The following is a 57671-nucleotide window of genomic DNA, read 5'->3' as shown; positions in this document are numbered from 1 at the left end:
CCTTGCCTTCGCCGGCGTTGTAGGCGGCCAGCGCGAGCGGCCAGGTGCCGAAGAGGTCGTAGAGGTCGCGCAGGTAGCGGGCGGCGGCGACGGTGGATTTGATGGGGTCGCGCCGCTCGTCCACGTAGTCGTCCACCCGCAGGCCGTAGAGGCGGGCCGTGCCCTTCATGAACTGCCAGGGGCCGGTCGCCTTGGCGCGCGAGTAGGCGTGGGGGTTGAAGCCGCTCTCCACGAGCGAAAGATAGACGAGGTCGCTCGGCAGGTCGAACTCCCGGAAGATGCTCTCGACGTGGGGCCAGTAGCTGCCGAGCCGCTCGAGCCACTTCTCGAACCGGTCGCGGATCGCGACGTTGAAGAACCGGATGTGGGGCTCGACCTTCTCGTTCCGGACGATGGGGACGTGGAAGGGCCCCGGTGCCGCCGGGACGGCGGCCGCGCCCGCGACGGCGCCTTCGGCCGGCTGCGCCCTCGTCGAGAGGGGGGAGGCTGCGCCGATCTCGGTGGCGCCGGGTGAGGCGGTGGTCTGGGCCTCCGGAACGGCGGGGCGCATCTCCAGCCCCGGCTCGGGGGACGGCTCCCCCGCCGGCGGAGCCGCCGAGTCGGTGACGATGGCCGCCTGTCCGTCCGCCGGGGGGGCCTCCGCCCATGCCGTCACCGGCAGCCAGCCGCAGAGGACGGCCGCCGGGACGAGCCACGGGAGGCGTGCCGCCGTGGCCGCGCGGCGGGAGCTCACCGGTCCTCCTGTGGGGGGGGCTGAACCATGGGCGACTGCGGAGCTTATCCGCACTTCGCCCTATTGTCAACACAAAGCTGCCTCGCTCGGTCCCGGTCTCGCGCTCACGGAGGGCCGGGGCGCCGATCGAGCCTTGCCCGCGACCGGCTGGCCGGCGGAATCGCGGGCGCTCCTCGCGCCGCGGTCGCCTTGACAGGGCGTGGGCCCTAGTGGTAGCGTGCCGGCTTTCCACGCCGCGCACGACGACCCATCCCGTCGGTCTGCCGACGATCAGAACTTCTTGTAAGGAGAGCGGAACGATGATCAAGCGGTACCTGTTGGCCCCGGGTCCGACGCCCGTGCCGCCGGAGGTCCTCCTGGCCATGGCGCAGCCGGTGATCCACCACCGGGCCCCCGAGTTCGCGCAACTCTTCGGCGAGGTGCGCGAGGAGTTGAAGTGGCTCTTCCAGACCGCCAACGACGTGCTGATTCTCGCCGCCTCCGGCACCGGCGGGATGGAGGGCGCGGTGTCCAACTTCCTCTCGCCGGGGGACAGGGCCCTCGTCGTCAACGGCGGGAAGTTCGGCGAGCGCTGGGGCAAGCTCTGCAAGACCTTCGGCGTGCAGGTCACGGAGATCAAGGTCGAGTGGGGTCAGGCGGTGGACCCGCAGCAGGTGGCCGACGCGCTGAAGAAGGACCCGACGATCAAGGCCGTCTATGTCCAGGCGAGCGAGACTTCGACCGGCGTCGCCCACGACGTGCGGGCCCTGGCGGAGGTGGTCCGGCCGTTGGAGGGGACGATCCTCGTCGTGGACGCGATCACGGCCCTGGGGGTCTTCGACCTGCAGACCGACGCCTGGGGGCTCGACGTGGTGGTGACCGGCTCGCAGAAGGCCCTGATGCTGCCGCCCGGCCTCGCCTTCGTCAGCGTGAGCGAGAAGGCCTGGACGCTCGCCGACAAGGCCAGGAACGCCGCCTTCTATTTCAATTTCAAGAAGGAGCGGGAGTCGCAGGTCAAGAACCAGACCGCCTACACGCCGGCCGTGTCCCTGATCCTGGGGCTGCGGGCAGTGTTGAAGATGCTCAAGGCGGAGGGGCTGGCCGAGGTGTTCGGCCGGCAGGCCCGGCTCGCCCACGCGATGCGGGAGGGCGTCAAGGCCGCGGGGCTCGCCCTCTTCCCGAAGCAGTCGCCCAGCGACGCGCTGACGGCGGTCTGCGCGCCCGAGGGCGTGGACGGCCAGGCCATCTACAAGAACCTCCGGGTGCAGTACGGCATCACGGCCGCGGGCGGCCAGGACCATCTCAAGGGCAAAATCTTCCGCATCTCCCACATGGGCTACGCGGACACCTTCGACATCATCACGGCGATGGCGGCGATCGAGATGGTGCTGAAGGGACTGGGGTATCCGGTCACGCTCGGCCGCGGCGTGGCCAAGGCGCAGGAACTGTTGATGGTCAAGGGCTGAGCGCGGTCCCCCCGACGGCGCGAGCGGTGAGCGTACACCCCCGATGAACATTCTCGTCAGCGACAGCCTGTCGAAGCAGGGCGTCGAGATCCTTGAGCGGGCGGGCTTCACGGTGGACGTGAAGACCAAGATGCCGAAGGAGGAGCTGCTCAAGGAGATCAAGCACTACGACGGCCTGATCGTGCGGTCCGGCACGAAGGTCACGGCCGAGGTGATCGCGGCGGCCGAACGGCTGAAGGTCATCGGCCGGGCCGGCTCGGGCCTCGACAACGTGGACTCCCAGGCGGCGACCAAGCGCGGCATCGTGGTCATGAACACGCCGGGCGGGAACACCGTCACGACCGCCGAGCACACGATGGCGATGATCTTCGCGATGAGCCGGCGGATTCCCCAGGCGACGGCGTCGGTCAAGGCCGGCAAGTGGGAAAAGGACAAGTTCATGGGCGTCGAGCTGTACAACAAGACGCTCGGCGTCGTGGGCATCGGCCAGATCGGCGGCTACCTCGCCAAGCTGGCGCAGGGCGCCGCGATGAACGTCATCGCCTACGATCCCTACCTGGCGCCGGAGCGGGCGGAGAAGATGGGCGTCGAGCTGGTGGAGCTGCCGGAGCTGTTCCGGCGGGCCGACATCGTCTCCGTGCACACGCCGCTGACGGCCGAGACGAAGGGCCTGATCAACGCCACGGTTATCGCGACGATGAAGCCGGGCGTGATGATCGTCAACTGCGCGCGCGGCGGCATCGTCAACGAGGCGGACCTGGCCGAGGCGCTGCGATCGAAGAAGGTCGCGGCCGCGGCGTTCGACGTGTTCGAGGAGGAGCCGGTCAAGCCGGACAATCCGCTGCTGGCGCTGGACAACTTCATCTGCACGCCGCATATCGGCGCCCAGACCGGCGAGGCGCAGGAGAACGTCGCGATCGGGATCGCCGAGCAGATCGTGGACTATTTCACGAAGGGCATCGCGCGCGGGGCGGTCAACATCCCCTCCGTGCCGCCGGAGGTGCTGCCGCGCCTTCAGCCCTACCTGAGCCTGGCGGAGAAGCTGGGCCTGCTGCAGGCCCAGCTCTGCGAGGGCGGGATCGAGCGCGTCACGGTCGAGTACTACGGCGAGGTGTCGGGGTTCTCGGCGGCGCCGCTGACGATCGCGGTGCTGAAGGGGCTGCTGGCGCCGATCCTGGAAGACGTCGTCAACTACGTGAACGCGCCCGTGATCGCCAAGGAGCGGGGCATCGAGGTCAAGGAGGTCAAGAGCACCGACGCCGGCGACTACGCCAGCGTCGTCCGCGTCCGCGTCGAGGCGGGGAAGGCGACGCATCGCATCGCCGGCACGCTCTACCACCGCAAGCATCCCCGCGTCATCGAGATCGACGATTTCCAGGTGGAGGTGGTTCCGGAGGGCCACATGATCCTCATCCTCAACGCGGACAAGCCCGGCGTGATCGGGTCGGTGGGCCAAGCCCTCGGCGCCCACCAGGTCAACATCGCCCGCATGCAGTGCTCGCGCGAGGAGCGGGGCGGCACCGCCTTGCTGATCATCGGCCTGGATGCGCCCTTGCCGGCCGGCGTGTTCGAGACGCTGCGTTCGCTCCCGCACATCCTCTCGGTGAAGTTGGCCGACCTGGCCCGCGGGCTGTAGCCCCGCCATCCGTATGCCGCGCCGCGTTCCTGCCAGCGGTTCCCGCCGGCCGCCCCGCCCCGGGGCGCCGCCCGCGTCGTCGTCGGCCCGCTCGCTCGTCCCGGCCGGCATGGCCACGATCCTGCCCCGCACGGCCCAGCGCCTGCGCCGCCTCGAAGACGGCCTCATGGCCTGTCTGGGCCGGTGGGGCTATGAGGAGGTCATCCCGCCCACCTTCGAGTACCTGGACGTCCTCGCCGCGAGCCTCGACTCCGAGCTGATCGAGAAGTGCTACAAGATCGCCGACCGGACGACCGGCCGCATTCTGCTGCTCCGCCCCGACGCCACCGCGCAGATCGCCCGCATCGTCGCGATGGGCATGGCGGGGGCGGAGGTGCCGCTGCGCCTGTGCTACCGCACGACCGTCTTCCGCTACGAGCCGGAGCACGCGGGCCGGGAACGCGAGATCTTCCAGGTGGGCGCCGAGCTGATCGGGCTCGACACGGTCGCGATGGACGGGGAGATCATCGCGCTGATGGCCGACTGCCTCGGCCGGCTCGGCCTGGCGGGCTACACGATCTCGCTCGGACACGTCGGGTTCTTCAAGGGACTGCTGGCGCAGGCGGGCCTGTCGGCCGACGGCCGAAAACGGGCGGAGCACGCCGCGGCGCGCAAGGACCTGCCGCGGCTCGAGGAGATTCTCCGCGGGGAGCGCGTGTCGCCGCGCGCCGCGCGGACGCTGCTGGACGCCACCCGCCTCTTCGGGGGCGAGGAGGTGCTGGAGCGGGGGAAGGCCCTGGCGGGGCGGAGCCGCCCGCTGCGGGCGGCGCTGGACCGGCTCGTCGCCGTCTACCGGCTGCTGGACGCGGCCGGGCTCAAGGGGCGCCTGCTCGTGGACCTGGGCGAGCTGCGCGGTTTCGACTATTACGACGGCGTGGTCTTCGAGGTCTTCGCGGACGGGTTGGGCTGCGAGTTGGGCGGCGGCGGCCGCTACGACCACCTGATCGGCCGATTCGGCCGGGACCTGCCGTCCACCGGCTTCGCGCTCGACGTGGAGCGTCTGTTCCGGGCGGTGGAGCGGGGCGGCAACGGTCCCGCGCGGGCCCGTGCGGATCTGCTCGTCGCGGCGACGGCGCGGGCGGGCGAGCGCCTGTTCCAGGCCGCGCAGCGGCTCCGGGCGGCGGGGCTGCGGGTGATCCAGGCCACGACGGCCGGCGTGACGCCGGGCCGGCTGCGACCGGCACTGGAGGAGGCGCGGCGCGCGGGCGCCGAAGCGGTCGCCGTGCTCGGCGCGCCCCGGCTCAAGGCGGACGAGGCGCTGTGGCTGGACGTCGGCCGGCCCGGGGCGCGGCGCGTCGTCAAGCTCAAGGACCTGCCCCAGTCGGTGCGGGGAGGCGACGCATGAGTCCGGAGCCCGCACGCCTGCGCGACCTGTCGGAGCCGCGGCTCCCGCCCCAGAACCTCGAGGCGGAGCAGTCGGTCCTGGGCGCCGTCCTGCTCGACAACGCGGCGCTGGCCAAGGCCATGGAGATCCTCGGCGAGGCCGACTTCTACCGGACCGCGCATCAGAAGATCTTCCGCGCGATGCTGGAGCTCTCCGAGCAGGGCGAGGTCATCGACACCATCACGCTCGGCGAGCACCTCCGGACGGCGGGCGAGCTGGAGGCGGTCGGCGGGACCGCCTACCTGGCCGAGCTGGTCCAGATCGTCCCCTCCGCCGCCAACGTCCGCTACCACTCGCGGATCGTCCGCGACAAGGCGCTGCTGCGCGGGTTGATCGGCGCCTCGACGGAGGTCATCGCCAAGGGCTACGAGGACGCGAGCCCGGTCCAGGACCTGCTGGAATTCGCCCAGCAGTCGATCTTCGGCCTGGCCCAGGGCAAGTACGACCGGTCCTTCGCCGAGATGCGCTCCCTGATCCTGGACAGCATCGAGCTGGTCGATCAGCTCTACAAGAAGAAGGAGCAGATCACCGGCATCCCCACCGGCTTCATCGAGATCGACGGGATCACCGCGGGGCTCCAGCCGTCGGACCTGGTGATCGTCGCCGGCCGGCCGAGCATGGGCAAGACCAGCCTGGCGCTGGGCATGGTCCAGACCGCGGCCGTCGAGTACCGGAAGGCGGTGGGCGTGTTCAGCCTGGAGATGTCCGGCGTGCAACTCGTGCTGCGCATGCTGAGCTCGGAAGCGCTGGTGGACTCCCATCTGCTGCGCACCGGCAAACTCTCGCCCGGCGACTGGACGCGGCTGACCGCCGCGGCCGACAAGCTGTCGCAGGCCAAGATCTTCATCGACGATTCCGGGGCGCTGACCGTCCAGCAGATGCGGGGCAAGGCGCGCCAGCTCAAGATGCAGCACGGGCTCGATCTCCTGGTCGTGGACTACCTGCAGCTCATGCAGGGCCGGGCCGATGCGGAGTCGCGCCAGCAGGAGATTTCCGACATCTCCCGCTCCCTCAAGGCCCTGGCCAAGGAGCTGAACATCCCCATCGTGGCCCTCTCCCAGCTCAGCCGCGCGGTCGAAACCCGGGCGGACAAGCGGCCCGTGCTCGCCGACCTGCGGGAATCCGGCGCGATCGAGCAGGACGCGGACGTCGTGATGTTCATCTACCGGGACGAGCACTACAACCCCGAGTCCACGCAGAAGCCGGGCATCGCCGACATCCTCATCCGCAAGCACCGCAACGGCCCGACCGGCGACATCGAGCTCACCTTCCTGGACAAGTTCGCCAAGTTCGCGAACAAGTCGGACCGGGACGTTTGACACCCTTTGAAGCCGCTGCGTATAATCCGCGGAGCCGAGCCCTCGCGGAGCTCGGCGGAAGCGAGGGGTCCCATGATGACCGGTAGCGTCACGCGGCGGACGGCGTCTCTGCGGCGCGGCCTGCCGGGGTGCCTCGCCGCCCTGGCCGTTCCCCTGGTCGTCGGGGCCTGCGCGACGGTGCCGTCCGCCGGGATTTCAGGCGGCGAGCCGGGTCCGGCGGCGTCGGCCCCCCAGCCCCCCAAGCCCCCGGCTCCCTCCGACCCCTTCGCCTACTACCACTTCCTCCTGGGACACCAGGCCGAGCTGAGCCAGGACCATGATCGCGCCATCGCCGAGTACTTGTCGGCCATGCGGGCCGATCCCTCGTCCGTCTTCATCAAGGCGCGCCTCGCGAGCCTCTACCTGTCGAAGGGCGACTCCGCCGCCGCGCTGCGGTTCGCCGACCGCGTGGCCGAGTCCGACACCAAGGAGCCGGCCATCCTGATGGCCGTCGCCGGCGTCTATGCCGCCTCCGCCCGCGCGGACCAGGCCTTGGCCCTGTACGACCGCGCCATCGCAGCGGACGGGGAAGGGGGCGATCCCTACTTCGCCAAGGGGATTCTCCTCATGAACCTGAAGCGGTACGAGGAGGCGCGGCAGGCCTTCGAGGCGGGGGTCCGGAAGGCCGGAGGCTCCCCGATGGGCTTCTATTACCTGGGCCGTATCGGGCTGGAGCTGAAGCAGTACGACGCGGCCGTCGACGCCTTCGAGCGGGCCATCGCCGTCAACCCGGGCTTCGAGCCCGCCTACATCGCCCTGGCCAGCGTCCATGAAGCCCGCCAGGACGGCCAGCGCGCGGCGGAGGTCTACCGGCGGTACCTCCAAGCGGTGAACCCCAACAGCAAGGAAGTCCGCCAGCACCTGGTCCGCCTCTTCCTGCACGACAAGCGGTACCAGGAGGCGCTGGCCGAGCTGGAGCACATTCTGGCTCAGGATCCCGACGACCTCGACGCCCAGTTGCGCGTGGGGCTCGTCTACGGCGAAACGAAGGAGTATGCCAAGGCCATCGCCCAGCTCAATCGGGTGCTGGCCGCGCGGCCCGGCGAACTGCGCGTGCGCGACTACCTCGGGATGATCTACGAAGAGCAGAAGGAGTTCGAGAAGGCGATTCAGGCCTACCAGGAGAACCTGCGCATCCAGCCGACCTACGCGGACGGCCACATGCACATGGGGTTCCTGCTTTACAAGCTGAAGCGGTACCCCGAGGCGATCGGCCACCTGACGCAGGTCCTGACGCTGGAGGGCCGGCACGCGGACGCCTACCTGCTCCTGGGACTGACCTACCTCCAGACCGAGGACTACGCGAAGGCCACCGAAACCTTCGAGGCCGGGATCCGTGAAAATCCCGATAATCCAGACCTCCACTTCAACCTCGGGACGGCCTACGACAAGCAGAACCGCTTCGACGACCTCGTCCGCGCCATGGAGGCCGCCCTGCGCATCGACCCCAAGCACGCGGACGCGCTGAACTACCTCGGCTACACCTACGCGGAGCGGGGCATCCGGATCGAGGAGGCCGTGTCCCTCACCCAACGGGCCGTCGCGCTGAAGCCGAACAACGGCTACTACGTGGACAGCCTCGGCTGGGCCTTCTACAAGATGGGTAAGCTGAACGAGGCGCTGGCGGAGATCAAGCGCGCCGCGGCGCTCGTCCAGGACGATCCGGTGATCTTCGAGCACCTCGGCGAGATCTATCTCAAGCAGAACCTGGTGCAGGAAGCCAGGGAAGCCTGGCTGCGCTCGCTCTCCCTCGACCCCTCCAACAGCAAGCTGGTGGAGCGCTACCGCGCCCAGGGCTGGGGCGACCCCCTGCTCGATGAGCGGGTGCGACAGGCCCAGCGTCGCGTCTCTCAGAACAGTCCGGCCTCTAAATCCACCACCCACTGATCCCCCCGCGTCATCCCCCAGCACGGAGGGGGACACGGTCGTTTCCACCGCAACAGGGTGGAGGCGTGTATCGCCAACCACCAATATGTTGATCGCGCTGGCCGTTGCTCGGCCAAAAATTGGTTTCACGTGACGGAAAAGGGTCCTGACTCCGGGCGCCGCCCCGTCTTTCCGCCTCAAGCGGGCGGTCTAAGGAGTTGAAAGCCCTGTGGTTTCTTTTTTTCTACGGGAGCGACCCAGGGGCACGGAATCTGCTTTTCCTTGCTACCTGCTGCCGCAACGGGAGGGCCTGAAGTGGGGGATTGGAGCCAAGGCCTCCCGGTGTCGGGTGAGGCAACCAACAACCGGGAGGATGGATATGCAGACCTCAATCGGGCGGGAACAGGGCTTCACGCTCATCGAGCTGATGATCGTGGTGGCCATCATCGGGATCCTCGCGGCCATCGCCATTCCGAACTTCCTCAGCTTCCAGGCCAAGGCCAAGCAGTCGGAGGCGAAGTCCAACCTCGGCGCCATCCACACCTCGGAAGTGGCGTATTTCGGCGAGAACAACTCCTACAGCAACGACTTCTCGGCCATCGGCTTCACGATCAGCGGCGCGAGCCCCAAGTATAACTATTCCCTCGGCGGCACCGCCATCGGCGCGGCGCTCGGCACCTGCACCCAGGCCTCGACGGTCGGCACCTCTGCCACCGGCTTCACGGCGGGCGCGACGGGGAACATCGACTCCGACGCCACCTGCGACCAGTGGATCATCAACGACGCCAAGAATCTCAACCAAACCGGCTTGACCAACGACGTCACGAGCTGATGACGGCCGGTCCGATCCGGCCGGGCGGAGGGGAACCGCCGATCGCGGTTCCCCTCCTTATTCCCTTCCCCTTCGGTTCCACGAACGCCGGCGTGACGTAACGATTCCATGGAGGCTCAGCCCGGCACCCGCGCTTCTCGTCCGCTGCCCGGCTCGCCGATCGGCTCGGCGGGGCTGATCCTGCTCGGCGCCCTGCTCCTGTTCTCCCCCCTGCTGGAGGGCGGCACCACCCATCAGGCGGCCATGGTCATCCGGCTCGCGATCCTGATGCTGGCCGGCTTCTGGCTGGCGACGCTGGTCCGGAGCGGCGTGCTGCTCTGCCCGCCGATGGCGGTCGGTCCGGCCGTCGCCGCCTATCTCGGGCTTGCCGCCCTCTCCGTCGCCGGCTCCGCCTATCCCAACCAGAGCCGACAGTGGCTGCTCGTGCTCCTGGGCTACGGCGCGCTCCTCTACCTGCTCCGTCTGGCCCTCGGGACCTGGCCGCGCCTCCGAGGCTTGGTTCTCGTGCTGGTCGCGGCGGGGACGGCGGAGGCGGGCCTGGCGCTCTGTCAATGGTGGGCCGGCGCGGCGAGGCCGACCGGCACCTTCTTCAACCCGAATTTCCTCGCCGGCTACCTCGCGGTCGTCGCCTGCCTTATCCTCGGCCACCTCTGCTACGCCCGCTGGACGACCGTCGGGGGGCGTCCGGGGCGTGTCCGTCTCGCGGCGGCGGTCACCGTGTTGATCCTGCTGCTCGCCGCGCTCATCGGCACCGGCTCGCGCGGCGGGGCCCTGGCTCTGACGATCGGAGCGGGGCTCGTCCTCCTGCTGCGGTTCGGACGCGCGGGCCTGACCGCAGTGGCGCTGATCGTGGCGGTCGGCGCGCTCGTGCCGAACCCGGTGCGGGACCGGGTCGCGGCCGAGCACCGGGCGAACCCGGAAGCCTATACCCGCTGGGCGCTGTGGAGAGCGTCGCTTGCGGAGATGCGCGACCACCCCCTCGGGATCGGCCTCGGGCTTTACCAGTACGCCTATCCCCGCTACGCCGTGCCGGTGGAGGGCGAAGTGGCGCGATACGGGAAAGCGGCGGCCACCGCCCACAACGAATATCTCCAGATGGGAGTCGAGCTCGGGCCGATGAGCCTGCTCCTCTTCGGCTGGGGCGTCCTGCTGGTGGCGGGGGATGCGAGGGCGAGCTGGCGGGCCCGACTCCGACGGGAGGAGCGAGGGCTTTTGGGGGGGCTCGTCGGCGGCGCGACGGCGGCGCTCGCCCATGCGGCGGTGGATTCCCCGCTCCACGAGCCGGCGATCGCGATCGCGCTGACGCTCTGCGTCGCGGGAACCCTCGCGATCGGCGGCCTGCGGCGCGGGGCTCTCCCGGCCCGCGTCGTGCCGGTCCGTTCGCGCGCGGCCTGGGGCGTCGTCGGCGCGGCGGCGCTCGCCGTGGCGGCCGTGGAGGTGATCCGGATCGGCGTCGGGTGGTCGGCCTACGAGGAGGGCCGGCGGGCGTCGGGCGGCCCGGACCTTCCCGCCGCGATCGCCCACTTCGAGCGGGCGGCCGCCTGGGACCCCGGGAAGGCGCTCTACCGGAGCGCGCTCGGCGGCGCGGCCTTTCAGCTCTACGAGCGGACGGGGCGTTCGGAGGCGGCGGCGGCGGCCGTGGCGGCGCTCGAGACGGCCGCGGCGCTGAACCCGTTGGACGGACGGCTGCCGGCCCTGCTCGGGCGCGTGCAGGCGGCGCTGGCGGCGCGCGGGGGACATCGAGGCGCCGAGCACCTGCGTGCGGCCCTGGCCGCCTACGGGCGAGCGGTCGAGCTAGAGCCCTTCGCGCCGCACTATCTCTTCGAGTTGGGTCGGCTGCACGCCGCGCTCGGCGACGGGGACGCGGCCGAGGCGGCGGTCCGGCGGGCGGTCGAGATCGAACCGAACTTCCTGCCGGCTCGGGAGTGGCTTGCCTGGCGGTACCTGGACAGCGGCCGCCTCGGGGCGGCGAGCCGCGAGTACCGCGAGATCGTCGAGCGCCAGCAGCGGTTCGCGGACCGCACGAAGACGCCGCTGGAGGAGCGGTTCCTGTCGGCCAACGCGCGCGCGCTCGGGGCGGAGCTCGACCGGGCAGGAGCACGGACATGAGCACGGACATGAGGGTGAAGGGGCCGGCTATCGGCAGGGGCCCGCGGGGGGCGGCGGTCCTGCTCCTGGCCGGCGCCGCCGCCGCGGTCGGGGTGCAGGTATCGCTGGACCGACACCGCCCTCCGGCGGTCCGGCTGGCCGAATTTTCCCTCCTGCCGCGGGGGGAGTACCTGCGCGTCATGGTCTTGGGCTATCGCGAGCTGGTCGCCGACCTGATCTGGCTCAAGGTCGTGCAGCAGCTCGGCGACCGGGAGCAGACCGTCGAAGGGTACCGCGCCGCCGCCCGCGCCGTGGATGTCCTGACGGACCTCGACCCCAAGTTCGCCTTCGCCTACCAGGCGACCGGGGCCATCCTGACGGTGTGGGCGAAGCTCCCTCAGGAGAGTGTCGCCCTGCTGGCCAAGGGCATGGCCGAGAACCCCGACGTCTGGCAGCTCCCCTTCTACCTCGGTTACAACTACTACTTCGAGCTCCATGATCCCGCGCGGGCGGCGCTGTACTTCCGCAAGGCTGCGCTCCTGCCCGGTGCGCCGGCCTACCTGCCGAAGCTCGCGGCCCGGATGACCGTGGAGGCGGGCGAGCCGGCGGCGGCCATCGAGTTCCTCCGGCGGCTGCTCCAGCAGACCCAGGATGAGCGGCTGAAGGAGGGGCTCATGGAGCGGTTGCGCGAGGTCGTGGCGGAGCGCGACATCCGGCTGCTCGAGCGGGCGGTCCGCGACTATCGCGACCGACGCGGGGCGATGCCGGAGCGGCTCGACGACCTCGTGTCGGCGGGGTTGCTCCGGCGGCTGCCCACGGAGCCGTGGGGCGGGGAGTATCGCCTGAACCGGGCCGACGGCAGCGTGCAGAGCAGCGGGCTGGGCCGGCGGCTGCGCGTGCACCGGCCCGAGCCCTGACCCCGGGGTGTCGACCATGGAGGTGCTGCTCGTGGAGGGATTGACGAAGGAGTTCGCGTCCGGCTGGCCGGGCCGGCCCCCCGTGCGGGCGCTGGATGGAGTGTCCTTCTCCGTCCGCCGCGGCGAAATCTACGGCTTCCTCGGGCCGAACGGCGCGGGCAAGACCACGACGCTGAAGATCCTCCTGGGCCTGACCAGGCCGACGAGCGGCACGGCCGAGGTCCTCGGCCTCCCGGCGGGCGACGTGCCGACCCGCGCGCGCGTCGGGTTCCTGCCGGAGGCGCCCTATTTCTACGATTACCTGACGGCGGAGGAGTTCCTGGGCTTCTACGGCCGGCTGGCCGGGCTGGATCGCGTCGAGCTGGGGCGGCGCGTGGCGGAGCTGCTTAAGCAGGTCGGCCTGGCCGAGGCCCGCCGGCGCCAGCTCAGGAAGTTTTCCAAGGGCATGCTGCAGCGGGTCGGGCTCGCCCAGGCGCTGATCCACGACCCGGAGCTGGTGATCCTCGACGAGCCGATGTCGGGCCTGGACCCCATCGGGCGCAAGCAGGTGCGCGACCTGATCCTGGGCCTGCGGGACCGGGGCAAGACCGTCTTCTTCAGCACGCACATCATCCCCGACGTGGAATTGCTCTGCGACCGCGTGGGCGTGCTGGTGCGGGGACGGCTGCGGGCCGAGGGGCGGATCGACGAGCTGACCGGCCGCGGGCGCGCCCGGTCGGTGGAGGTGGTCTGCGAGGGGCTGGACGACGCGGGAAGCGGAGCGCTCGCGGCGCTCGCCGCGCGGGTGCTCCATCGCGGGCGCCGGTCGCTGCTCGTGCTTCCCGGCCCGGAACGGCTGGAGGAGGTCCTGGCGGCGATCCGGGCGCGCGGCGGACGGCTGGTGTCCGTGACGCCGGAGAAGGGGTCCCTGGAGGAGCTGTTCGAGGAGTCGGCCGGCGGGCCGCCGGCCGAGCGGGCCTGAGCCATGCGGCGGATCGGGGTGATCGCCCTCAATACGTTCCGCGAGAACGTACGGGACCGCATCCTGTACAGTCTGCTCCTCTTCGCGCTGCTGCTCATCGGCGCCTCGGTCGTGCTGGGCGGGCTGACCATCGCCGAGCGGGAGAAGATCGTGACGGACATGGGGCTCGCGGCCATCAACGTCGTCGGCGTCGTCATCGCCGTGTTCGTCGGGATCGGGCTCGTGAGCAAGGAGATCGAGCGGCGGACGATCTACACGATCATGGCGAGGCCGATCAGCCGGAGCGAGTTCATCCTGGGCAAGTACGCGGGGCTGGCCCTGACGCTGCTCGTGACCATCGCGGTCATGCTCGCCGTCTTCCTGGCCGTGCTCCGAATGGTCCAGGCGCCGGTGCGGTGGGCGCTCGTCCAGGCCGTGGCGTTGATGGGCGTCGAGGCCCTGCTCGTGACCGCGCTGGCGCTGTTCTTCTCGACCTTCACGACGGCGACGCTGAGCGCCATCATGACGCTCGGCCTCTACGTGATCGGCCACCTGACGGGCGACCTCAAGGGGCTGGCGGAGAAGAGCCAGAGCGAGGCGGTCCAGGCGGTGACCACCGCCCTGTACTACCTGATCCCCAACCTGGAATTGTTCAACGTGAAGGGGCCCGCGGCCCACGGCCAGCCCATCGGCCTGGCCTACCTGGCGCTCGGCACGGCCTACGGCGCGGCCTACCTCACCCTGCTCCTCGCCGCGGCCTGTTTGGTCTTCCAGCGGCGGGACTTCTGAGGCGGTGATGGCGAAGGGCCTGCCGACAGCCGCATCCTCCCCCGATCCGGCCGCCGCCGACGCGGGGCCCCTCTGGCCCTCCCGGCTCGGCTCCTGGGGCGGCCCCGGCGTGTCCGGCGAGCACCTGCGGGACCTGTTCCTCGTGCTGACCGCGAAGGAACTGAAGGTCCGCTACAAGGGGAGCTGGCTGGGCTACCTCTGGTCGGTGGCCAATCCCCTGGCCTTCGCGCTCATCTACGTCCTGGCCTTCGGGGTCGTGATGCGGGTGGACATTCCGCGCTATCCGCTCTTCTTGATCGCCGGCCTCTTCCCCTGGCACTGGCTGGCCCATACGCTCAGCGCGGCGCCGACGATCTTCCTCGCCAACGCGCCGCTGGTGAAGAAGGTGCGGTTTCCCCGCCAGATGCTCGTCGCGGCGACGGTGCTCAACGGCGGCCTGCACCTGCTGCTGTCCGTGCCCGTGATCGCGGCGTGCCTGCTATGGTCTGGGCTCGGCCTCTCCTGGACCTGGCTCGTCGGGCTGCCGCTCCTGCTGGGGGCGCAGTTCCTCCTGGTCTACGGGGCGGCGCTGGCGGTGGCGTCGGTCAATCTGTTCTTCCGCGACCTCGACCGGCTCACGGGCCTGCTGGTGACGTTCCTGTTCTTCCTGACGCCGATCGCCTACTCGATCGACATGGTGCCGGAGCCCTATCGCGGGCTGGTCCCCCTGAACCCGGTCGCGCCGCTGATGCTGGCGTGGCAGGAACTGTTCCTGCGCGGGGTCCTCGCCTGGCCGCTCGTCGGCCTGAGCGTCGCCTACGGACTTGCGGTCTGCGGGCTCGGCTCGCTGGCCTACCGCCGGCTCGCGCCGCGATTCGCCGAGGTCCTATGACGGTCGTCCGGTTCGACCATGTCTCCAAGCGCTACCCGCGGTACGAGCAGGTGCTGGGCGGGATCAAGGCCGCGCTGTTCCGGCTGCCGGAGACGATGCGCGGCCTGAGGGCGGGGCAGTTCGTCGCGCTGGACGACGTCTCGTTCGAGATCGCGCGGGGCGAGACGGTCGGCCTGATCGGCGCGAACGGGTCGGGGAAGAGCACGGTGCTGGGTTTGATCGCCGGCGTGCTGACGCCCCAGGCGGGCCGGGTCGAGGTGCGCGGCCGGGTCTGTCCGCTCCTGGAGCTCGGCGCGGGGTTCCACCCGGAGCTGACGGGGCGGGAGAACGTCATGCTGAACGGCGTCCTGCTGGGCCTGACGCGGCGGGACGTGCGCGCGCGGCTGGACGCGATCGTCGCGTTCAGCGAGCTGGAGGAGTTCCTCGACCAGCCGATCCGGACCTATTCCAGCGGGATGCTGGCGCGGCTCGGGTTCTCGGTCGCCGCGCACCTGGACGCGGACATCCTGTTGATCGACGAGGTCCTGGCCGTGGGCGACCTGCATTTCCAGGCCAAGTGCCGGGAGAAGCTCAGGGAATTCCAGCGACGGCGGGTCACGATCGTGCTGGTATCCCATGCCGTCGAGGAGGTCCGGCACCTGTGCGGCCGGGTGGTTTGGCTGGACCATGGGCGTCTGGTCGGCGACGGGGAGCCGGGGACGATGCTGAGTCGGTACGCCGAGCGGGCCTCGAGCGCCCAGGCCGCCCGGCCGCCGACGGCCCCGTGACCGGGCGAGGACGAGGACGAATGGAACAGGACGAGAGGCAGACCATGGGGGCCGGTGGCGGGTCGTCCCAAGGGGTCGAGCCCTCGCGCTATGACCGGGACTACTACGACAAGGGCTTCGGGCCGGTCCCCTACGATCGCGGCCAGCGCGAGTGGATGGCGTTCTTCGGGACGATCGCGGACCGGATCGTCGCAGAGATCAAGCCGGCCCGGGTGCTCGACGTGGGATGCGCGAAGGGTCTGCTGGTCGAGGCGCTCAGGGACCGGCGGGTGGAGGCTTTCGGGATCGATGTGTCCGACTACGCGATCGGCGAGGTCCGCGAGGACATCCGCCCCTACTGCCGCGTCGCGTCCGCCCTGGACTCCTTGGAGGGGCCCTACGACCTCATCGTCTGCATCGAGGTCTTGGAGCACCTGACGGAGGAGGAGGGGCGGCGGGCGATCGCGAACCTCTGCCGGAACACCGACGACATCCTGTTCTCCTCCACGCCGGACGACTTCACGGAGCCGACTCACGTGAACGTCCGGCCGCAGTCGTACTGGATCGCGCGCTTCCTGGAGCACGGCTTCGCGCTCGACTCGGAGTTCGACGCGGAGTTCGTCGCGCCCCATGCCATGCGGTTCAAGCGGGGCGTCGGGCCCCCCCCGCTCGATGGGGTCCTCGGGGCCTGCCGGCGGCTGCGGCGCGAGGTCCGGGACCTCGGCCGCGAGACGCAGGAGCTACGGCGCCGCCTGCAGGCCGGGGAGGAGCGGGTCGCCGACCTGACCCACCAACTCCTCACGATGCAGCAGACCGTCGGGTGGAAGCTCCTAAAGCGGGCCTTGGCGGTCAAGAATCGGCTCTGCCCGCCCGACACCGCCCGGGGGCGTGCCTACTGGGCCTTCCGCCGGGCGGTCGAGGTACTTCTCGACGAGGGGGGGCGGATCCTCCTGTCCAAGCTCCGCGCGCAGGTCGGCCGGGTTCTGAGGGGACGGGGATTCTTGGTCCGGGTACCGCCCACGGGCCTCGACCTGAACGGGCAGTATCGGCTGTGGCTGGAGGCGCATCCGGTGACGCCGGACCTGATGGAGGAGGCGAAGGCGGAGATCGGGCGGTTCACATACCGCCCGCTCATCAGCATCGTCACCCCCGTCTACAACACCGACGAGCCCTGGCTCCGGCGCCTGATCGAGTCCGTCCAGGCCCAGCTCTATCCGCACTGGGAATTCTGCCTGGCCGACGATGCCTCGACGCGCGGCCACGTGCGACGGCTGCTGGACGAAGCCGCCGCGGCCGACCCTCGGATCAAGGTCCGGCACCTGGAGCGGAACGAGGGGATCGTCGGGGCGTCGGCCAGGGCGCTCGCGATGGCGACGGGGGAATTCGTGGGGCTGCTGGACCACGACGACGAGTTGTCGCCGGACGCGCTGTACGAGGTCGTCAAGCGGCTCAACCGGGAGCCGGACCTGGACTTTCTCTACTCGGACGAGGACAAGCTCGAGCCGGACGGCCGGCGCGTGGAGCCCTTCTTCAAGCCCGGGTGGAGCCCCGAGCTCCTGCTCGCCATGAATTACATCACCCACTTCAGCGTGTTCCGGCGGAGCAAGCTGGCGGAGAGCGGCGGGTTCCGCGCCGGCTTCGACGGCAGTCAGGACTACGACCTGATCCTGCGGTTCACGGAGCGGACCGACCGCATCGCCCACATCCCCAAGGTCCTGTACCACTGGCGGAAGATTCCCGGCTCGGCGGCCTCCTCGACGGGCGCGAAGCCCTACGCCTACGAGGCGGCCCGCAAGGCCCTCGCGGAGGCGCTGGCGCGTCGCGGACTGGACGGCACCGTCGAGGGCGACGGCCCCGGACGGTACCGGGTGCGCTACCGGCTGCGGGACCGCCCCCTCGTGTCGATCGTCATCCCGACCCGCGATCGGCGGCTCCTCCTGGAGCAGTGCCTCTCCAGCCTCCGGGAGAAGACCGACTACGCGCCCTACGAGGTCATCGTCGTGGACAACGACAGTCGGGCCGCCGACGCGATCGCCTACCTGGAGGAGATTCGGGACAGGGCGCTGGTCCTCCGGTGCCCGGGCCCGTTCAACTTTTCGGCGATCAACAACCTCGGCGCCTCGCGGGCGGCGGGCCGGCACCTGCTCTTCCTGAACAACGACACGCAGGCCGTCCGCCCCGACTGGCTCACGGTGATGGTCGAGCAGGCGGAGCAGCCCGGGATCGGTGCGGTCGGGGCCAAGCTGCTCTACCCGGACCGGCGCATTCAGCACGCCGGCATCGTGCTCGGGGTACGCGGCTTCGCCGCGCACGCGTTCAAGCACCAGGCGGGCGGCCGCGACACCTACTACGGGTTCGGCGAGACGGTGCGGAACTGCAGCGCCGTGACGGCGGCCTGCCTCCTCGTGCCGCGTGGTGTCTTCGAAGAAGCGGGCGGCTTCGACGAGCGGCTCCCCGTGGCCTTCAACGACGTGGACCTCTGCCTGCGGATCAGGCAGCGGGGCTACCGGATCGTCTACACGCCGAAGGCGGAACTCCTGCACTACGAATCCGCGACGCGGGGCGGCCTCCATCCGCAGGCGGATGAGGACCTGGCCTGGCAACGCTGGGGCGACCTCATCAGCCGCGGCGATCCCTACTACAACCGGAACCTGACGCTGTCGCGCGAGGACTGGAGCCTGCACCTCTGAGCGGCACCGCGAGGACCGATGCACGTCGTCTATTTTTCAAAGTACAGCGAGCAGGGGCCCAGCAGCCGGCACCGCATCTACCAGTTCCTGCCGGCCCTGGAGGCCGCCGGCATCCGCTGCGTCGTCCGCCCGCTCTTCGGGCGGACCTACCTGAGGCTGCTTAGGGTCAGGCTCGGAGTCCTCCGAGTCCTCCTCACAATTCCCTATTGCCTGGTCAGGTTCCTGCGGCGGGCCTGGGACCTCCTCGCGGTGCGCGGCGCGGATCTGGTCGTGATCGAAGCGCAACTGTTCCCCTACGCCCCGCCGGTCGTCGAGCGGCTGCTCGCCCGCCTGGGCTGTCGCCTCCTCCACGAGTACGACGACGCGATCTATCTGACGTGGGGCCACCGGCGGAAGATTCCGTGCCTGTCCCGGCTGGCGGTCGGGACGATCGTGGGCAACGAGGAGCTGGCGCGGGAAGCCGGCCTGCACGGCGTCCGGGCCGTCGTCGTGCCCACCGTCGTGGACACGGAGCGGTTCATCCCCGCGCCGGCCGGCCCGTCGCGCCGCGCCGAGGCGCTCACGATCGGCTGGATCGGCCTGGCGTACAACCTGTCCTACCTGGAGGCGCTCGCGCCCGTCTTCCGCCGGCTCCAGCGCGCGCACGGGGTCCGGCTCCGGGTGGTCTGCTCGCGGCCGCCCCGGCTGGCGGGGGTGCGCGTGGAGTTCGTGCCCTGGCGGCTCGAACGGGAAGTGGAAGACCTGCGGGGATGCGACATCGGGATCATGCCGTTGCCCGACACGGCCTGGGCCAGGGGCAAGTGCGGCCTGAAGCTCCTGCAATACATGGCCGTCGGCCTGTCCGTCGTGGCGTCGCCGGTCGGGGTGAACCGGGCGATCATCGTGGACGGCGAGAACGGGCTGCTGGCGGGCACCGAGGCCGAGTGGGAGGAGCGGCTGGGGCGACTCTTGAGGGAGGAGACGACGAGGGCCCGTCTGGGACGGGCGGCCAGGCTGACCGTCGAGCGGTGCTACGCCCTCCGGGTCTGGGCCCCGACGGTGGTCGCGCTGTACCGCCGGTTCGGGGCACGGACGGTCGCGGCGCGGGACCCGGGCGCCGAGGCCGGAGGAATCCCTCACCCGACCAGCCGGGCCCTGAAGGCCCGGACGGAGCCCTGACCCATGCTGCTGCTGATTCTCACCTTCGTCCTCGCCGTGCTGCTGGCCCTCGCCGGGGTGCCCGTGGCGCGCCGCGCGGCGTTGAAGTTCGGCATGGTGGACGCCCCGGACGGACGGCTCAAGCGCCAACAAGAACCGGTTCCCTACCTGGGCGGCCTGGCCGTCTACCTCGCCTTCCTCGTCAGCCTCGCCTTCACCTTCGAGTTCCGCCAGGATGTCCTCGGGATGATCCTGGGGGGCACGCTCATCGTGATGCTCGGCCTGATCGACGACTTCGGCGTGCTCTCGCCGGGCGTGAAGCTGGCGGGTCAGGGGCTCGCGGTGTTCGTGCTCATCAAGAGCGGCATCTGCATCCAGATCGCCGCCCTGCCGGACTGGCTCGCGCTTGCGCTCACGGTGGTCTGGATGCTCGGGATCATCAACGCCTTCAACCTGCTGGACATCATGGACGGCCTCTCGGCGGGCGTGGGCCTGATCGCCTCGCTCTTCCTCCTGGCCGTGGCCCTGTTGAACGGCGACCGGGTGATCGCCTTCATGGTCACGGCGCTGGCCGGCAGCCTCCTGGGATTTCTCCGGTACAACGTCCACCCCGCCCGGATCTACATGGGCGACGCGGGCGCGCTCTTCCTCGGCTTCATGCTCGGCGCGCTGGCGATGATCGGCCAGTACCGCGGCAGCCATCCGCTGGCCCTCGCCGCGCCGCTCCTGATCCTGGGCGTCCCGATCTTCGACACCCTCTACGTGATGGGCATCCGGTGGCGGCGCGGCCGGCCCGTTTTCCTCGGCAGCCCGGACCACCCGGCGATCAGGCTGCGGCAGCGGGGACTCTCGGTCCCCGGGGTCGTCATCCTGAGCTACGGCGCGTCCCTGCTCATGGGCGGGGTCGGCCTCGCCGTGCTCTGCCTCGACGGCGGCGCGGCGGCGGCCCTGGTCGGCGCCACGCTGGGCGGGCTCGCGCTGGCGGGCGTCCTGCTCACGCGACTCGAGTCGCCCAAGCCCGTGCCCGCGCCGAGCCTGGGTGCGAGGGGAGGGGCCCCGTGATTCTGGTCGTGGGCGCCGGTCTGGCCGGTCTCAGCACGGCCTACCATCTTCGGGAGACGCCCTGCTGCGTCGTGGAGCGGGAGCAGGAGGTGGGCGGGCTCTGCCGGTCCTATCGGGTGCGGGGCTTCACCTTCGACATGACGGGCCATCTCCTGCATTTCCGGCGGGCGGAGATCAAGGCCTTGGTGGAGGGGCTGCTCGACGGCCGCCTCGCGCGGCACCGGCGCCGGTCGTACATCTACTCGTACCGCACATTCACGGAATATCCCTATCAGGTCAACACCCATGGCCTTCCGGCGGAGGTCGTCCGGGACTGCCTCCTGGGCTTTATCGAGACCCTGAGCCGAAACGCCGACGCGCCGAGGGAGGAGCCCCTCTCGTTCAAGCAATGGATCCTCGACCATCTCGGCGAGGGCTTCGCCAGGCATTTCATGGTGCCCTTCAACGAGAAGCTCTGGCGGGTCCCGCTGGAGGAGCTGACCTCGGACTGGGTATCCTGGCTGATCCCGAAGCCCGAGCTCAAGGACGTCGTCAACGGCGCCCTGGGCGTCAAGGACCGCGCCTTCGGCTACAACCCCACCTTTCTCTACCCCGCCGAGGGCGGCATCGAGCTGCTGCCCAGGGCTTTCCTGCCGGCGGTCGGAGAGGTCCGGTGCGGGGAGGAGCTGTTGGAGGTGGACAGCGCGCGCCGCCGGGCCGTCTTCCGCGTCGGGGCGAACGGAACCAGGACGGTGGACTATGATCGGCTCGTCTCCACGATCCCGTTGCCCGAGCTCGCGCGCCGTTGCGCCGACCTGCCGGCGGCCGTCCGCGAGGCCGTCGAAGGGCTGCGCTGCGTGTCGGTCTACAGCGTGAACCTCGGCGTGGCCCGCGAGCGGATCACGGACAAGCACTGGATCTACTTCCCGGAGCCGGAGTTTCCCTTCTACCGGGCGGGCTTTCCGATGAATTTCTCGCCCTCGCTCGGCCCGCCCGGCTCTAGCTCCCTCTACGTGGAGATTGCGCACAGGCCCGAGGAGGTGCTGGATCGGGCGGAGGTGCTGCGCCGCGTCCGCGCGGGGCTGGCGCGGGCGGGGCTCCTCCGGCCCGACGAGGAATTCGCCGTCGCGGACATCCGCGACATCCGGTACGCCTATGTCCTCTTCGATCGGCACCGGGCTCGGGCGGTGCCGGCGATCCTGGCCTGGCTGGAGCAGCGGGGCATCCACTCGATCGGCCGCTACGGCCGCTGGGAGCACAGTTCGATGGAGGATGCGATCGGCCAGGGCAAGCACCTGGCGGAGCGGCTGCGCGCCCCGCGGGCGGCGCATGACCGGAGCCCGGCGCCGGTCCTGGCGGGACCATGACCGGGCCGGCGGTCGTCGCCCACGTCGTCACCAAGCTGGAGCTCGGCGGGGCGCAGCGGAACACCCTCTACACCGTCGCCCACCTGGACCGGCGCCGCTTCCGGTCCCTGCTGATCACGGGAGAGCCCGGCCTCCTGGACGAGGAGGCCCGCTCCCTGCCCGAGGTGGAGTTCCACCGCGTCCCCTCGTTGGTCCGGCCCATCCACGCCCCGCTCGACCTGCGGGCCCTCATGGACCTGACGCTGCGGTTCAAGCGGTTGCGGCCAGCGATCGTCCACACGCACAGCTCCAAGGCCGGCATCCTCGGCCGCTGGGCCGCCCGGCTCGCCGGGACGCCGGTCATCATCCACTCCATCCACGGGTTCGGCATCACGCCGGACCAGCCGCCCCTCCTGCGCCGGGCTTTGATCGCGCTGGAGCGGCGCACCGGCCGCATCACGACGCGCTTCTTCGCCGTCTCCGAGGCGAACCGACGGCAGGGCGTCGCGCTCGGCCTGTTCCCGCCGGAGCGATGCGCGGTGATCCGGAGCGGGATCGATCTGGAAGCCTTCCGTGCCTGCCGCGTGGACCGGCGCGGCAAGCGGCTGGAGCTGGGCCTGGACCCCGACCGTCCCGTGGTCGGCATGGTCGCGCCCTTCAAGCCGCAGAAGCGCCCCCTCGACTTCCTGCGGGTCGCGGCCTCGGTCCGCCGTCGGCGAGCGGACGCGCAGTTTCTCATGGTCGGGGACGGCGCGCTGCGGCCGGCGATCGAGGCGGGGGTTCGGAGTCTCGGCTTGACCGGCACGGTCAAGCTGGCGGGCTGGCGGTGGGACGTGCCCGAAGTTCTCCGCTGCCTGGACGCGCTGGCGCTGACCTCGGCCTGGGAGGGGCTGCCGCGGGTCTACCTGGAGGCGCTGGCCTCCGGCGTGCCGGTCGTCGGCACGGCCGTGGACGGCGCCGCCGAGGTGGTCCGCGACGGGGAGAACGGCTTCCTCGTCGCGCCCGGCGACGTCGAGGCGCTGGCCGAGCGGCTCCTGTGGCTCCTGGACCATCCGGAGGAGGCGGGGCGGATGGGGGCGCGCGGGGTCGCGCTTCCGCCGGAGTTCGACGCGCGCGACATGGTACGGCGTCAGGAGGCCGAATACGAACGGCTCCTGGAGGAGGCGAGGGCGGCCGGGCGCTTGAGTGTCACGCGGGGCTGTGGTACACCAGCGCAGCAACACGCGACCGAGTCACCGTCCGATCGGGTCAGCCCCGCCGGCTCGACCCGCCGCGGGAGTCCCCTCGCATGAACGTGCCGCTCCTCGACCTCAAGGCCCAGTACCGGCAGATCAAACCAGACGTGATGGCCGCGATCGAGGCCGTCTGCGACGAGCAGGGGTTCGTGCTCGGGCCGCGCGTCGCGGCCCTGGAGCAGGCGCTGGCCCGCTATGTCGGGGCGCGGCACGCCGTCGGCGTGACCAGCGGGAGCGACGCCCTCCTGCTCGCGCTGATGGCCGTGGGCGTCGGGCCCGGCGACGAGGTCGTGACCGTGCCCTTCACCTTCTTCGCGACGGCGGGGGCCGTCTCCCGGCTCGGGGCGCAGCCGGTGTTCGCCGACATCCGACCGGACACCTTCAACCTGGACCCGGCGCGGCTGGAGCGCGCGATCACGCCGCGGACGAAGGCGATCATCCCCGTGCACCTCTTCGGGCAATGCGCGGAAATGGAGGCGATCGGCCGGATCGCCCGCGCGGCGGGGGTCGCGGTCATCGAGGACGCCTGCCAGGCCATCGGGGCGAGCCGCCACGGCGTGAAGGCCGGGGTGCTGGGCGACCTCGCCTGCTTCAGCTTTTTTCCCACGAAGAACCTCGGGGGCTTCGGCGACGGCGGGCTGGTCACGACGAACGACGCGAGGCTGGCGGACGCGGTGGCGATGCTGCGCGTCCACGGGAGCCGGACCCGGTACGTCCACGAGGCCATCGGAATCAACGGCCGGCTGGACGCGCTGCAGGCGGCCGTCCTCACGGTGAAGCTCGCGCACCTGGACCGCTGGACGGAGGGGCGGCGGCGGAACGCGACGCGCTACGAGCGGCTCTTCGAGCAGGCGGGGCTCGCGGGGCGTGTGACGCTCCCCGTGACCCAGCCGGGCAACTACCACGTGTTCAACCAGTTCACGATCCGCGCGCAGAAGCGGGACGAGCTGCGGGCGTGGCTCACCGACCGCGGCGTCGGCAGCGAGATCTACTACCCGCTGCCGCTCCACCTGCAGGACTGCTACCGGAGCCTGGGCCACCAGAAGGGCGACTTCCCCGAGTCCGAGCGCGCCGCCGAAGAGGTGCTCTCCCTGCCCGTCTATGCCGAGCTGACCGACGAGCAACTGGCCTACGTCGTCGAGCAGATCGCCGCGTTCTACCGCTCCCACTGACGCGCGCTCCCACTGACGCGCCCGCCGCAGCGTCGCGGCACCCCTCGCGGGAGGCTCAGCCGTCCGTCAGCTTGTGGCTGAGGGCGTAGCGCACCAGCGCGGCGCGGCCGTGGATCTGGAGCTTCTGCCGGATGCGGGCCGCGTGGTTCTCCACCGTCCGGACGCTCAGGTTCAACTGGGCGGCGATCTCCTTGTCGCCCAACCCCTCCGTGATCAGCTTGAGGATCTGGAGCTCCCGCCGGGAGAGCTTGGCGGAGGGCTGCATCTGTGCCTGCCCGTTGGGTCCCTCCGGCTCCTGGTTTTCCTGCACGGAGTAGACGAGGCCGTCGCTCGGGGGGACAACGGTGCCCGGCTCCAGGTAGAAGGTCAGGCGGCAGTCGTGCGGGGGGACGCCGGCCCCTCGCCGGAGCGAGAGGGCGGCCTCCTTGAAGTAATGTTCCGCCATGCCGGTCAGCATGGCCGCCTCAATGTGGCAGTAGTGGTGGTCGTAGGCCGCCCGGGCGCCGAACGGACAGGTGCTGATCTGCAGGGTGATCGCCTGGGGGGTGGAATCGATCGAGGTGAACCGCCAGGCTCCCGGCTGTTCGAGGGAAGAGAGGCAGGCGAGGAAGTCCTCGCGGGTGGAGGGCGCCGCGCGCCGGGGACCGGTCTGCAGCCGCTCAAGCTGGATCCGCGCCAGGGTGCGGCCGATCCGCTTGAGGGTGCCCTGGATGACGCTGGGATGCAGGACATGGGCGACCGAGTCGAGCAGGCCGTCCAGAATCCGCTGCAGGAGCCGCTGCATAGGGTCTTTCCCTCTGGGCACTCAGCCGGGGAACCATTCTACGCCCCTAACAGCGACTTGACCACAGGAGTTAGGGCTCAATGACCGAGGGTGCAAGCTCTCCTTGTGTCCCCTTCCGGATCACCCGATAGGAGGTTGGCAGACCTGCCCGTGTGCGAGGCGGTGGAAGCCGCCCGGCCGGCGAGGAGGGGCGCGGGGTCGCGGTCGTGGCGGCGGGGTGGACCGCCGATCCTCCCCCTCCGGGAGGTCGCCGGCCGCCTGCTCTCCGGCGCGGGCGGCTCGGGGCGGTCAAGGGAGCTGGCGGATCGGCCGGGCGCACGTCGGGGCGGATCGTCGTTCCTGGTAACGGAGCGTCCCTCGTACGCGCCCGGCGGCAGGGTGTCGGCGCGGCGACGCCCGTTCCCGCAGCAGGCCGTCGCGAAGCGCGCGCCGTTCGTCGGCCGCGGCGCCCGTCCGAGGCCGGGCTTTCCTGGGCGGTGGGGCGCAGCGACCGCTAGCTCGTCACCGCCCCCTCGGAGGCTGAGGAGACGTGGCGGGCGTACTTGGCCATGACGCCGCTCGTGTAGCGCGGCGTCGGCGGCTTCCACTTGCTCAAGCGGGCCTTGAGCTCCTTTTGCGTCAGCGCCACGTCCAGCCGCCGCTTGGGCACGTCGAACACGATCATGTCGCCGTTGCGGATCGCCGCGATCGGCCCCTTCTTCGCGGCCTCGGGCGCCACGTGCCCCGCCATCAAGCCGTGCGTGGCGCCGGAGAAGCGCCCGTCGGTGAGCAGCGCCACCGAGTCGCCCAGCCCCTCGCCGACGATCGCCGCCGTCACCCCCAGCATCTCCCGCATGCCCGGCCCGCCCGCCGGCCCCTCGTAGCGGATCACCACGACGTCGCCCGGCCGGATCTGCCGCGCCTTGACCGCGGCGAAGGCGTCCTCCTCCCGGTCGAAGACCCGGGCCGGCCCGCGGAACGTCAGCATCGAGTGGCCCGCCACCTTCACCACGCAGCCCTCGGGCGCCAGGTTGCCCTTGAGGATGACCAGCCCGCCGGTCGGCTTGATCGGGTCGGACAGGGGGCGCAGCACCTGCTGACCGGGCGTCTCGACCGCGCCCCGCGCCTCCTCGCCGATGGTCCGGCCCGTGACGGTCGGCCGGTCCGCGTGCAGCATGCCGGCGTCGAGCAGGCGCTTGGCCACGAGCGTCGTCCCGCCGGCCGCGTAGAGGTCGGCCGCCGTGAAGCGGCCGCCCGGCTTCAGGTCGGCCAGGAGCGGCACCTTCCGGTTGATCGCGTCGAAGTCGTCGATCGTCAACCGCACGCCCGCCTCCCGTGCGACGGCCAGCAGGTGCAGGACCGCGTTGGTCGAGCCGCCGGTCGTGGCCACGGCCGCGATCGCGTTCTCGATGGACTTGCGCGTGATGATCGCCCGCGGGCGCAGGTCCCGCTTGAGGAGGTCCATCACCATCCGGCCGCACTCGAAGGCCGCGTCGTCCTTCCGCGCGTCCATGGCCGGCACGCCGTTCAGGCCCATCGGCGAGATGCCCAGGAACTCGAAGGCGATCGCCATGGTGTTGGCGGTGAACTGGCCGCCGCAGGCGCCCGGGCCGGGACAGGCATGGTCCTCCAGGTCCTTCAGCTCCGCCTCGGTCATCTTGCCCGCGGAGACCTTCCCCACCGCCTCGAAGACGTCCTGGATCGTCACGTCGTGCCCCTGGAACTTGCCCGGCAGGATGGAGCCGCCGTAGAGCATCAGCGAGGGCACGTTCAGGCGGGCCAGGGCCATGACCGTGCCGGGGATCGTCTTGTCGCAGCCGGAGAGGGCGACGACCGCGTCGAATAGATGCCCGCGCGCGACCAGCTCGATCGAGTCCGCGATGACCTCGCGGCTGACGAGCGAGGCCTTCATCCCCTCCGTGCCCATCGAGATGCCGTCGGAGACGGCGATCGTGTTGTACTCGATCGGCGTGCCCCCGGCCGCCCGGATGCCGGCCTTCACCCGCTCCGCCAGGCGGCGCAGGTGGTAGTTGCAGGGCATGACCTCGATCCAGGTGTTCGCGACCCCTACCAGGGGCCTCGTGAGGTCCTCGTCGGTGAACCCGACGGCCTTGAGCATCGCGCGCGCCGGCGCGCGGCCCGGGCCGTCGAGCAGGGTGCGGCTCCTGTGCGTACGATCGATCGACATGGTTCGCGGCATGGCTGGCTCAGTGCTCCTTCCCGGACTCCTTGCCCCCCTCCTTGCCTTCCTTCCCGTAGCCCTTCATCCGGTCGTGAGCGGCCTTGAGCTTCTCGCGCTGCTCGGGCGTGAGCAGCGCCTTGGCCTCGCGCTTGGCCTTGATCGCCGCCATCCGGAGCCCCACCTCCAGCTCCTCGCTCTGCTTGACCTTCGCCTCGATCGCGGCCATGTCGGACTTCTCGTCCTCCAGGAGGGCCTGCAGCTCGCGCTCGGCGACCATGATGTCCGCCTCGGTCTTGATGCGCGTCCTGTCCAGGTCGAGCTGGAGAGCCTTGAGCTTGGCGACCTGCTCGTCCGTCAGGCCGAAGCCCTTGGCGTACTTGAGCAGGCTGCGGATCAGGTGCCCCGCGCCGCTGTGGCCGCCCATTCCGTGGCCGCCGTAGCCCTTGCCGTACCCTCCGCCGTGCCCGTCACAGCATCCCTTGCCGCGCTCCCGGCCGTACCCCTCGCCCTTCCCGTACCCGTCGTCCTTGCCGTGGCCCTTCTCCTTTGCCTGGCCTTCCATCTTGCCGTGGCCGGGGCCCATGCCCCCCGGTTCCGGGTCGGCCAGGGCCGGCTGCACGCCGAGCCCCAGCAGGGCCATGACCGCCACCATGCCGATGAGTGCGCGTCCGATCATCGTGAGCCTCCTTCCAAGACAGCAAGCGCGGCGACGCGGGGGCCCGCGTCCGGCCGCGCGGTCAGCGGAACTCGCAGGGGCCTAGCTTGCCAGAGCGACGGTCCTCAACGCAAGCGGCGGGATCGCGTCGCCGCCCGCGTCTCACTTCGCGCGGCGCAGGAGGTCGGCGCGGGGGTCGGGACGCGGCGTGCGCCCGAGCTGCTCGAACAGGCGCCGGTCCTCCTCGCTCAGGGCGGCGGGCAGCACGACCTGGAGGACGAAGAACAGGTCGCCGGCCCCCTCGGCCTTCGTGGGCAGCCCCTTGCCCTTGAGCCGCAGCTTGGCCCCCGTGCTGCTGCCCGGCGGAATCTTCACGCGCACCGTGTCCGTCACGGTCGGGGCGACCACCTCGGCGCCGAGGGCCGCCTCCCAGGGCCAGACGGGCAGCGTGGCCGAGAGGTCGGCGCCCCGCCGCTCGAACACCGGGTGCGGCTCGATGTGGACCTGGAGATAGAGGTCTCCGCGAGGGCCGCCGTTCGCGCCGGGACCGCCCTTGCCGGGCACCCGCAGCCGGGCTCCGTCCGCGACGCCGCGCGGAATGCGGACCGCGAGCGTGCGCGATTCGACGCGACGGCCACTTCCGCCGCACGGGCCGCAGGGACGACCGCGCTGCATCCCGGAGCCGCCGCAGGCGGCGCAGGGCAGGGGCTCGGACAGCCGCACGCGGCGCGTGGCGCCGGTCATCACCTCCCGCAGCGTCACCCGCACCTCGGTCTCGATGTCCGCGCCGGCCTCGGCCGCATCCTCCGCGGCCTCGCCCCGGGCGCGGCCGCCGAAGAAGCGCTCGAACAGGTCGGCGAAGTCGAAGCCCTCGCCCGTCGTTGGGCCCGGCCCCGCCTCCCAGCCGAACCCCCCTCCGCCGCCGGCCGCGCCAGCGGCCTCCTGGGCGCGGGCATAGGCCTCGGCCTCCTGCCAGCGATGGCCCCAGCGGTCGTACTTCTTCCGCTTGTCGGGGTCGCTCAACACCTCGTAGGCCTCGTTCAATTCCTTGAAGGCCTGCTCCATCTGGGTCTTGCGCGCGCCCTGGTGCAGGTCCGGATGGTACTGGCGGGCGAGCCGGCGGTAGGCCTTCTTGAGGTCGTCGGGGCCGGCGGTCCGAGGGATGCCGAGGATCTCGTAGTAATCTCGCTGGGTCGTGGCCATGGCGGTGTCGTCGTGCGGGGGCTCCTCCGACCCAGCTTACGGATTGCCCCTCGCCATTGCAAGGGTGGCCGGGCCCCGGTCCTCACGGCTCGCCGATCGGCCGGTAGAGCTCCGGGCGCCGGTGGGGGAAGAGCGGCTCCTCCTTGCGCCAGCGTTCCGCCTCGGCGAGGTCGATCTTGGCCTGCAGTACCTCCTCGCGCTCCCCGGCCGCGGCGACCACGTCGCCGCGCGGGTCGAGGACGAGGCTTCCTCCGTAGTAGTCGCGGCCGGCGCGGTTCGCGAAGACGACGAAGACCTGGTTGTCCAGCGCGATGCTCGTCAGCCGGCGGAGGATGAACCGACGGTCGAAGGCGCGGGGGACCGCCGCGATGACGACGATCGTCTGCGCGCCCGAGAGGGCCAGCACCCGCGCCGCCTCCGGGAAGGCGCTGTCGTAGCAGATGAGGATGCCCAGCCGGTCCGGCCCCTCGCCGAAGACGGCGAGCTTGTCCCCCTCGTCGAAGATCTCGGTCCAGTGGACGTGGGTCTTGTGGTAACGGCTGATGCGGCCGCGGTCGATGTACACGGCGGAGTTGTAGAGGCGGTCGTGCTCCCCGTACAGCTCGCCGTAGATGATCCGGCAGGCGAAGCGGCGGGCGTAGACGTACATCTCCTTGTTGACGTCGCGGCGTGTCCGGCGGATCACGTCGAGCACCTCCTGCCTGGTCGCCATGCTGTAGAGGTGGCCGTGCAGGACCAACTCCGGGAAGACGATCAGGTCGGAGGTGCGGAACTCGCGGATCGTCCGCTTGATCTTGTGCAGGTTCGCGTCGATCTCCCCGGCCCGGATGTCGAGCTGGGCGATGGCGATGGTGCGCTGGGTCATGGCCTCTCCTCCTCACGCCGGTCCGGCCCAGTCCGCCCGGCGGCCGTCGAGGAACAGGTGCAGCCGGTCGGGCGGGAGGGCCAGGGTGAGATGGTCGCCGGGGGCCGGCGCGCGGTCGCGCGGGACCCGCGCGCTCAGGCGCCGGTCCCCGACCGTCACGTGCAGCAGGCGGTCTGCGCCGAGGTCTTCCACCGCGTCGAGCTTGGCCTCCAGGTGCGGGGCCGGCGCGGCCGGCGGGTCCAGGCGGATGTCTTCCGGCCGGATGCCGAGCGTCGCGCGGACCGGGGGCGCGGCCGGCGGCTCGCGCAGCGCCGGGATTTCCAGGACCAGGGCGCCCGAGCGGAACCGCCAGGCGTCGCCGCACCGCTCGACCGTCCCCTCCAACAGCGTCATGGCCGGATGGCCGATGAACCCGGCGACGAAGGGGTCGGCCGGCCGCTCGTACAGCCGGGCCGGCGCGTCCACCTGCCGGAGGCGGCCCCGGTCCATCACGGCGATCCGGTCGCCCAGCGTCATGGCCTCCACCTGGTCGTGGGTCACGTAGAGCAGGGTCGCCCCCAGCCGGCGGTGCAGGCGCTTGAGCTCCAGCCGCATGGAGGCCCGGAGCGCGGCGTCCAGGTTCGAGAGCGGCTCGTCGAACAGGAAGAGCTTGGGCTTGCGGACGATCGCGCGCCCCATCGCCACCCGCTGGCGCTCGCCGCCGGAGAGGGCGGCGGGCCTGCGGTCGAGCAGCGCCTCGATGTCCAGGAGCCGCGCCGCCTCCGCGATCCGCGCCTCGATCGTCGGCCGGGGCGTCCGCCGCATCGTGAGCCCGAAGGCGAGGTTCTCGCGGACGGTCATGTGCGGGTAGAGGGCGTAGGATTGAAAGACCATGGCGATGTCGCGCCGGCTCGGCGGCAGGTCGGTCACCGCCTCGCCCCCGATGCGCACCTCGCCAGCCGTCGGCGCCTCCAGCCCCGCCACGATGCGGAGCAGGGTGGACTTGCCGCAGCCGGAGGGCCCGAGCAGGATCACGAACTCCCCGTCGGCGACCCGCAGCGACAGCTCCTCGATCACGACGTGCGCCCCGAACCGCTTGGTCACGCCCCTGAGCTCCAACTCGGCCATCGGTCACCCCTTCACCGAGCCGGCGGACAGGCCGGCGACGACCCAGCGCTGGCACAGCAGCACGAGGCCCACGAGCGGCAGCGTGGCGACGACCGACGCGGCGGCCAGCTCGCCCCAGGGCATCGTGAACTCCCCCTGGAACAGGGCGAGGCCGACGGGCAGCGTCTGCCGCTCGGGCTCCGTCAGGATCAGGAGCGCGAAGAAGAATTCGTTCCAGGCGTAGATGAAGGTCAGGATCGCCGCGGCGCCCACCCCGGGGGCGGCCGGGGGCAGGAGGACGTGGCGCAGCGTCTGCCAGGGGCCGCAGCCGTCCACGCGCGCGGCGTCCTCCAGCTCGGCCGGCAGCTCCTTGAAGACGGTGGCCAGGGTCCAGATCGTCAGCGGGAGCGTGAGCGCGAGGTAGGGCAGCACCAACCCCCAGGCGGTGTTCAGGCCACCGAGCCGCGCCAGCGTGCGCCAGACCGGTCCCGCGACGGCGACCTGGGGGAACATCGAGACGCAGAGCAGGGTCCCGAGGATCCATCTCCGGCCGGGAAGGCGCAGCCGAGCGAGCGCATACGCGGCGGGGATGCCGGCGGCCAGGGCGAGGAGCGTCGTGAGCCCGGCCACCCGAAGGCTGTTCAACAGGTACCCGGCGAGGTGGTGCCGCCCCAGGGCGGCCCGGTAGAACTCCAGCGAGCCGCTCGGCCACCAGGTCGGCGGGACCGCTTCCACCTCCGGGACGGTCTTGAAGGAGGTGAGGACGAACCACAGGAAGGGGAGCAGGCTCCCCGCGACGGTCGCGGCGATCCCCGCGCCGAGCAGGAGGCGGCCGCTCATGCGGGATTCCTCTGCAAGAGGGCCGACCCCAGGACCCGGAGATAGACGAGCGAGAGCAGGAAGATCGCCAGGAACACGACGACGGAGATCGCGGCGCCCTCGCCGACCCGCCCCTCCGCGAAGAGGGTCCGGTAGCCGTGGAACTGGAGGACCTCGGTGGCGCCGCCCGGCCCGCCCTGCGTCATGACGAAGACCAGGTCGAAGACCCGGAAGGCGTCCATCGTCCGGAAGAGCAGGGCCAGGAGCAGGGCCGGCCGCAGGAGCGGGAGCGTCACGTGGACGAACCGGCGCCAGCGCCCCGCGCCGTCCAGCCGGGCGGCGTCGTCGAGGTCCTCGGGGATGAGCTGGAGCCCCGCGAGGATCAGGAGCCCGGCGAAGGAGGAGGTCTTCCAGGCGTCGGCCACGACGAGGGCGAGGAAGGCCGGGCCGGGCGAAGCGAGCCAGGGCACGTAGGCTCCCACGCGCTCGCCGAAGAGGAGCAGGTTCGCGAACCCCTGCTGATCGTCGAAGATGAAGCGCCACATCTGGGCGGCGACGACGGTGGGGATCGCCCAGGGCAGGAGCGCCGCCGCGCGGACGAGGCCGCGGCCGGGGAACCGCTCGTGGAGGACGAGGGCGAGGCCGAGCCCCAACGCCAGCTCCGACGCGGTGGACAGCAAGACGAAGGCGAGCGTGGTCGCGAAGGCCCGCCGCGTGGCGGGGTCGGCCGCGAGAGCCGCGTAGTGCTCCAGCCCGACGAAGGGCTCGCCCAGCTCGGGCAAGGCCGGCAGGATGCGGTACAGGCTGAGGAAGGCGGACTCCGCGACGGGAAGGAGCGCGAAGGCGAACGTGACGGCGAGGGCCGGGGCCAGCATCGCCCAGGCCGCCGCCCGCTCGGTCGCGGCGAGGACGCGCCGGTCGGGCGCCTTCCTCACGGGCGGCCTCCGGCGAGCGCCAGCAGGCGGGCGACCTGGCGGTCGGCGACCGACGCCTCCTGCTCGATCGCCATGTCGGGGAAGGCCAGGACCCGGCTGAAGAACCGCTGGAGGACGTGCGAGACGGCCGGGTACATCGGCGTCCGCGGCCGTGACCGCGCCGACTCCAGGGCGGCGAGTTGTTCCCGCGCCAGGGGCAGGGCCGCGCGCACGGCCGGGTCGTCCGCCGTCTCCCGGCGTGAGGGCAGGATGCCCGCCTCGACGGCGAAACGCCGCTGCATGTCCGGGCCGGAGAGGAACTCGATCAGCTTCCAGGCCTCCTCAGGATGTCGCGAGGCGGCATGGATGCCGAACAGCCAGCCGCCCAGGGCGGAGGCGCGCCGGCCCGACGCGAAGCGCGGGAGCTGCGTCACGCCGACCTTGCCGGCCACGGACGAGCGGGCGGGGTCCGCCGCCATCCGCCAGGCATAGGGCCAGTTGCGATGGAAGACGGCCAGGCCCCGAAGGAAGGCGGCGAGGGATTCCGGCTCCTGGTGGGTGAGCGCCGCCTTGGTGGTCAGGTGCGGGACGAGGGTCCCGCGGACGAACTGCAGGACGGCCAGGGTTTCCGGCGCGGCGAGGGCCGGGGCGCCGGGCGAGGCCGGCACCAGCGCCCCTCCGCCCCCCTCGACGAATTCCAGCATGTTGCAGACCAGGCCCTCGTATTGCTTGAACTGTCCCGCGTAGCCGCGTAGCCCCGGCGGCCCGGCCTCGCCGCGCAGGATGGTGTCCGCCTGGTGCGCGAGCTCCTCCCAGGTCTGTGGCGGGGCGAAGCCGTACTTCGCCAGGAGGTCGGTCCGGTAGTAGAGGAGTCCGACGTCGATTCGGCTCGGGACACCGTAGAGCCCGCCCCGGTAGGTGCCCGCCTCGATCGTCGCGGGAAAGAAGGCGGCCCGGGCGTCCGGCGGAACCCGCGCGTCGAGCGGCAGCGCCCAGCCCGCCGAGGCGAACTCCGGGACCCAGACCACGTCCATGAAGAAGAGGTCCACGGTCCGGTCGCCGTTCTTGAGTTTCTGCGTGAGGAGGTCGTGGTAGGCGGTGGAGGAGTGGGGCGCGATCTCGAGCACGACCCGGATGTCCGGATGGACGGCGTGGAACCGCGCGAGCGCCGCGTCCCAGACCGCCTGGTGCTCCGGCTTCCAGGCGACGAAGTGGAGCACGACCGGCCGGGACGCCGCGGTCGGGGCGGGCTCGGCCGCCAGGCAGGCCAGCCCGACCAGGAGCGCCCGAGCGAGGGCCCCCGCGCTCATGGATGCGGCACCGCGTGGGCGTAGCGGCGGCGGATGTCCTGCGCGAGACCCTCCAGGTAGGCGCGGACCGCCGGATGTCCGTAGGGACCCCGTCCGGAGGGATAGCGGTAGAGGCTTCCCTTGTCCAGGCAGAGGTTCCGGGCCGCCAGCTCCTCGTCCACCGCGGCGTGCCGGCCGAGCACCGCCCGCTCGATGAGGGCGTGGATGCCCGAGCCGCTCTGCGCCGGATCCTTGACCCGGAAGGCGATGTCCAGGGGCACCCCCAGCTCGTAGGCGACCTGCCGGTGCACGCGCTTGCGCAGGGGGTCGTCGCGCCCCTCCACCTTGAGCGCGGGGGAGATGCGCATCGCGGTGCGGATGAGCGTCAGGTCGAGGTAGGGCACCCGCAGCTCGATCGAGTGGGCCATCGTGAGCTTGTCCTCCCGCTCGAGGGTGTCCTCGTACAGGCGCGTCAGGTCCTCCCACAGCTTCTCGTGGAGGTGCAGGAGGCCCTCCTCCAGCAGGGGCGGGTACCAGGCGTAGCCGCCGAAGAGCTCGTCGGCGCCCTGCCCGCTGAACATGACCCGGACGCCGTCCCGCGCCGCCGCCTCGGCGGCCAGGTACATGGGGATCGCCACCTCCACCTGCAGGAGCCCGCTCTCCTCGACGCTCTCCATGACCCTGGGCAGGAGGTCCAGCACTTCCCGCTCGCGCAGGAGGTGGACCGTGAGGTCCAGCCCCAGGGCGGCCGCGACGGACCGCGCGCAGCGGACGTCGCCGGAATCCTCCGTGCCGACGCAGTAGCAGGCGAGCGTCTGCCCCTCGTCCTTGAGGAGCTTCGCGATCAGCACGCTGTCCACGCCGCCGGAGAAGATTACGCCCAGCCGGGCCTCCTGCAGGCCGGTCAGGCGCTTGCGGACCGCGGCGCGCAGGTCCCGCTTGTACTCCTCGACCGCCTGGTTCATCTCCGTCAGGTCGATCTGCGGCAACTGTAGGGGCGGGCCCTCGACGACGCGGAGCCTGCCGCGGTCGAGTCGCAGGAGATGACCGGGCGGCAGCCGCGACGGCTCGTCGCGACCGTTCCAGAGGGCCTTCTTCTCCGAGGCGAACCGCACGGCGCCCTCGGACGCGAGGTAGTAGATCGGCTTCTTGCCGATGCGGTCGCGCGCGACGACGACGGACCGGCCGTCCGTGACCGCGATGGCGTAAGTGCCGTCCAACAGGCCGACGATCCGCCGGACGGCCGCGAGCAGGTCGCCGTCGTAGGTGTCTTCGATCAGGTGGATGAGCACCTCGCTGTCGCTCTGGCCGGTCAGGCGATGGCGATGGCCCAGGAGCGTGCGCAGCTTCTGATAGTTGTAGATCTCGCCGTTGTGGATCAGGGCGAGCTCGCCGTCACAGGAGAGGAAGGGCTGCGCGACGCCGTGGCGGTCGATGATGGCCAGGCGGGAATGGCCCAGCGCGATGCGGCTCGAGCCGAGCCGGGCGCGCAGGGCGTCCAGGCTGTGGCTCCGCTCGACGCGGCCGTCCAGGTAGAGGCCGTGGGCATCCGGGCCGCGGTGCCTCATCCGAACGAGCATGTCGTAGAAGGGCTGCGCGTCGAGGGGTTGCTCGCTGTAGTGTCCGCAGATGGTGCACATGCATGCCCTCCCAGTTCAAGAGCAACGCCCGCCGGCCGGCGCGCGACGTGGGCCGGCAGATTCACTCCCACGGTTCGACCATACACCGGCGCGGGGGGCTTGCGCAAAAGCGCGGGAGGGCCCTCGTTCGGAGGGTGCGGGAGCCGCGGGACGGGCGGGCTAGGACGGGTCGAAGCGGGCGAGGCAGACGCGGATGTATTCCTTCAACGCCTCGTAGGTTTCCTTGTCGATCTTCTTGCTTGCGAAGAGGCGGGTGGCCTCCGCCTCGACGGCCAGCACCGTCTCGCGGCTGACGGCCCGTTCCAGTTGTTTGGCCAGGGGCAGGCTCCGCGCGCGGCGGGCGAAGAAGTGGTAGACGGTCAGGGCGGTGCCGCTGACGGAGAACAGGACGAGGATCGCGTCCCGATACCGCTGGAAGAAGTCCTGGAGGCCGCCGGGCTCCGGCCGGTCCTGGTAGAAGGCGGTCGCGCCGGGATGGGGCGGGTAGAAATACCGCTGGGAGAGCTGCTGGGCCTTCGACAGCGGCGTCAGGAATTGGAAGGTGGAACCCAGCTCGTGGGAGTGCAGGAACATCGCCTGGACGATCCGGTAGGCTTCTCCGTCGCTGAGCGTGCTGCTGCCGATGAGGACCTCGTCCACGGCGAGGGTCTTGGTCTCCCGGGGCGGAAACTTGACGGGCGAGGGATAGGCGGCCGGCGGGATGGCCACGACGTCGAGGAAGGGGTGCGACCGGTGGATGCCCTCGGCCCGGTCCACCTCCAGCATGGCGAAGCCGCCCTTGCCGGAGAGCTGCTTGACCGCCTCGGTCCCATAGTTGGTCAGGAAGAAGGCGACCTGGATATCGTTCCGCTCCAGCGCCTCCTTCGCGCGGGCGAAGGTCCAGTCCTGGCCGACGGACTCGAGGTCGAGCGGGCCGGGCTCGGCGCCGGCCGGGCCGGCCGCGAACCCGTAGTGGGCGAGCACGATCCGGACGACGCTCCTGGTGCCGCTGCCCTCCGCCCCGAGGTAGGCCTTGATGGGCGGGGCCTTGGCGAGCGTCCGGATCTCGGTCAGGAGCTTGAGGTCGCTCAGCGTCTCGATGTGGACGCCCTCCCGCTTGCCGGGCAGTGCGATGTCCAGGCGGCTGATGATCTTGAGCGGTGAGCTGAAGAGCTGGACCAGCGTCCGGACCTCGATCGGCTCGGCGGCGTTCCCCTGGGTGGGCGGTTCCGCCATCGTGAGGTCGATCCCCTCCTCCGCGAGGGCGATCTGGGCCTCGCCCCTCCGGATCCGGGCGACGTTTTCCTCCGCGCCGCGGGACGTCAGGTTGGTGAAGACGATCTGGCGGCCGTTGGGAAAACCCGGAAACGCGTCGTTGAGGAAATCGGTGAGGGCGTCGCTCAGGTTGAAATAGACGTCGCCCGGCTCGCCCGAGGAGATGGTCATGGCGGCCGGGGGCCAGCCCAGCCCGAAGGCGAACAGACAGAGCCCGAGGAGCGCGACGATCGCGAGGCCCCAGACCCAGTGGCGCCGGCGCTCCCGCCCCTCTCCCTGCGCGCGTTCCGCCTCCGGGGTCGCCTCGGCTGTGGTGGCCATGGGGGTCCTCCTGACGCGATCGTGCCGGGGCCTCCGGCGGCGCGCAGTGTAGCACGGGACGCGGGGCGGTGCACGCGCCGACGGGTCGTCCGTCAGAATTTTCCGCTGACCCCGGCCGTCAGCGCGTAGGCCGGGGAGCCGTCCGAGAGCCCGAAGTCCGTCGTCAGGCTGAGTCCCACCGCGTCCGTGACGGCGTAGCCGAGCGTGACGAGGAGGTCCTGCGGGTTCTGGAACCCCGGCACCACTGACAAGAATTCTTCGTAGTAGAGGCTCGCCGTCAGTCGTTTCGTGAGGTTGTACTCGATTCCCACGTCGTAATTCCACTGATTCTGGAGCGTGAAGCCGGCCGGGCGGCCGATGACGGTGTAGCCGCCGTCCAGGTAGATCGCCCAGCGGTCGGTCAGTTGTTTCGAGAGTTCGATCCCGACCCCCTCGTCGGGCTTGCCGGTGCCGAGCCCCTTGGAGGCGTCGGCGGTCGGGATCTTGAGCCGGCCCGTGACGGCGACGGTCGGGGCCCAGCCCTTTTCGTCGAAGAGGTAGTAGCGGGCGCGCAGCACCAGGTCGCCGAGGCCCTGCTCGGTGGTCCGCGCCCCCGTGCCTGATTGGGAGCGGCGGTTCGGCACGCCGCTGAGCAGCGTCACGGAGCCGTCGCCCGTGACGCGCACGTAGGGAATCACCAGGGCGAGGTCGCCGTCCCGAAAGAGGCGTTGGAGACTCAGGGGCACGTAGGTGATGTTGGTCTGGGCGCCGGCGCCGTAGGTGCCGCTCGAATAGGTCGGGGAGAGCGCGACCTGCCAGGTCGGCTCGTCCGGCCTGGCCCGCTCCGCCTCCTCGACGGCGGGGGCTTCCCGCCGGCCGACGTCGCCGGGGAGGGCCTGGGCCAGGACGACGCAGGGGACGAGGGCCGAGCAGGCGACCAGCAGCGCGGCGGGCGACGGTAGGATCGGGGAGGGGGGCACCGGCCGGTTACCGGCGGAACCGCTCGGGCCGGGCGGGGCGTTGGGGGCGGATCGGCCGGTCCGGCCTGGCCTCGTGGGGGGCGGCGCCGCCCTCGGAGCCGGTGCGCAGCTCCCCGCCGCCGCCTTCCTGGGCCTTTGCCTTCTCTTGGGTCGAGGCGTCGGCGGTGGACCCGGCGGTTCCCTGCGGCTGCCGGAGGACGGGGCTGGTGTCCGTGCTCACGTCGCCCTTGTCGCCCTGTCCCTGCTCGTCCTTCGGCTCGGCGGCGTCCTTCGGCTGGGCTGCCGCGGGCACGACCCAGAGCGGCAGGAGCAGGGCGGCCAGGAGTCCGGCAAGGCCGCCCCGGCGCGTGGAGCAGGTGGCGCGTCGGCTCATCATACGGGCGGCGGGCTCAGCCGGTCGCCCCGGCCTTCGCGCGCGCCATCATCTTGCAGTAGGTGCAGGTGTCCGCGGTCGTGGGCTGGCCGCAGGCGGCGCAGGGATGGAGCGCGGCGCGGTCCTTGTCGGCCATCGCCGCCTCGGCGGGCTTGATCTTGGCCTGGCGCTCCAGGAACCCCCAGTAGAAGGCCTGTTTCGTGCCCGGCGACTCCATCTCCAGGCGGTTGAGCACGTCCTTGTAGAGCAGCATCTTGGAGCCCTTCGCCATCGGACATTCCTCGACGATGTAGTCGAGCCGGTGCAAGACCGCGTAGGCGGCGATCTCGCGCTCGGTGAGCCGGTAGAGCGGCTTGACCTTCTTGGCGAAGCCCTCGACCGACGCGGGGAGAGCGGGGCCCTGCTTGTCGAGGTACTCCTCCTGCCAGTGGAGCAGGTTTCCGAGCAGGCGGGCGGCCTCGTCGTCCAGGTTGTGGCCCGTGGCCATGACGTCGTAGTCCCCGGCCACCGCCGCCCGGTTGAACTGATACCGCTTGATCGTCCCGCAGGCGGAGCAGGTGGGCCGGCGGATCAAGTCGGCGAGCTCGCGGATGCCCGCGCCCTCCTGCTCGGGAACCGTGTGGATGAGGAGCTGCGCCCCGTGGGCCCGGCCCGTGGTCTCGGCGAAGCGCACCGCCTTCTCGCGGGATTTGGCCGAGTAGCCGCCGATGCCGAGGTCCACGTAGAGGGCGTCGGCCTTGTAGCCCAGCTTCAGCAGAATGTCCCAGAGGGCGAGGCTGTCCTTTCCGCCGGAGACGGCGACGAGGATGCGGTCGTCCTTCCCGAACATCCGCTCGGCCTTGATCGCGCGCGCGACCTGGTCGTGGACGAAGCCCGTGAAGCAGGGCTTACAGAAGGCCGCGTTGTGGCGCGGCAGCCCGATCACGGCCTTGGTCTTACACTTTTGGCATTTCATGGGCCATGCGTCGTGTTGAGTGTCGAGGGGGGGAGTGTAGCGTGTAGGATTCGGCCGTCCGGCAACGCAACACTCATCACGCCCGCCTCGGCGCCGCCCGAGATCACCGGCCTCACCTCGACGAGGTCCTCGTCCTTGAGCAGCTCGTCCTCCGTGACGAGGTCGTCGCCGCGGATGACCAGGTGCGCTTCCGGGACCAGGTTGAGGTCGCGCAGCAGCTCGCCGGCCCGCTTCGGCCCCTTGACCTCGACGTCCCGCTCCGGGTGGCTCAGCCGGACTTTCATGGGGGGGATGATAAGCCCGCGGACGGGCAATTGCAATTGAGCCGGGAAGCCCTCGGCCGACGGCAGTCAGCCCGTCAGGCCGATGAACGGGTCACCCCGGACGTTCTCCACCGGGGCCGTCACCCCGGCGGACGTTCACCCGGGGCCGTCACCCCGGCAGACGCCGGGGTCCAGTCCGGCACCCTGGATTCCGGCTTGCGCCGGCATGACCGAGGGCGGGGGCGTCACCCCGGCGGACGTTCACCCTGGGCCGTCACCCCGGCGGACGCCGGGGTCCAGTCACCATTCGTCGTGCTCGGGCCTGGATTCCGGCTTGCGCCGGCATGATGGGCATCCGCCGGGGCGGCGGCTACACCTCCGCCTCCCGCAGGAAGGCGGCTGCCTCCTCCGGGGCGACGGGGTTGATGTAGAAGCCGGTGCCCCACTCGAACCCCGCGACCTCGGTCAGCTTCGGCATGATCTCGACGTGCCAGTGGTAGAAGTCGCCGGTCTTCTCGTGCAGCGGGGAGCTGTGCAGGATGAAGTTGTAGGCGGGGTCGGCGAGGACGCGCCCCTGGCGCCGCAGCGTCTCGGACAGGATGCGGGCCAGCAGCTCGATCTGGTTTTTCTGGCTCTCCTCGAAGTAGGCCGCGTGGCGCTTGGGGAGGATCCAGGTCTCGAAGGCGAAGCGCGGGGCGAAGGGCGTCACGCAGAGGAACTCCGGGTTCTCGGCGACCACCCGCGCCCCGTCGGCCAGCTCCTGCCGGACGATGTCGCAGTAGATGCACCGCTCCTTCTGCTGGAAGTGGGCGCGGCAGCCCTCGATCTCGTCGGAGACGCTCGTCGGGACGATGGGCAGGGCGATGAGCTGCGAATGCGGATGCTCCAGCGTGGCGCCGGCCGCCGCCCCGTGGTTCTTGAAGATCAGGATGTAGCGGAGCCGCAGGTCGCGCTTGAGGTCCACGATCCGGTCGTGGAAGGCCCAGAGCACGTCCTCGATGCGTTTGGGCGGCAGGTCCGCGAGCGACAGCTTGTGCTCCGGCGACTCGATGATAACCTCATGGGCCCCGACGCCGTTCATGCGATCGTAGAGGCCCACGCCCTCCCGTCCGAGGTCGCCCTCGATGTGCAGGGCGGGGAACTTGTTCGGCACGACCCGCACGGTCCAGCCCGGCTGGTTGGCGGGGGTGCCGTGCTGCCGGTAGGCCATGATCTCCGGCGGCGTCAAGGCCTCCTGCCCCGGGCAGAGCGGGCAGAGGCCGGCGGCGGGCGGGGCGGCGTCCTTGGTCTTGGGAAACGCGGCCGGCCGCCTGGCCCGCTCGGCGGCGATGATCACCCAGCGGCCCACCACGGGGTCGCGGCGCAGCTCGGACATGGTCAGACCCTCCACATGACGGCGTCGAAGTCGCGGTCGGGCACCCGGAGCGCGAGGGGCTGGTGGCGCGGGTGGCGCTCGACCTCCCGCCCCTCCTCCGTGACCAGGAGGCTGAGGGTGAACTCCCTGCCGGCGGCGAGGCCCAGGGCGCGGAAGGGCACTGCCAGCTCGATCACCTTCTTCCGCCGGATCGTGTCGAACCGGCCGGCCTCCACCGGCTCGCCGCCGGCCTCGGCCGAGCGGAGCACGAAGGCTTCCGGCCCCGGCGGCCCGAGCGGAAAGAGCAGCTTGTGGCGGGCGCCGCCGGCGCCGATCAGCACCTCGACGGCCGTGTCGGGTCCCTTCGGCTGCTCGGGGTCGGGATCGAGCCGCAGGTAGAGGCGCTCCAGGTCGAACCCGAAGGCGATCCGCAGGAAGCGCTGCGGCGCGCGCCACATCGCCCCCAGCGGGGCGGCCGGGTCGATGCTGCCGGCCCCGTGCCATTCGAAGAAGTCGGTCACGAGGCCGTCGATCGTCGGGGCGAGGAGCGCGACCGGCGGGCGCGCGGTCTCGGCCGGGCGCAGGCCGATCACCGGCTCGTCGAGGAAGTCCGGCGCGGTGAGCCCTGCGCGGAGGAAGACGTTGCGCAGGTGCGTGCGGAAAAGCCGGTCGAACTCCTCCTTGAAGTCGGTCTGGAACTCGTCGCCGTACCACCAGAACCAGTCGCTGCCCTCCGCGGCGTAAAGCTCATCCCAGGCGCTCCGGGCCTGCTCGGGCGATAACCCGGGGGCCGCCTCGACCAGGCGGGCCCTCGTCTCCCGCACGAGGTCCCAGGCGCGGTGGTCCTCCGGGTGGCCGGCCCAGACGCCGAAGTCGGCGTTGATCCACGAGCCCGAATGCAGGCGCTCCAGACGCTCCGCCGGGCCGTGCTCGGCCAGGGCTAGGCCGATCGTCTCGGTCCGCAGCTCCAGATCGGGGAAGGCTGCCCGCGAGTCGGTCAGCCGCTGGTAAAGGCCGGTCAGGAAGGGCTCGCCGCCGCCGGGATAATGCTCCCAGGGATTCTCGCCGTCGAGGATGATGGGGACGAGCACCTGGTCGCCCGGCGCCTGCCGCGCGAGCTGCTCGATGCGGTGGAGCACGTCGGCCGCCGCCGCCGCGGGCGGCGTCCGCGCGTAGACGAAGCCGAAGGCGTCGGAGAGCTCCCGGTCCCGGAAGAGGATCGAGAGCGGCGCCGCCGGGTCGCCGACCTCGTAGGGCCGGTAGAGCGCTTCCGCGCGGTGCCAGGGACGGTGCGACAGCTCCAGCGAGCGGGCGAGCACGCCCTCGTCCGTGGCGAGCCAGCGCAGGCCGGCGCGGTGGAGCACCGGCAGCATCTCGGGGCAGACCGATCCCTCCGACGGCCAGAGCCCGGTCGGCGCGCGGCCGAACACGCGGCCGTGGAACTCGACGGCCTGCCGGACCTGCGCCTCGGCGTCCTCCGGCGCCTGGAAGCGGCGGGGGACGGGAAAATCCGGGTGGGCGCGGCGGGCCGAATCCGTGTCGATCAAAAGCGGCAGGATCGGGTGGTAGAACGGCGTGGTCGTCAGCTCGACGCGGCCTTCCTCGGCGAGGCGGCGGTAGAGCGGGAGGATTTCGCGGACCACCTCGCGCTGGAGGGCGAGCACCTCGCGCTTGTCCTCCTCGGTGAAGCCGCGGTCCTGGAGGCGCAGCTCGGCGAGGCGCGGATGCCGGGCCTCCGCCCCGTGGCCGAACCAGGCCAGGTTGTGCCAGACCTGCAGGTCGAGCAGCTCCTGGACGGAGAACTGGCGCGCGAGCCGCTCGAGGTCCTGCCCCCGCACGTCGGTGCCGCGCTTGAGCAGCAGGTCGTGGTAGCGCGGCGAGGGCCGGACCATCGTGTCCCAGTTCGCCGCGAAGAAGTGGCGCAGGACGAAGGCGCGCTCCGCCGCCGTCAGGTCGGCCGCCGGCTTCTCCGCATGGTCGAGGAACAGGTCCCGGCTCAGGCCCGCCGCCACGTCCACGAGCTGCGTGAGGAGCGACGGCGTGAAGTTGAAGGTGGCGCGCACGGCGGGGAACCGCTCCATCAGGACGGCCATGTCGTAGTAGGCCTTGATGGCGTGCAGGCGGACCCAGGGCATGGAAGCGGTGCCCGCCACCCGGTCCACGTAGAGCGGCTGGTGCATGTGCCAGAGAAAACAGATGCGGACCGTCTTCATGCCCGTCACGTCCCTCCCGTCGCCGGCGGGCGCAGTATCGCACAGGGACGGGGGGGCTTCAACGTTGCGACCGCGAATGCGGTATAAGAAGGGGCACGCGGCAGCGGCAGGCCGCGCCGGCGTGGGAAGGGGAGTGAGGGGTGCAGCAGGCGACGATCGGATTGGCGCGGTACTGGCTGCCGGTGGCGGCCTACGCGGGGTTGATCTACTGGATGTCCGACCAGGTCCGGCCGCCGGGGCCGACGCTCTGGCTGATCGAGCTCCTGGGCGACAAGGTCGTCCACGCGGTCGAGTACGGCCTGCTGGGGCTGCTCTGTTACCGGGCCTTTCGCCATGCGGCCGGAACGGGGGCGTGGCGGGCGGCGTTCACGCTCGCCGTCCTGGCCTCGGGCGGCTACGGGGTGACGGACGAGATTCACCAGGCCTTCGTGCCGTACCGGGACGTAAGCGGCTGGGACGTGCTGGCCGACACGGTCGGCGCCGCGCTGGGCGCGCAGGGCTGGCGCCGGTGGGGTCCTGCGTGAGGGCGACCGCAGGAAGGCTCAGAACGGCAGCCTGAACCCGCCCGTGCCGCCGGCGGCGCCGGGCTTGGCCTGCTTGAGCAGGTCGTGGCCCAGATTGAAGCGGCCGGCGAGGTCGCCCGCGAGCCCGTCCAGCCCGCCGAGGCCGGCCGTGAGGTCCTTGAGCGGGCCGCTCACCCGCTCCTGGATGGCCGACTGGAGCTGGGCCTCGAACTTCGCCGCCTGGGCTCGGACCTGCTTGCCCACCGCCTCCTGCAACACGCGATCGAGGTCGGAGGTCAGCTTGATGTCGTACCGATCCACCGTCCCGGTGACGTCGGCCTTGAGCGAGAAGCCGTGGAGGTCGGCCAGCGCGGCGCCCACCGCCTCCCGGATCGGTCCGCCGTCCGGTTTCGGCGCGAGCGCCAACCGGAGCGACTTCAGCCGGCCCGCGACGTCGGCGGTCAGCGCCCGGCCCGCGACGGTCGCGTGCAGGTCGAGGTCGGCCGTGCCCTGCCGGAGCGTCAGCGGCCAGTCGCTCCCCTCGCCGAGCGTCAACGCGTCGAGCCCGACGCCCCGAGCCAGGAGGCTCACCCGATCCTGGGGGCTCGCCGGCCGGACGCGGTCCACGCTCCCGGTGAGCTTCAGGGACTGGAGCCCCTGGAGCTTCTCCCTCGCGAACTCGAACGTCAGCGGCGCGCCGAGGATATCCTGGTCGGGGGTGATGTTCCGGACCTCGCCCATGACGGTTCCCTGCGGGATCTCCAGCGAGACGTGCGCGGTCCGGATGAGCAAGTCCGGGAGCGGCGCCCGCTCCTTGAAGCGCACGTCGAGGCCCTTGCCCCGGAGCGGCTTGACCACCTCCACCTCCGCCTTGCGCTCGGCCTGTCGCGCGAGGAGCGGCTGGAGCCTCCGGTACCATTGGAGAGCGGCCCTGATCCGGTCCCCCAGCTCGCTGCCGAGCAGGCCCGCGCTCAGGTTGCCGAGCCCTTCGGGCGAGAGCGCGTACTTGTCCCGCAGCCGGCGGAAATCCTCCTGCGGCGCCCGCTGCGCCTCCTCCACCCGCTTCCGAAGGAGGGCGACCGACGCTTCGAGCTCCTTGCGGGCGGCCTGGAGCCGCTCCAGGTCGCGCTGGAGGTCTTGCCGGACGGCCAGCGCCTCCTCGGCCCCGCTCAGGATGCCGCCGAGCCCGCCCTTCCCCGCCGACGTCAGCTTTTCGAGGCGCTGCCGGTAGCCCTCCAGCTTGGCCTTGTCCGGCAGGGCCGCGAGCTGCTTCTGCCAGCGTTCCCTGGCGCCGGCCATGTCGGCGCGGATGGCCTCGACGAGCGTGAGCGACTCCAACGACTCGCTCGCGAGGATCTCGCGCGGGTCGCGGAACTGAAGGGATGGGAGCGTCACGCCGGCCGGCGCCCCCGGCTTGCGCTCCTCGGCCGGCTCGGCCGGCGTGGCGACGGCGCCGGACGACGCCCGCGGCGTGCCCAGACGAAGGCCATCCACGGCCATCTCCTCGATGATCACCTTGCGGCGCAGCAGGTTCAGCCCGTCCATCGTGAAGGCGATCCGGGCGATCTCGACCGCGTTCGTCATCGGGCGGTCGGGGTTCGCGACCTGGAGGCGGGTCAGCGTGAGGCCGAGCGGAACGAGGGAGAGGTCAGCGGCGTCGAGGTCCACCCGCGCGCCGACCAGGGTGGTGCCGGTCCGCTCGATCGCGCGCTCGATGGCTGCGTCCACGAGCAGAAACCAGAGACCGCCGGCCGCGGCCACGACCAGCAGGAAGGCGATGAGCCCCGGCCAGCGGATCCATCCCTGCCGGCCCCGCGCGGGCTGCCGCGTCGGCGTGGGTGCCTCCGCCGAGGGCGCGTCGGGTGGGCCGGGCGGACGCGCCGTCACAGTCCGCCCCCGAGGCCCGACACGTTCTGGTAGATGCGGTAGAAGCGGCTCGCCGTGAAGGCCTGCATGATCCGGGACTTGAGCACCCACTGCATGACGTGCTCGCGGTACCGGACGATCAGGCGGTTCAGGAGGACGTACAGCGGGAGGCCGAGGGCCAAGGACAGCGCGAGGCTGCCCATGACGATCGTGTTGTTGAACCGCTCCAGCCGCCAGGGCGTGGATTGATAGAGGGCGGTCCAGAGGCCTTCGAGCGACAGCGCGGTCAGGAGCGCCAGGCCGATCCGGTGGAACAACGGGTCGAGCGCGAAGGCGAGGCCGGAGAAGACGCTCAGGGCCAGGAGGAAGGCCGAAAGGTTGACGCGGAGGACCAGGACGAGGAAGAAGACGAGCAGGTTGTGCAGGCTCCAGAAGGGCGTGAAGCCGGCGACCATGCCGAAACAGACGGCCAGACTGATCTGCCCCGGCGCCGTCTCGGCGTTGAGGACCCGCAGGAGGCCGGCGAGCATCTGGAGCATGGCCGGGAGCATAGCCGGTCGGGCGCCGTTCCACAAGCACGACCGCCGGTCGGCATCGTGACATCGCCGGCGCGCGCTGCGTATAATGCGCCCGCCATGGCCGCGACCTCCTCCACGACCGCCCCCGCGCCGCCGCCGGGCGCCGCGCCGGCGCCGCCGGCCCGCGCCCTGGTCGCGGAGACCCTCCGGGCCGCGCTGCCGTTCCGCGCCGAGCTGCGGGAGATCGTCCCGCTGGCCGGCGACGCCTCGAACCGGCGGTATTTCCGCCTGACGCTCGCCGGCGGGTCGCCCTCGTCGCTGATCCTCATGCAGCTCGCGGCGCCGGAGGCCTTCAAGGCGTCCGAAGAGGCGGTCAGCGGGACGGCGGCGCCGATCACGGAGCTGCCTTACCTGAACATCGGCCGCCACCTGGCCCGGGCGGGCGTGGCCGTCCCGGCGATCCATTACTACGACCAGGCGGCGGGGCTCCTGTACCTGGAGGACTTCGGCGACCTCATGCTCGTGCGGGCCTGCGAGGGCGCCACACCCGCGCGCGTCGCCGCGCTGTACCGGCGGGCCGTGGACGTGCTCGTGCGCATGCAGGCGCGGGCGACCGTGCCCTCGCACGAGCCCTGCCTGGCCTTCAGCCGCGCTTTCGACGTGCCCCTGCTCATGTGGGAGTTCGACCATTTCCTGGAATACGGCGTGGTGGCGCGTCGCGGCAAACCGATGTGCGCGGACGACTTCGCGCCGGTCCGGGAGGAGTTCCGGCGGATCGCCGAGCGGCTGGCCGCGCAGCCCCGGGTGTTCACCCACCGCGACTACCACTCGCGCAACCTGATGGTGGACGGCGACCGCCTCGGCGTGCTGGATTTTCAGGACGCCCTGATGGGGCCAGCCGCCTACGACCTGGCCTCGCTGTTGCGCGATGCCTACATCGCGCTCGACGAGGCGCTGATCGAGGAGCTGCTGGCCCATTACCTGGAGGGGATCGCGGCGGCCGGGCGGCCCTGCGCCGATGCGGCGGAGTTCCGGCTGCTCCACGACCTCACGAGCATCCAGCGGAACCTCAAGGCCGCCGGCCGCTTCGTCTACATCGACCGCGTGAAGGGCAACCCCACGTTCCTGGCGGACGTGCCCCGCGTCCTCGGCTACGTGCGCCGCAACCTGGCGAAGTATCCCGAGCTGGCCCGGCTGCGGCGCCACCTCGCGCCCTACGTGCCGGAACTGCAGTGAAGCCGGTGAGGCGTGAGGCGTGAGGGATGGCAGCACAGAGCGAGGGCGGGGATGCTTCACTTCCCCTTGCGCCGCACCCCGCACCCCTTACGGTTCGTCATGAAGGCCATGGTCCTCGCGGCGGGGCTCGGGACGCGCCTGCGGCCCCTCACCGACCGCCTGCCCAAGCCGCTGCTGCCCGTCGCGGGCCGGCCGCTCATCGTCTGGACGCTCCTGCTCCTGCGCCGGCACGGCATCCGCGAGGTCGTCGTCAACCTGCACCACCTCGGCCACCTGATCGAGAAGGAGCTGGGCGACGGGTCGGCGCTGGGCCTGCGCCTCCACTATTCGCGCGAGCCGGTCCTGCTCGGGACGGGCGGCGGCCTTAAGAAGGCGGAGCCCTTCTTCGAGGGCGAGCCCGTGCTGGTGCTCAACGGCGACACGCTGATCGAGGTGGACCTGGGCGCGGTGCTCCGCCGCCACGCCGAGCGCAACGCGCTGGCCACGATGGTCCTGCGCGCGGACCCCGACGTGGAGCGTTGGGGCGTCGTGGAGGTGGACGGCCGGGGGCAGGTCGTGCGGATCAACGGCCGCGGCCTCGCCGAGCCCGGCCCGACCGAGCGCCTGATGTTCGCCGGCGTCCACGTGCTGCACCCGCGCCTGCTGCGCGACCTGCCGGCGGGGCGGGAGTCCTCGATCATCGACGCCTACGTCGGCGCCATCCGGACGGGCGAGCCCGTGGCCTCCTATCGGATGGAGGGCTACTGGTCCGACATCGGGACGCCAGGACGCTACGAGCAGGCCTGCCGGGACGCGGAGGCGGGGCGGATCAACCTGGCCGCACGGGCGGCGCGTCCGACCGGCTGAGGGAGGGACGCGCGGGGGCGGCCTGGCCGGCTGTCTGCGTCCGCGACAGGGCGGCCATCAGCCGGGTCTTGCGCAGGGCCATGAGGGCGACTCGGCCGGCCGCCGCCCCGACCGTCCCGCCGGCGCCGGCGGCCAGCTCGAGAAACCGCTCCACCAACGCCAGGGCCTCGCCGGGGCGGCCGTCCTGCTCGAGCAGGTCGGCGAGCCGGATGTGGCAGGAGAGGGCCAGGGCCAGGTCGCGGGGCTCGCGGGCGTTCTCGATGGCGAATCGGTAGCGGGCCGCGGCGAGCCGGGGATCGTGCCCTTCGGCGCGCAGGGCGTCCACGACGGCGAGCGCCACCTCGTCCGCCGCGGGTCGGGCCAGGCGGCCGCGGGCGCTCTCCAGGAGTCGGCCGAGCTGTGCGGGCGACAGTCGAAGGCGCCCCCCGCTCTCGCGGAGCTGCGCGGCCAGGCGGGTGGCCTCCGGCCAGGCCCCGGTCAACCCGATCAGCAGGCAGCGGCAGCCGGCCGGGCTGGTGCAGGACCCCGCGACCGGGTGGAACTCCTTGGCCGTCACCAGAGCGGGAAGGTAGGCGACGCCGCTCGCGGCTCGGCAGGCCGGACAGGCCGCGGAATCGTCCGGCGTCAGGTGGAGGAAGAGCCGCGCACCCTCCCGGTGCCGGAGGTCCACGGCCTTGATGCGGCCGGCCCGGACCTGCAGGTCGTGCAGGTACCAGAGCAGCAGCAGCCCCAGGATCGCCAGCAACGAGGGCAGGGCGTCGGGGAGGATCAGCCTGTCCATGGGGGAGGCCATCGTCGGAGTCGTACGTACAGTCCTTCTACCATGGGAAGCGGGAAAGCAGAAGCGACGGGGCGGTTTCGCGCAGCGGCGACGAGGACGGCGGCCGGCGCTCCGTTGACTCGCTCGGAGGAAAGACGGTATAAGGGGCCCTCAAATTCCGGGAGGTCTGGCAATCCATGAAAGTTCTCGTGGTCCATCCGGGCCCGTTGATGTATACGAAGATCTACCTCCGGCTCGAGCCGCTGGGGGTCGAGCTGGTGGCGGAGTCGGCGCGCAAGGCCGGCCACCGGGTTCAGCTCATCGACCTGCAGGCCGAGACCGAGCAGGACTATTTCCGGCTCCTCGATCGCTTCCAGCCCGACGTCGTCGCCTTCGGGTGCAACTACCTGGCGAACGTGCCGGAGGTGGTGGATCTCTGCAAGGCCACCAAGGCCAAGCGCCCCGCCACGTTCGTCGTGGTCGGTGGGCACAGCGCCTCCTTCGTCGCCAGGGATTTTCTGGCCCATGCGGAGGGCGCGATCGATTGCGTGCTGCGGGGCGAGGGCGAGGCGGCCTTCCCGCGCCTGCTCGAGGCGATCGAGCACGACCGCAAGGCGATCGGCCGGGTGCCGGGCGTCGTGACCGAGGACGGCGAGGGGCCGCCGCCGGCCTTCGTCGAGAACCTCGACGACCTGCGCCCCGCGCGCGACCTGCTCCGGCACCGACGCAAGTACTTCATCGGCGTGCTGGACCCCTGCGCCTCCATCGAGTTCACCCGCGGCTGCCCGTGGGACTGCTCGTTCTGCAGCGCCTGGACCTTCTACGGCCGCAGCTACCGCGCCGTCAGCACCGACCGGATCATCGAAGACCTGGAGCGGATCAAGGAGCCGGGCATCTTCATCGTGGACGACGTGGCCTTCATCCAGCCCAAGCACGGCTTCGAGATCGGCGAGGCCATCGTCCGCAAGGGCATCAAGAAAAAATACTACCTGGAGACCCGCGGCGACGTGCTGCTGCGGAACAAGGAGGTCTTCCAGTTCTGGAAGACCCTGGGGCTGGAGTACATGTTCCTGGGCGTGGAGGCCATCGACGAGGAGGGCCTCAAGATGCACCGCAAGCGCATCTCGCTCGGGAAGAACTTCGAGGCCCTCGAATACGCGCGATCCATGGGGATCACGGTCGCCATCAACCTGATCGCGGACCCTTCCTGGGACCGTGAGCGGTTCGCGGTCGTCCGCCAGTGGTGCATGGAGATCCCCGAGATCGTCAACATCAGCGTGAACACGCCCTACCCGGGGACCGAAACCTGGCGCACGGAGGCGCGGAAGATCCAGAGCCGCGACTACCGGCTCTTCGACATCCAGCACGTGGTCCTGCCGACCACGCTGCCGCTGCACGAGTTCTACGAGGAGCTGGTCAAGACCCAGCAGGTGCTGAACATGAAGCACCTGGGCCTCGCCGCGCTGAAGTCCACTGCCCGGATCGCCGTCGGGCACTTGCTGCGCGGGCAGACCAACTTCGTCAAGATGCTCTGGAAGTTCAACAGTGTGTACAATCCCAAGCTGCAGCTCGCCGACCACGCGCGGCCGGTGAAGTACGAGATGAGCCTGCCGCCGCCCCCCCAGGAGACGATCCGCCCCGGCCTCCTCTTCATCCACAGCGGCCGCGGCCGCCAGGGCCGGGCTCTCGACGACGCTACCGAGCAGTTCGTGGACGCCACGCGCATGGGCACAGGCGCGTAAGCGGGCGCGGCTGGATCCATCGATCCTGTCCGGGAAGCATGCCTTGATCGTTGAGCTGACCACGCCAGCCGTGTGGACTCCAAAAGCGTCCACGTAGACTTAGACCCTGGGTGACATTGGGCTGGTGACCATGGGGGCGGGGTGCTACCACCTTGTGCGCCCCCTGTCAGCGGATTCAGTACGGGATTGCAGTGCAATGCGGGGTGCTCAAGGAAAGGGCTTACATTGGTCCTGAAATCCGCAAGCTATGGACAAGACGGATCAGAATGTCTCTTAGGAACGACGATGGAAGCAGGCCTTGCCTAGCGCTTTCATAGATTTCCTCCATTCTCATGCCGTTTCTTAAACGGACACGTATCACTTGCCGAGATACCCTGATTTCAGGGTGCCGAGTGCTCAGCGCTCTCAGAATTGCGTCGATCTTCAGTTCAAGGATGTCGTTACGAATTTGCATTTGACCTTCCCCCCTTTGTTACACCAGGGCCAACGAAGTTGATTCCGGTGCTGCCTGGGACCGATCTTGCTGGTTGTGGATGAACTCCATCGGGGTCATATCCCCGATCGTGCTGTGCGTCCGCTCCTCATGATATTCCCGCCGCCAGGCCTCAATCACGACCTGGGCTTCCGGCAACGTGAGAAACCAGTGCTCGTTCAAACACTCGTCTCGAAACTTGCCATTGAAGCTCTCAATAAAGGTGTTCTGGACCGGTTTCCCTGGTTGAATGAAGTGCAGCCGCACCCCGTGGTGAGCAGCCCACGCATCCAAGGCCGTCCCCGCGAATTCCGGTCCGTTGTCGAGGATCAACGTCTCCGGCAACGGCCGCTCGGCAAAGAGCCGGTCCAGAATCCGGCAGACGCGCGCCCCCCCCGATCGAGACGTCCGTTTCAATCACCGGGACCTCTTTCGAGCACAGATCCGTCATCGTCAAGCATTTAAACCGCCGGCCCGTTGCCAGCCGATCATGGACAAAGTCCATGGCGTAGCAGAGCCCCGGCCTAGTGGGCTTGGGCAGCGCCACACGCGGGACCGCCGTGGCCTTCTTCCGCGCCCGTCGGCGCAAGGAGAGCCCTTCTTCCCGATAGATCCGTTCGACCTTCTTGTGATTCACTCGCCAGCCTTCCCGCCGGAGCCGTACATAGAGGCGTGGGCATCCATAGCGTCGCTTGGTCTCGGCAATCTCGCGAATCCGTGTGCGCAGCGCGGGATCGTCGGGGCGCCGACTCCGATACCGGCACGTGTTCCGATCCAGTGCCACGAGCCGACACACCCGCCGTTGACTCAGCCCAAAGCGGGCAGCGAGACCCTGCGCTGCCGCTTTCTTCGCCTTGGGCGTTACCAGTTTTTTGCGGTGACCGCTTTCAGCGCCTGAATGTCCAGCGCTTGCTCGGCCACCATCTGCTTCAACCGCCGGTTTTCCTCTTCGAGCTGGCGCAGCTTTTTCACATCGCTGACTGCCAGACCCGAATATTTTGCCCGCCACTTATAGAAGGTCGCGTCCGAGATCCCGTGCTTCCGGCACAGGTCCTGGACGCTGATCCCGGCCTGGGCGTCCTTCAACACCGCGATGATCTGCTCCTCCGTATGCCGTTTGCGGGTCATGGGCCTCCTCCTGTCGGCCCATCACAGCACATCTCAACTTCCAAGCTAATGGTCTAGTTTTCAGGGGGAAGGTCAATGTTGCGTCCCACAAGTTCGTGGCATCGTCATGCCGGCGGAAGCCGGCATCCAGGATCTTGCCACGTCCCTGGATTCCGGCTTGCGGCCGCTCAGCGGCCTTGGCCGCAATGACAAAAGGAATTTTCGGAACACCGCACTAGCGTGCCAGAGGGATCATCCGCTCAGGGTAAAAATATGGCCTTTCGAACTTTTCCCTTGCGAAGTGATAGTCGTCGCTCGTCCGATAATAGAGTCTGTAATCGTAACGACATGGGGGGGCGGCAGCGTCTTCATGCTGTTTGACTGCGTGCAGGAACTGATCAATTGCTGCGAGGGCAGTAAGGACTCTCGGCTTCAGCGAAGATGGAATTTCGCTGGAAAGCTCTCGCAGGAACTGGTCTGAGAGAACAGTTACGGAAATGAGACCGCGATCGGCCACGACTTGAATAGCCAGGTTGTCATCTCTATTGCACTTGGGGTGTCCTCTCCTCAAAGCCTCAACGAACTCCTTAAACTTCTCTGGATCTTTGAGTTCTGCGGGCCTGTACCCTAGCGTGCCGGCCATCTTTTTGAGTTGCTCGATAATGAGCTTCTGTTCCTCGTTCTCTGCCAGCAAATGGTCCCGCTCCGCTTTTAAAGTTGCCAGGCGACCCTCTAATTTAGCCAATTCATCTTTTAGTCGGCGAATTTCAAGGTTGGGGTCAACGCCAGGTGTTCCAGCGGATACGAGCAACACGGCAAAGATTAGAAGCAGGAATGCTTCTGCTAAGGATAGGCCAAGCACCAGGTCTGAACGTTTTGACGTGGGCGTCGGCATCACGATCGTCCCCCCTTGACCGCAGCTTTCACGAATTCGAGCACTTCGGAGGTTGTCTGTCTTAGTAGAGTGGCAGCTTCTAAGGAATCTGCGATCGCCCTCTCAGCTCTAGATATTGATTCGACTAGGCGGGAGATGTCCTCTGAGGAGAGACGTTCGAATTTTCCAGTGATGGTGGTGAGGGACTGCTCAAGGGAGGCCATAGTGGTGGCAGTTGTCCTGAGGCTGTCCGTCGCGGTGGCGAGTTTGTCCGCTGTGGTGTTTAGAGGTGGCCCTATCTTCTGGAGGTCTGCGTTCACGTCATTCAATGTTGAGGTGATTGCACGGAAGGATTCGTCTATTTGGCGACGCGCAGGAGTGTCGAGGAGTTGTTCTGTCAGTTCTATGACCCTGGCGATTAGCGTAGGTGCCGAATCGGCCATTTCCTTGGCAAGGCGTTGGGTGGCTCCTTCAACGGTTGTACAAACTTGGGCGATCTTGCCAGCGAGTTCTTGGTATCGGGTTTCGAGTTGCCTCACTTGTGCGGCGAGGGTTCTGCCAGATCCTTCTATTTGACCAGCCGACTTCGTAATCGCGCCCTCGATCTGCCCAATGCCTACAGCGATCTGTTCGCTCCACATAGGAAATTGCTCTGCTAGCTTCCTGCCCTCGTCCTCCAACCCTTTGTATGGCAGATGGAATGCATTGAGTTTTCCGACGAGCGCATCGACGGCCTTCTGAAGAGCGGTGGCGCTCTCCGTCGCAGCGTGTAAATTAACTGACCGGATTTCGGCGAGAAGCGTCGTCATGAGTGACGATAGACAGGTGATTTGGTCCTTGAGAACTTTTGCTGCATCTTCTCGGAAGCGCTCGATGTCCGATGCGGCCTTGCAGAGCGTTTCGCAGAATGCCGTGACGCGCTTGTCGATGTCCTGCTGAGCGTCCAGCAGGCGGTCGGGGAGCGTCTCATGTGTTTGCAAGGTTACGACGCGCAGCAGCATGCCGACTGCTGTCGTGAAAAGCGTAATGCCAAACGCTCGCAATACTGCGCCCGTCTTGATATCCGAGAGGACAAAAAGGGCGATCAATCCGGCCAGAGTCCACAAGAAGCCCATGAAGTAGAGAGAATCCGCGAAGGTTCGGGTATTCTTGTTCTCGAGGAACAGTCCGTATGTCCAGTACACAATAATGACTGCCAGCAAGGGAATAACCTGGTCTAGCTCAACCGCGGTGACGTTGCGAGAAGTAACCGCAATCCAGCACACGCCTGCTGCAAAAGCCAAGAACCAGACGATCCCGAGTTGTTGGCCGACTACCCAGCGCCTCCAGGTTGCTATCGAGTTGTCCGACGGCTGGCCGTCCTTTGCAGTAGCCGGAGAGGTGGAGGAGTTTTCCCGCGACTTGAGTTCTTCATGGGCCATGCGTTGTCCCTCACTCTTGGAGAAAGCAGCTGGTTATGATACCTGGCTGCAGACCCGTCACTGACCTTTGACACACCTTGGATGCTCCATTCTGTGCGAAGCGTTGGGTCCAGGTGGTTAAGCGTGTTTCTAGCTTGCGGAGAGAGTCAGTGGCTTTTGATGATGGTCGAGACACCAAAACCACGACTTCTCCATTGAGCGTAAATGACGACGGTTGTGTGTCAGGAGGTAGGTCCTCCATAAAGTCGGAAAAAATCACAAGCACTTTGATTCCCGGCACTGCTCGTGAAACTTGAGTGGCTATGGCAATGGCGCCAGACAGATCCGTATAAGCATCCAGCCGGGACTTGTTTTCGGCGATCCGGTCAACGCAGACTTTTAGCCATGTCGACAGTTCCTGCCTTGATCGCAACTCGTTCTCATGAGAGTTCCTTCTTTTCCTCATGCCTGGTAGGGTTGGCCTGTATTCCTGCGGATCGCCGCAGAGGTGAGTGGTATTTGACTTAGGACTCCCCACCTTGCGCCAGTGCAGGTAGATAGGGACTTTCCACCGTGGGTCTTTGATTGCCATCCCTTCGATAGCTTGGGCGATGCCCCTCATGGCTGCGATATCCTCAGGGGAGAAGGGAGCGAAACTAGCACTTACGTCCACGAGGACAATCACCGAGGTGTTCGGCACATCGGTACTTGCTTTTGCCGTCTGCTCGGAGTGAGCACTCAGCACGAGGCAAAATCCTAAAAGCCAAGTTCTGACGATTCTCATAACCAGGAGCCTCTTGTCGCGTAAAGGGCGTGCCATTCCTGATTGCGTTATGCATGCGCCATCCATGCTAATTGGGGGAGCGAAGGGCGATCTGACGCCGAGAGAGCCAATTCCTTGGGAGTGCGATCAGCCCAGCAAGGAATTCACCGACCAACAGGGCGCCACATAGTAGGTGGAGCGCCCAGCGCGTGACCAAAGCACTGAACATTTTGGCGAGTGTGAGAAAAGCGCGTATGGCGGTCAATGCAAGGGACAGACTGGCTGGAAGGTCGTGCCCTAACGCAAACAAGGTGATGCCCAGCGCCACTATGACTAGCAAGGGGACATGGGAGGCTAACGGGAGTCCCCAAGCCATCAATCCAAATGAGCCCAATAGGGCAACAGTGACCAAGGATGCAAGGAACCCTTCGAACCAGCCGCGAAAACCTTCAACGGGCTGAAGGACCTGGCCTCCTGTGGTGACCATGGGCTTGGGACGCAGAAGGTAACCGCACACCAAGAATGCCAGGGCTTGCCCGATACCCAACGCCACCGCGAGTCGGTCACCGAAAGCATCACCAAGAATGTCTGCTGTGAGCCAACTGGAGATCGCGACCGCTCCAATGGTGAGGCTCAGGGCTGCCAATGCTCGGAATGCCTGCGCCCGGGACTCTGCCTCAGTGAGGGGACTTAGGCTTGGTCTTGCCCAATCTGGTACAGCTTCACGCATTCCCTCGAAATACTCCTGCAGTGCCGCAAGTTGTTCCTCAACCTTGCCCCGCCCCTGTGCATCATAGCCACCGAGAAGTTGGACGGCGGTTGCTGTGGTCTTTTGAGTATCGATGCGCTTGCCCATGACTTCCCGAAAGCGAGTTTCCAATTTCTCTGCAAGTGCTTCGACACCCCGGATTTGTTTTCTCATCTCCCGCAGTGTGTGGTCTGCGCGGACTCTCATGAGCGATCGGTAGGAAAAGTGACCGAGGAACGCCAGGATGATTGGCAAAGAGAAGCCCCACAGGAAGAACACAATTCTTAGGTCGAGCTTGGTAGCGATTAACGCTTGGACGCCAGGGGCAAAGGCAGCAAGTTGTTCGTCACCCAGGAATGCGTAGAAGGAGCCTTCAACGACCGATAGGAAGATGGCTAGCAATACAAGCACAACTTGTCCCAGGAATCGGCTTGGATGCTGACCAGCTTTTTCGGCTGAGAGGTACGCGTGGGCTACGCCAACTCCGGCCTCAGCCAGGGTTATTATTATTGCCAGAACATAGTGGACGTTGAAATCGAATACCTTGGCCTCGATCTCAAGAAACTTGAGTACGCCACTCAGCATGAAGGCATTGGCAGCTATGGTCAAAAAGAGCAGCACTGCTACGACCGCTAGTGCGGCTCTAGCTTGGCGGACTTCCTTTAGCTCAATATAAAGGTCTTTCGTGTCCGGAAGAGCTGGCCAAGGCGGAAGTTGGATATCCATCCGGCGCATCTGATCCGTGGTGTCGGATAGCGTCCGGTAGACTGCTGCTAAGTCACTGTGTGACTGCTTGATTCGCCTAGTCAGTTCATCAACCTGTGAAATTGCACGAGAGAGTGAGGCTTTCCATAGGACATGATTGCTCGAATGAACGTGTACGAAGGAATGGTTTCGGTACGAAGCACGAAGCTTCTCGCGGATCTCGTCGCGATATCTGCCGAGCACCTGCTCGTGCTTGCTCAAGAATTGGTCTTTGTACCGTTGGAGTTGGCTGTGAGTGCTATCCAAGTAAGCAGCCAGCGATGAAGCTGGGACTGAAAGAAGCCACCAGGTCAGAAGCAACAGCGCGGTCGCGAGGATAATGTCTAGCAAGTTGCCGGTCCAGAACAGTTCTTGTGGGAGTGGGTTTGAGATGCTCACCATCTGCATGTCACCTCCGCGTCTGCGGGAATTGATCCGGCACGATGGTACTAGCGTAAAGCGACAATAGCCGTGATTGTGTCTGCATGGTGAAAATCCATCGAGCGGTCGCCATAAGCGGAGACGGCTGCTGTCGGGAGTCGCGGCTGTATCTGGCGCGCCGGCCGGTCCGGCGCGTTGCGGAAACCCACGCCGCGCGCTACCGCACCTGCTCCCGCCGGGAGGACTCGGCGACCTCCTTCATGAGCCGGTCCACCTTTTTCGCGCTGTCAATCATCAGCCGAAGTTGACCCTTTTATTCTGATGTGAAATTGCCCCCT

General features: G+C 69.4%; 47 protein-coding genes and 1 pseudogene (1 of these 48 running past the window's edge). 22 read left to right on the top strand and 26 right to left on the bottom strand.

Annotated features, from left to right (window positions below; genetic code table 11):
* Positions 1-733, bottom strand: partial view of a lytic transglycosylase domain-containing protein gene (locus AC1U7O_RS14425; RefSeq protein WP_479895529.1) — the 5' portion only. 593 nt of this gene lie to the left of the window's left edge; only the first 733 of its 1326 coding nucleotides appear in the window; it begins with the start codon at positions 731-733; its stop codon lies off the left edge, out of view.
* A 299-nt stretch (positions 734-1032) separates the two neighbouring features.
* On the opposite strand from AC1U7O_RS14425, the gene AC1U7O_RS14420 reads away from it, so the two are divergent.
* From AC1U7O_RS14420 to AC1U7O_RS14335, 18 genes are all read left to right on the top strand, one after another.
* Positions 1033-2178, top strand: coding sequence for a pyridoxal-phosphate-dependent aminotransferase family protein (locus tag AC1U7O_RS14420; protein ID WP_479895528.1), 1146 nt, complete (start codon positions 1033-1035; stop codon positions 2176-2178).
* Between the two features lie 43 nt (positions 2179-2221).
* Positions 2222-3814, top strand: a complete 1593-nt coding sequence (serA, locus tag AC1U7O_RS14415) for a phosphoglycerate dehydrogenase (RefSeq protein ID WP_479895527.1) — start codon at positions 2222-2224, stop codon at positions 3812-3814.
* Between the two features lie 109 nt (positions 3815-3923).
* Positions 3924-5198, top strand: coding sequence for an ATP phosphoribosyltransferase regulatory subunit (hisZ, locus tag AC1U7O_RS14410; RefSeq protein ID WP_479895526.1), 1275 nt, complete (start codon positions 3924-3926; stop codon positions 5196-5198).
* Complete coding sequence (dnaB, locus tag AC1U7O_RS14405; RefSeq protein ID WP_479895525.1) at positions 5195-6556, top strand: replicative DNA helicase; 1362 nt, start codon at positions 5195-5197, stop codon at positions 6554-6556. Before hisZ ends, dnaB begins: the two co-directional genes overlap by 4 nt.
* A gap of 72 nt (positions 6557-6628) precedes the next feature.
* Positions 6629-8482, top strand: coding sequence for a tetratricopeptide repeat protein (locus AC1U7O_RS14400; protein ID WP_479895524.1), 1854 nt, complete (start codon positions 6629-6631; stop codon positions 8480-8482).
* Between the two features lie 358 nt (positions 8483-8840).
* A complete protein-coding gene (locus tag AC1U7O_RS14395; RefSeq protein WP_479895523.1) occupies positions 8841-9293 on the top strand; it encodes a type IV pilin protein in 453 nt (150 codons plus the stop codon).
* 108 nt (positions 9294-9401) lie between these two features.
* On the top strand, positions 9402-11402 hold the full coding sequence (locus AC1U7O_RS14390) for an O-antigen ligase family protein (RefSeq protein ID WP_479895522.1): 2001 nt from the start codon (positions 9402-9404) through the stop codon (positions 11400-11402).
* Complete coding sequence (locus tag AC1U7O_RS14385; protein ID WP_479895520.1) at positions 11399-12298, top strand: hypothetical protein; 900 nt, start codon at positions 11399-11401, stop codon at positions 12296-12298. The genes AC1U7O_RS14390 and AC1U7O_RS14385 overlap by 4 nt, the downstream gene beginning before the upstream one ends.
* Before the next feature lie 16 nt (positions 12299-12314).
* Positions 12315-13259: an ABC transporter ATP-binding protein gene (locus AC1U7O_RS14380; protein WP_479895662.1), complete on the top strand. Its 945-nt coding sequence runs from the start codon at positions 12315-12317 to the stop codon at positions 13257-13259.
* Positions 13260-13262: 3 nt separating this feature from the next.
* Complete coding sequence (locus AC1U7O_RS14375; RefSeq protein ID WP_479895519.1) at positions 13263-14027, top strand: ABC transporter permease; 765 nt, start codon at positions 13263-13265, stop codon at positions 14025-14027.
* Positions 14028-14034: 7 nt separating this feature from the next.
* Complete coding sequence (locus AC1U7O_RS14370) at positions 14035-14898, top strand: ABC transporter permease (protein WP_479895518.1); 864 nt, start codon at positions 14035-14037, stop codon at positions 14896-14898.
* The gene (locus tag AC1U7O_RS14365; RefSeq protein ID WP_479895517.1) at positions 14895-15665 is read left to right on the top strand and encodes an ABC transporter ATP-binding protein; all 771 of its coding nucleotides are present in this window, start codon (positions 14895-14897) and stop codon (positions 15663-15665) included. The genes AC1U7O_RS14370 and AC1U7O_RS14365 overlap by 4 nt, the downstream gene beginning before the upstream one ends.
* Before the next feature lie 20 nt (positions 15666-15685).
* On the top strand, positions 15686-18334 hold the full coding sequence (locus AC1U7O_RS14360) for a glycosyltransferase (RefSeq protein WP_479895516.1): 2649 nt from the start codon (positions 15686-15688) through the stop codon (positions 18332-18334).
* 18 nt (positions 18335-18352) lie between these two features.
* Positions 18353-19492, top strand: a complete 1140-nt coding sequence (locus AC1U7O_RS14355) for a glycosyltransferase family 4 protein (RefSeq protein WP_479895515.1) — start codon at positions 18353-18355, stop codon at positions 19490-19492.
* Between the two features lie 3 nt (positions 19493-19495).
* The gene (locus AC1U7O_RS14350; protein WP_479895514.1) at positions 19496-20533 is read left to right on the top strand and encodes an MraY family glycosyltransferase; all 1038 of its coding nucleotides are present in this window, start codon (positions 19496-19498) and stop codon (positions 20531-20533) included.
* Complete coding sequence (locus AC1U7O_RS14345; protein ID WP_479895512.1) at positions 20530-21879, top strand: protoporphyrinogen/coproporphyrinogen oxidase; 1350 nt, start codon at positions 20530-20532, stop codon at positions 21877-21879. The genes AC1U7O_RS14350 and AC1U7O_RS14345 overlap by 4 nt, the downstream gene beginning before the upstream one ends.
* Positions 21876-23150, top strand: a complete 1275-nt coding sequence (locus AC1U7O_RS14340) for a glycosyltransferase family 4 protein (protein ID WP_479895511.1) — start codon at positions 21876-21878, stop codon at positions 23148-23150. The genes AC1U7O_RS14345 and AC1U7O_RS14340 overlap by 4 nt, the downstream gene beginning before the upstream one ends.
* Positions 23147-24265: a DegT/DnrJ/EryC1/StrS family aminotransferase gene (locus tag AC1U7O_RS14335; protein WP_479895509.1), complete on the top strand. Its 1119-nt coding sequence runs from the start codon at positions 23147-23149 to the stop codon at positions 24263-24265. Before AC1U7O_RS14340 ends, AC1U7O_RS14335 begins: the two co-directional genes overlap by 4 nt.
* Positions 24266-24320: 55 nt before the next feature.
* Here AC1U7O_RS14335 and AC1U7O_RS14330 read toward each other — a convergent pair whose 3' ends face one another.
* From AC1U7O_RS14330 to AC1U7O_RS14250, 17 genes are all read right to left on the bottom strand, one after another.
* Complete coding sequence (locus tag AC1U7O_RS14330; protein ID WP_479895508.1) at positions 24321-25049, bottom strand: helix-turn-helix transcriptional regulator; 729 nt, start codon at positions 25047-25049, stop codon at positions 24321-24323.
* A 493-nt stretch (positions 25050-25542) separates the two neighbouring features.
* Entirely contained in the window at positions 25543-27216 is a 1674-nt protein-coding gene (ilvD, locus tag AC1U7O_RS14325; RefSeq protein ID WP_479895661.1) for a dihydroxy-acid dehydratase, read from the bottom strand.
* Positions 27217-27235: 19 nt separating this feature from the next.
* Positions 27236-27886, bottom strand: coding sequence for a Spy/CpxP family protein refolding chaperone (locus AC1U7O_RS14320; RefSeq protein WP_479895507.1), 651 nt, complete (start codon positions 27884-27886; stop codon positions 27236-27238).
* 141 nt (positions 27887-28027) lie between these two features.
* Positions 28028-29068, bottom strand: coding sequence for a DnaJ C-terminal domain-containing protein (locus AC1U7O_RS14315; protein WP_479895506.1), 1041 nt, complete (start codon positions 29066-29068; stop codon positions 28028-28030).
* A gap of 82 nt (positions 29069-29150) precedes the next feature.
* On the bottom strand, positions 29151-29933 hold the full coding sequence (locus tag AC1U7O_RS14310; RefSeq protein WP_479895505.1) for a carbon-nitrogen hydrolase family protein: 783 nt from the start codon (positions 29931-29933) through the stop codon (positions 29151-29153).
* A 12-nt stretch (positions 29934-29945) separates the two neighbouring features.
* On the bottom strand, positions 29946-31040 hold the full coding sequence (locus AC1U7O_RS14305; RefSeq protein WP_479895504.1) for an ABC transporter ATP-binding protein: 1095 nt from the start codon (positions 31038-31040) through the stop codon (positions 29946-29948).
* Between the two features lie 3 nt (positions 31041-31043).
* Positions 31044-31859 carry a carbohydrate ABC transporter permease gene (locus tag AC1U7O_RS14300; RefSeq protein ID WP_479895503.1) on the bottom strand — a complete coding sequence of 272 codons (816 nt, stop codon included), beginning with the start codon at positions 31857-31859 and terminating at the stop codon, positions 31044-31046.
* Positions 31856-32773, bottom strand: coding sequence for a carbohydrate ABC transporter permease (locus tag AC1U7O_RS14295; RefSeq protein ID WP_479895502.1), 918 nt, complete (start codon positions 32771-32773; stop codon positions 31856-31858). Before AC1U7O_RS14295 ends, AC1U7O_RS14300 begins: the two co-directional genes overlap by 4 nt.
* Positions 32770-34062 carry an ABC transporter substrate-binding protein gene (locus AC1U7O_RS14290; RefSeq protein ID WP_479895501.1) on the bottom strand — a complete coding sequence of 431 codons (1293 nt, stop codon included), beginning with the start codon at positions 34060-34062 and terminating at the stop codon, positions 32770-32772. The genes AC1U7O_RS14295 and AC1U7O_RS14290 overlap by 4 nt, the downstream gene beginning before the upstream one ends.
* Entirely contained in the window at positions 34059-35681 is a 1623-nt protein-coding gene (asnB, locus tag AC1U7O_RS14285; RefSeq protein ID WP_479895500.1) for an asparagine synthase (glutamine-hydrolyzing), read from the bottom strand. Before asnB ends, AC1U7O_RS14290 begins: the two co-directional genes overlap by 4 nt.
* A gap of 159 nt (positions 35682-35840) precedes the next feature.
* Positions 35841-37256: a TAXI family TRAP transporter solute-binding subunit gene (locus AC1U7O_RS14280; protein ID WP_479895499.1), complete on the bottom strand. Its 1416-nt coding sequence runs from the start codon at positions 37254-37256 to the stop codon at positions 35841-35843.
* Positions 37257-37348: 92 nt separating this feature from the next.
* Positions 37349-38215: a transporter gene (locus AC1U7O_RS14275; protein ID WP_479895498.1), complete on the bottom strand. Its 867-nt coding sequence runs from the start codon at positions 38213-38215 to the stop codon at positions 37349-37351.
* 7 nt (positions 38216-38222) lie between these two features.
* Positions 38223-38591: a hypothetical protein gene (locus AC1U7O_RS14270; protein ID WP_479895497.1), complete on the bottom strand. Its 369-nt coding sequence runs from the start codon at positions 38589-38591 to the stop codon at positions 38223-38225.
* Positions 38592-38604: 13 nt separating this feature from the next.
* The gene (locus AC1U7O_RS14265; protein ID WP_479895496.1) at positions 38605-39543 is read right to left on the bottom strand and encodes a PP-loop family protein; all 939 of its coding nucleotides are present in this window, start codon (positions 39541-39543) and stop codon (positions 38605-38607) included.
* Complete coding sequence (locus AC1U7O_RS14260) at positions 39540-39827, bottom strand: ubiquitin family protein (protein WP_479895495.1); 288 nt, start codon at positions 39825-39827, stop codon at positions 39540-39542. The genes AC1U7O_RS14265 and AC1U7O_RS14260 overlap by 4 nt, the downstream gene beginning before the upstream one ends.
* A gap of 349 nt (positions 39828-40176) precedes the next feature.
* Positions 40177-41181 (bottom strand): galactose-1-phosphate uridylyltransferase, encoded by a 1005-nt coding sequence (gene galT, locus AC1U7O_RS14255; RefSeq protein ID WP_479895494.1) that lies wholly within the window; start codon positions 41179-41181, stop codon positions 40177-40179.
* Between the two features lie 2 nt (positions 41182-41183).
* Positions 41184-43373, bottom strand: coding sequence for a glycoside hydrolase family 57 protein (locus tag AC1U7O_RS14250; RefSeq protein ID WP_479895660.1), 2190 nt, complete (start codon positions 43371-43373; stop codon positions 41184-41186).
* Between the two features lie 140 nt (positions 43374-43513).
* Here AC1U7O_RS14250 and AC1U7O_RS14245 point away from each other — a divergent pair, with 140 nt between their 5' ends.
* Entirely contained in the window at positions 43514-43897 is a 384-nt protein-coding gene (locus tag AC1U7O_RS14245) for a VanZ family protein (RefSeq protein WP_479895493.1), read from the top strand.
* Between the two features lie 18 nt (positions 43898-43915).
* Here the strand turns inward: AC1U7O_RS14245 and AC1U7O_RS14240 are convergent, their stop codons facing one another.
* Together AC1U7O_RS14240 and AC1U7O_RS14235 are read right to left on the bottom strand one after the other, a co-directional pair.
* Positions 43916-45763, bottom strand: coding sequence for a TIGR03545 family protein (locus AC1U7O_RS14240; RefSeq protein WP_479895492.1), 1848 nt, complete (start codon positions 45761-45763; stop codon positions 43916-43918).
* On the bottom strand, positions 45760-46281 hold the full coding sequence (locus tag AC1U7O_RS14235; protein ID WP_479895490.1) for a TIGR03546 family protein: 522 nt from the start codon (positions 46279-46281) through the stop codon (positions 45760-45762). The genes AC1U7O_RS14240 and AC1U7O_RS14235 overlap by 4 nt, the downstream gene beginning before the upstream one ends.
* A gap of 96 nt (positions 46282-46377) precedes the next feature.
* On the opposite strand from AC1U7O_RS14235, the gene AC1U7O_RS14230 reads away from it, so the two are divergent.
* Positions 46378-47496 carry an aminoglycoside phosphotransferase family protein gene (locus AC1U7O_RS14230; protein WP_479895489.1) on the top strand — a complete coding sequence of 373 codons (1119 nt, stop codon included), beginning with the start codon at positions 46378-46380 and terminating at the stop codon, positions 47494-47496.
* Positions 47497-47547: 51 nt separating this feature from the next.
* Entirely contained in the window at positions 47548-48342 is a 795-nt protein-coding gene (locus tag AC1U7O_RS14225; protein ID WP_479895487.1) for a nucleotidyltransferase family protein, read from the top strand.
* On the opposite strand, the gene AC1U7O_RS14220 is transcribed toward AC1U7O_RS14225, so the two are convergent.
* Entirely contained in the window at positions 48305-49123 is an 819-nt protein-coding gene (locus AC1U7O_RS14220) for a hypothetical protein (protein WP_479895486.1), read from the bottom strand. The genes AC1U7O_RS14225 and AC1U7O_RS14220 overlap by 38 nt on opposite strands.
* 176 nt (positions 49124-49299) lie before the next feature.
* On the opposite strand from AC1U7O_RS14220, the gene hpnR reads away from it, so the two are divergent.
* Positions 49300-50844 (top strand): hopanoid C-3 methylase HpnR, encoded by a 1545-nt coding sequence (hpnR, locus tag AC1U7O_RS14215; protein WP_479895485.1) that lies wholly within the window; start codon positions 49300-49302, stop codon positions 50842-50844.
* 472 nt (positions 50845-51316) lie between these two features.
* Here the strand turns inward: hpnR and AC1U7O_RS14210 are convergent.
* From AC1U7O_RS14210 to AC1U7O_RS14190, 5 genes and pseudogenes are all read right to left on the bottom strand, one after another.
* Positions 51317-52444, bottom strand: a pseudogene (locus AC1U7O_RS14210) (IS3 family transposase).
* Between the two features lie 214 nt (positions 52445-52658).
* On the bottom strand, positions 52659-53318 hold the full coding sequence (locus AC1U7O_RS14205) for a hypothetical protein (RefSeq protein WP_479895484.1): 660 nt from the start codon (positions 53316-53318) through the stop codon (positions 52659-52661).
* Positions 53318-54718 carry a hypothetical protein gene (locus AC1U7O_RS14200; RefSeq protein WP_479895483.1) on the bottom strand — a complete coding sequence of 467 codons (1401 nt, stop codon included), beginning with the start codon at positions 54716-54718 and terminating at the stop codon, positions 53318-53320. The genes AC1U7O_RS14205 and AC1U7O_RS14200 overlap by 1 nt, the downstream gene beginning before the upstream one ends.
* A 10-nt stretch (positions 54719-54728) precedes the next feature.
* Entirely contained in the window at positions 54729-55481 is a 753-nt protein-coding gene (locus tag AC1U7O_RS14195) for a hypothetical protein (RefSeq protein ID WP_479895482.1), read from the bottom strand.
* 67 nt (positions 55482-55548) lie between these two features.
* Positions 55549-57360: a hypothetical protein gene (locus tag AC1U7O_RS14190; RefSeq protein ID WP_479895481.1), complete on the bottom strand. Its 1812-nt coding sequence runs from the start codon at positions 57358-57360 to the stop codon at positions 55549-55551.
* Positions 57361-57671: the final 311 nt, after the last annotated feature.

The organism is Candidatus Nitrospira neuquenensis, assembly GCF_979578155.1.
Note: the sequence above shows the minus strand (reverse complement) of the source record. Positions and strands in the feature narration are given on the sequence as shown.

Coding starts and splice junctions, on each gene's coding strand:
- AC1U7O_RS14420 (WP_479895528.1), top strand. CDS start 1,033: ATGATCAAGCGGTACCTGTTGGCCCCGGGTCCGACGCCCGTGCCGCCG.
- serA (WP_479895527.1), top strand. CDS start 2,222: ATGAACATTCTCGTCAGCGACAGCCTGTCGAAGCAGGGCGTCGAGATC.
- hisZ (WP_479895526.1), top strand. CDS start 3,924: ATGGCCACGATCCTGCCCCGCACGGCCCAGCGCCTGCGCCGCCTCGAA.
- dnaB (WP_479895525.1), top strand. CDS start 5,195: ATGAGTCCGGAGCCCGCACGCCTGCGCGACCTGTCGGAGCCGCGGCTC.
- AC1U7O_RS14400 (WP_479895524.1), top strand. CDS start 6,629: ATGATGACCGGTAGCGTCACGCGGCGGACGGCGTCTCTGCGGCGCGGC.
- AC1U7O_RS14395 (WP_479895523.1), top strand. CDS start 8,841: ATGCAGACCTCAATCGGGCGGGAACAGGGCTTCACGCTCATCGAGCTG.
- AC1U7O_RS14390 (WP_479895522.1), top strand. CDS start 9,402: ATGGAGGCTCAGCCCGGCACCCGCGCTTCTCGTCCGCTGCCCGGCTCG.
- AC1U7O_RS14385 (WP_479895520.1), top strand. CDS start 11,399: ATGAGCACGGACATGAGGGTGAAGGGGCCGGCTATCGGCAGGGGCCCG.
- AC1U7O_RS14380 (WP_479895662.1), top strand. CDS start 12,315: ATGGAGGTGCTGCTCGTGGAGGGATTGACGAAGGAGTTCGCGTCCGGC.
- AC1U7O_RS14375 (WP_479895519.1), top strand. CDS start 13,263: ATGCGGCGGATCGGGGTGATCGCCCTCAATACGTTCCGCGAGAACGTA.
- AC1U7O_RS14370 (WP_479895518.1), top strand. CDS start 14,035: ATGGCGAAGGGCCTGCCGACAGCCGCATCCTCCCCCGATCCGGCCGCC.
- AC1U7O_RS14365 (WP_479895517.1), top strand. CDS start 14,895: ATGACGGTCGTCCGGTTCGACCATGTCTCCAAGCGCTACCCGCGGTAC.
- AC1U7O_RS14360 (WP_479895516.1), top strand. CDS start 15,686: ATGGAACAGGACGAGAGGCAGACCATGGGGGCCGGTGGCGGGTCGTCC.
- AC1U7O_RS14355 (WP_479895515.1), top strand. CDS start 18,353: ATGCACGTCGTCTATTTTTCAAAGTACAGCGAGCAGGGGCCCAGCAGC.
- AC1U7O_RS14350 (WP_479895514.1), top strand. CDS start 19,496: ATGCTGCTGCTGATTCTCACCTTCGTCCTCGCCGTGCTGCTGGCCCTC.
- AC1U7O_RS14340 (WP_479895511.1), top strand. CDS start 21,876: ATGACCGGGCCGGCGGTCGTCGCCCACGTCGTCACCAAGCTGGAGCTC.
- AC1U7O_RS14335 (WP_479895509.1), top strand. CDS start 23,147: ATGAACGTGCCGCTCCTCGACCTCAAGGCCCAGTACCGGCAGATCAAA.
- AC1U7O_RS14330 (WP_479895508.1), bottom strand. CDS start 25,049: ATGCAGCGGCTCCTGCAGCGGATTCTGGACGGCCTGCTCGACTCGGTC.
- ilvD (WP_479895661.1), bottom strand. CDS start 27,216: ATGTCGATCGATCGTACGCACAGGAGCCGCACCCTGCTCGACGGCCCG.
- AC1U7O_RS14320 (WP_479895507.1), bottom strand. CDS start 27,886: ATGATCGGACGCGCACTCATCGGCATGGTGGCGGTCATGGCCCTGCTG.
- AC1U7O_RS14315 (WP_479895506.1), bottom strand. CDS start 29,068: ATGGCCACGACCCAGCGAGATTACTACGAGATCCTCGGCATCCCTCGG.
- AC1U7O_RS14310 (WP_479895505.1), bottom strand. CDS start 29,933: ATGACCCAGCGCACCATCGCCATCGCCCAGCTCGACATCCGGGCCGGG.
- AC1U7O_RS14305 (WP_479895504.1), bottom strand. CDS start 31,040: ATGGCCGAGTTGGAGCTCAGGGGCGTGACCAAGCGGTTCGGGGCGCAC.
- AC1U7O_RS14300 (WP_479895503.1), bottom strand. CDS start 31,859: ATGAGCGGCCGCCTCCTGCTCGGCGCGGGGATCGCCGCGACCGTCGCG.
- AC1U7O_RS14290 (WP_479895501.1), bottom strand. CDS start 34,062: ATGAGCGCGGGGGCCCTCGCTCGGGCGCTCCTGGTCGGGCTGGCCTGC.
- asnB (WP_479895500.1), bottom strand. CDS start 35,681: ATGTGCACCATCTGCGGACACTACAGCGAGCAACCCCTCGACGCGCAG.
- AC1U7O_RS14280 (WP_479895499.1), bottom strand. CDS start 37,256: ATGGCCACCACAGCCGAGGCGACCCCGGAGGCGGAACGCGCGCAGGGA.
- AC1U7O_RS14270 (WP_479895497.1), bottom strand. CDS start 38,591: ATGATGAGCCGACGCGCCACCTGCTCCACGCGCCGGGGCGGCCTTGCC.
- AC1U7O_RS14265 (WP_479895496.1), bottom strand. CDS start 39,543: ATGAAATGCCAAAAGTGTAAGACCAAGGCCGTGATCGGGCTGCCGCGC.
- AC1U7O_RS14260 (WP_479895495.1), bottom strand. CDS start 39,827: ATGAAAGTCCGGCTGAGCCACCCGGAGCGGGACGTCGAGGTCAAGGGG.
- galT (WP_479895494.1), bottom strand. CDS start 41,181: ATGTCCGAGCTGCGCCGCGACCCCGTGGTGGGCCGCTGGGTGATCATC.
- AC1U7O_RS14250 (WP_479895660.1), bottom strand. CDS start 43,373: ATGAAGACGGTCCGCATCTGTTTTCTCTGGCACATGCACCAGCCGCTC.
- AC1U7O_RS14235 (WP_479895490.1), bottom strand. CDS start 46,281: ATGCTCCAGATGCTCGCCGGCCTCCTGCGGGTCCTCAACGCCGAGACG.
- AC1U7O_RS14230 (WP_479895489.1), top strand. CDS start 46,378: ATGGCCGCGACCTCCTCCACGACCGCCCCCGCGCCGCCGCCGGGCGCC.
- AC1U7O_RS14225 (WP_479895487.1), top strand. CDS start 47,548: ATGCTTCACTTCCCCTTGCGCCGCACCCCGCACCCCTTACGGTTCGTC.
- AC1U7O_RS14220 (WP_479895486.1), bottom strand. CDS start 49,123: ATGGACAGGCTGATCCTCCCCGACGCCCTGCCCTCGTTGCTGGCGATC.
- hpnR (WP_479895485.1), top strand. CDS start 49,300: ATGAAAGTTCTCGTGGTCCATCCGGGCCCGTTGATGTATACGAAGATC.
- AC1U7O_RS14205 (WP_479895484.1), bottom strand. CDS start 53,318: ATGCCGACGCCCACGTCAAAACGTTCAGACCTGGTGCTTGGCCTATCC.
- AC1U7O_RS14200 (WP_479895483.1), bottom strand. CDS start 54,718: ATGGCCCATGAAGAACTCAAGTCGCGGGAAAACTCCTCCACCTCTCCG.
- AC1U7O_RS14195 (WP_479895482.1), bottom strand. CDS start 55,481: ATGAGAATCGTCAGAACTTGGCTTTTAGGATTTTGCCTCGTGCTGAGT.
- AC1U7O_RS14190 (WP_479895481.1), bottom strand. CDS start 57,360: ATGCAGATGGTGAGCATCTCAAACCCACTCCCACAAGAACTGTTCTGG.